This is a genomic window from Providencia sp. PROV130, assembly GCF_028482225.1.
In the GTDB taxonomy this organism is placed as follows: Bacteria; Pseudomonadota; Gammaproteobacteria; order Enterobacterales; family Enterobacteriaceae; genus Providencia; species Providencia rettgeri.
The window spans coordinates 57,672-111,201 of record NZ_JAMPQC010000028.1 but is presented as its reverse complement, the minus strand read 5'-3'; the positions used below and the strand labels follow the sequence as shown (position 1 = coordinate 111,201).

The following is a 53,530-nucleotide window of genomic DNA, read 5'->3' as shown; positions in this document are numbered from 1 at the left end:
AGAGAGACTCGCTAAGATAGAAGCAGAGCGATTAGCGCAAGAAGAAGCTAAACGTGCAGCAGAGGAAGTGGAAAGGACAGAGCAGGAAGCTGTGGAACGTAAACAGTATGGCCTTGATGATAATAGCGTATTGCTGTAATTAGGTGCAAAAAAGCCGCATTATTGCGGCTTCACTTACTATACGCATTCAGTAGTTCTTGAATACTAACATCAAGAATGTTAGCTATCGCGAATAAGTCATCGATGTATATTGATAACTCACCACTTTCATATTGTATATATTTTTTTTCAGAGGCTGTTAAGCCTTTTGCTATTTCTTTGGTTGAAATATTTTTAGCTAACCGCTTATTTTTTATAAGGCTGCCGATTGCTTTATTTCCCATATCCCTCTCAATCAGTCCAGTTGCAAAGTAAGTTAGTTAGGGTGAGAGGGTATTTTACAAAAAATAATACAGGCTTCAAACGAAACAAGGCTAAGCAAGTATTTTATAAACAGAGCAACAATAAAAACTAATGCGCCAGCTCGAGTAGTTGGCGCATCTAGAACACTTATCAAAATATTCTACTTCGGCTTCTTGGGTTTCAGGAAGCCAATCACCATCGATAAATATCTCTTCTAGTGTTTCTTCAATATATGTTTTCTTCTCATTCTTCCCAAGACCGTCAATAGACACGTTACTTGAGTGATGCAGTTTATATCGATATTTAGATCGGGGTATTAGAGTAAGAAGAAGCTAAACGTGAAGCAGAGGAAGAAGAGAAGGGAGAGCAGTAGGATAATAAATCCTAACGAAAGGAAGGGTAAAAGCCGGTATAACTATGTCGGACTTTTACCCGACTTTTACCCGACTTTTACCCGCCCCAAACTCACCGCACAAAAAAACCAACCTTAAGTGGTTGGTTTCTCTATATAAAGTTGGTCGGCATGATAGGATTTGAACCTACGACCCCCGACACCCCATGACGGTGCGCTACCAAGCTGCGCTACATGCCGAACTTTGATTAATACTACTCAATTTGCTTTTAAAAGCAATAGACTGACGACACGACTGGTTGATATTTAAGCACTAATTTTCATTAAAACGTTTTAGCTCAGTAAAGATCTTCAACAACTCAGCTAAATCAGGCTTTTCATTTCGTTCTATAGCACCTTGTTTATCATAGATATTAAACTGACCATTTTGATCCATGTAGAGAGTGGCATTATCAGTGGTAATAACAACATCGTCGTTATCACCGGTGATCACCCATGGGTAAGTACGCTTAACACTAAATAAATCTTCACCTTGGCTGTAATCATCGGGTGGATTACTGACATGTAATAAACGCTGCATCAATGTTGTCATGACATCTTGATGGCTTGTTAGCTTATCTATTTGCTGCGCTGGTGTGTTTGGCCAATAAATGAATAGTGGCACTTGCATATTATTACGATTGAAGTGTTTGCCATCTAACCACTCGTTTTCTGCTTTTCCTTGGTTATTGTAATTTGCGGTTACAATAACAATGGTGTTTTGCAAGCGATTATCACGCTGTAATACAGCCATTACGCGATTGATTTGTTCATTGGTTTTCGCACTTCCAGGCGTTCCTTTAATATTGAGGAAAGAGAACCAAGGCGAGCCATTTTTAAGGTTATCTAGCCAATTATTCCATTGTGTGACCGTTAAATTATCGTTATCTGCTGTTTTGGCAGGTAATGAGTAATCCGCTAAAATAGCTTGCCTAAATAATGGAGAATTAAAGCCATCTGTTGAGAACAAACCAAACTGATACCCTTGATGTTGTAAGGCTTCGATTAGCGCTGATGGATGGCGACCATTGAGAATATTATCGAAATAAGTTGATGAAATACCATAGAATAAGCCAAATAGCGCGGTATCATTACGTAGGCCAGCAGTGTAGTGATTCGTAAACTGTGTACTGATTTCTTTAAATTCGTTTAACGCACCCATAGAATCTTGTTGAGATTTATCTCCAAGATCATCAATGACCAACAATAATAAGTTGTAATCGGCGCCTTGGTCATAATAACTTAAAGGTTTCAATGGGTAGTTTAATTTAAGTGCTGTCGGGCTACCTTGCTGGAATACACGGTTTTGATGTTCGGTTAAGTCTAACAGACCATACCTATCAAGGAGCTTCCGGGCTGTCATGGGTTGTGACAATGGATAATTGTAGCGTTGCATGGTGATAGGGCGATAAAAATTAGCATCGGCCCATGCATACATCAGGTGTGACATAATAAAGGTCACAATAAAAATACCCGCAAGCGGTTTTCCAAATGTCTGGCGGTTTAAACTACGTAGCTTTTGCCAACTCCAAGTCGCAAATAACATTTCAACAAGAAAGATAATCGGAATGCTGATAAACATCAGTTGCCATTCACGAGCCATCTCGCCCTTAGTTGGGTTGATGACCAAGTCCCAAACTTGCGGTGTTAAATGCAAACCAAATTGGCTAAAAACACGGATATCAAAAATTAATAGCGTTGTACCAGCCGTTGCGAGGGCAACACAAAGTACCCTTAGAAGCCGCTGAGACATAACAATAAAGGTCAGTGGAAAAACAATTAGTAAGTAAGTCGCAAAGACCACAAAACTAAAGTGACCAATCCAACTGACGAAAGCATAAATTCGGCCAGTTAGGGTATCTGGCCAATCAAAAATAAACAGATAGCTACTACTTAACACGAGGCTAAGCAGTATATTGAATAGTGCAAACCAGTGCCCCCAACCAATCATGTTAGAGACTTTGTCACGGTAGCGCAGGTGGGTGACCATACTGTTTATTTCATTAATCAATTAGTGTGATTGATCTTCTTTAACAGAAGAAAGTAATGCATTTGCGAATGATTCTGCAATCATTTTACGTTGCGCAGGCGCAACCGACGTATTCAGCAGATTCGTTACCATATTACCTAACACCATGAGGGAAAGGTCAACAGGGGTGTGGTTTTTTTCTAACACGCTCACGAGGTCAGAAAGTAAACCTTCAACTTTTTCATCACTATAGCGAGATGATTGTGGCATAAATTGAGACATCCTAAATTAATGAAAGCTACATATCATAGCGTATCACAGCTGGTTTTTCTTCTTTCTTCGCAACAAATTTTTGTTTAAGTGATAATAATGCTAATTCAGATTCGTAAAGTGCGTATTAGTTCAGCGTAATTAGGCTGAAAATAGAACAAATGATGGTTTCTGTTGCAGAGGAATAATATCAATGTTTGAATACGCGCAACATTATTTTCGCTATAACGAAGGAGCCAACAATGAGTCTGGAAATTAACCAGATAGCTTTACACCAGTTAATTAAAAGAGATGAGCAAACGCTAGAGGTGATGTTGCGGGATTCTTTATTGACAGCAGATGGTGTCGTACAAGACATGATGGCCGAATTACATCGCGTCTATAGTGCAAAAAGTAAAGCTTTTGGTGAATTTAACGAAGAAAGTGAACTTGCTGACGCGTTAAAGTTATTGCGTAAAGGCGAGGAGGAGTTTTTAGGGTTCAGCCGTGCGATGACCGTTCGCTTGAAAGATGAATTAGCCAAATATCCTTTTGCTGAAGGGGGCGTGGTTCTTTTTTGTCAATACCGTTACCTCGCGGTCGAATATTTATTAATTGCGGTGCTCAATAGTTGTGACAGCATGTTTGTCACGGAATCATTGGATTTAGGCACCACACATTATTTAGACATCCCTCATGCAGATATTGTTGCTCGTATTGATTTAACCGAATGGGAGACCAATCCGGAATCAAAACGCTATTTAACTTTCTTAAAAGGCAGAGTAGGCCGAAAAGTGTCTGATTTCTTTATGGACTTTTTGGCTGCATCAGAGGGATTAAACGCAAAAGTTCAGAATAAAGGCTTGGTACAGGCACTCGACGATTTTTGTGATAATGCACAAATGGACAAAAATACGCGTCAAGCTTATCGCCAGCAAGTGCATAGTTATTGTACAGAACAATTACAATCTGGAGAGGAAATTGAGCTACAGGCGCTGGCAAAAGAGTTGCCAATGGTTGAAGAACAAAGCTTTGACGATTTCGCTCGCCAAAATGATTATCAACTTGAAGAAAGTTTCCCAGCCGATAGAGGAACGTTGAAGCAATTAACGAAGTTCTCTGGAAGTGGCGGAGGGATCACGATTAGCTTTGATGCGATGCTTATGGGAGAGCGTATCTTTTGGGACCCTGTAACTGATACGTTGACCATTCGCGGTACACCACCTAATTTGCGTGACCAATTACAACGCCGGGGTGCTAAATAGGCCGTGATGTTGAATAGATAGAAATAAATAACGCCGCAATTGCGGCGTTATTTACTCGGCGTCCCGAAAATTCTAAAGCTCGGCTGTGGGCTTTAATTAAGCGCGCAGGAAGTCAATGTGCGTCACTTTTGGCTTAAATGGGTGACGTTGAACAGCCTGAACTTTTACTTTTGTTTCTTTACCATCGATAACCAGGTTCAGAACTTCGTAAAATTCTGCTTTGCTTTCTTGGTTGATGATTTCATCGTGGTTAAGAGTTACAGAGATAGCTTCTTGGTTGCCACCGTAAACGATAGCTGGAAGCTGGTTATCTCTGCGCAGGCGGCGGCTCGCACCCTTACCCTGCTCTTTACGTTCAATTGCATTGATAGTTAACATTACTATTTCTCTATAAAAAGAAAATATAAATTCCTGCTACAGGCGACCCAGCAGCAGGTTCGAGATTTGGCCAATGGATACTTCATTCAGTGAATAAGATATCGGAAGGCGGGCGGCATTTTAACGAAAAATCCGTCATCCGGCAATCATTATGATCGTTTTCACTTTATGATAGGGAATCTGCAACGCGAAAACGCCCTTGATAATCGAAGATTTTCTCTCTAATTTCCCAAAAACGCTCTTTTTTGCGTGCAACTATAAATTGGGGATAACGTAATAATGATTGCTGCAATAATATATCATTTGCATTATTCCATTTAAATGGAACACCAGGAGCACGCTGATGCTCTCGTAAAAAACGATATTCGAATACGCGTTTTTGTGCGGGCGTTGCTAGGCGAAAACGTTCTGCAACGCGAGTTCCGTCTTCATCAAAATAATTTATTTTAATCCATTCACCTTTGGTATCACTCCCAGTAATGAATTGCATGCCACCGCAACGAATGATTAATGCATCTTTAAGTTTTAATGCGGCTTTTAGCATATCGTCAGGGTCAGTAAGCACCTCTAGGCATTTTTGGCAGCGACGAGCAGCAATATCATTTTCTGCACCACAATGTGGACATTGCTTGAAGCGAAAACGAAATTCACATTGTTTTTTCTGCTTATTTTCATCTTCTTCCCAGCCTTGGCAGCGCCGGCCGTAATGTTCAATAATTTGCCCATCAGAGGTACATTTGCCCCAAAAAATATTCGCAAATTGGCACAATGGACAGAAAACTTGCACGGGAACACTGGTTGAATTGGGTCTACTAGAACCCACTTCAGGCCGAAACAAATCGTGTGGGTTTCCTGCATAATCTAAGATTAAGCAGCGGGTTTTTCCTTCAGAGAGGCGTAATCCTCTGCCAACAATTTGTTGGTATAAGCTCACTGACTCTGTTGGTCGTAAAATTGCAATCACATCAACATGAGGTGCATCAAACCCAGTTGTTAATACTGAAACGTTAACTAGATAATGTAATTCTTTGTTTTTAAATTGTTTAATTATTGCTTGCCTATCAGCAGCAGGGGTTTCAGCTGTCACTAATGCCGCACTGTTTTGGGGTAAATAGCCCAAAATTTCTTTTGCATGCTCGACCGTTGCCGCAAAAATCATACAGCCTTGTAATGGTGCTGCATATTCAATAACTTGCTCAATAATTTTAGGGGTAATGCGTTGTTGCTTTTTTAATGACAAATTAAGTTCTTGTTCATTAAAAATACCTGATGATGTCAGTGAAACTTGGCTAAAATCATATTGAAGGACAGGCATGTCTAAGCGTTCAGGTGGTACTAAGAATTTATTTTTAATCATATAGTGTAGAGGTAGTTCATAAATACACTCATGGAAAAAACAGTTTTCATCGCCACGTACCATACCATGGTAATGGTATTGGTAAATCCAACCACTGTTGAGACGGTAGGGCGTGGCGGTTAACCCTAAAATACGTAATGAAGGGTTATTGGCCTGTAAAGCTTGGATGATTTGTTGATATTGGCTTTTATCATTTAGGCTTATGCGATGGCACTCATCAATAATTACTAGCGAAAAATGTGCGTCAAACGCCTTAAGATTACGAGCAACAGATTGCACACTGCCGAAAACGATTTTGCTTTGAGATTCTTTGCGATTTAGGCCTGCGGCAAATATATCGGCTTGTAGGCCATATGCGAGGTACTTAGCATGATTCTGCTCAACTAATTCTTTTACATGCGCTAATACCAGAACTCGCCCACGAGCAAGCCGTGCCAATTCAGCGATCACTAAGCTTTTTCCTGCGCCAGTTGGTAGGACAATTACGGCAGGGTGAGTCTGCTTACGGAAATAATCGACCGTCGCATCGACAGCTTCTTGTTGGTATGGGCGTAAAACAAAAGGCATATTATTCAGCATTATGTAATTAAATCAGGTGAATGACGTTAAATTTAATTTAAAACGATGACTCTGTCTAAAGATGTGAGTTGTTTCGGTGAAACTATCACTTCACAGGGGTTATTGTTATAATGAATTATGTGATAGCAATCACAACAACCTTTCACTCTATATTCTGACAGCTGAGCGTTATTGTACGCTTCACTGGCATTCCATCAAGTTAAGAGAATCTATGCGACTGGATAAATTTTTGTCCCAGCAATTAGGGATAAGCCGAAGTTTGGTAGCGCGAGAACTGCGCGCAGGGCTTGTAACGGTTGATGAGGAAATCGTTAAATCAGGGGCTTTTCAAGTTACGATTGACCATGAAGTCGCTTATGATGGCAATGTCCTCGTGCAAGTTACTGGGCCACGTTATTTTATGTTACATAAACCACAAGGTTATATTTGCTCAACAGATGACCCAACACATCCAACAATTCTTTTTTTTATTGATGAGCCTCTTGCACAAAAACTGCATTCAGCAGGGCGTTTAGATATCGATACAACCGGCCTTGTATTATTGACGGACGATGGTCAATGGTCTCATCGCATTACTTCACCCAAGCATCATTGTGAAAAAACGTACCGAGTTCAATTGAGTGATGATATTGCTCAAGATGTTGCTGAGCAGTTTGCTCAGGGCGTTATGCTCAATGGGGAAAAACATCCAACTAAACCAGCGAAACTGGAAATTATTAGCCCTAGAGATGTCAGGCTGACGATTAGCGAAGGGCGTTATCATCAAGTAAAACGTATGTTTGCAGCGGTAGGAAACCACGTTTGTGGGTTACACCGTGAACGTGTTGGGGAAATTTGGCTCGATGATGCTCTTGAGCCAGGAGAATACCGCCCACTGACGGAAGAAGAGATCAACAGCATTAATGTACCACGTAAAAAAACAGCAGGAGTTTAAAGAGTGCAACAGCAGCGTTCATCCTATTTGGGGCTGATATTAATTCTAGGTTTATTATCGATGCTAATGCCATTGGCTATCGACATGTACCTACCAAGCTTTCCGACGATGATGCATTATTTTAATGTAGATGAAGGGCGCATTCAAATGACGCTCAATAGCTACATTTTTGGTTTTGCTATAGGACAATTATTTTATGGCCCGATGGCAGATAGCATTGGGCGTAAACCTGTTATTTTGGGTGGGGTCGTCGTTTTTGCCATCGCTTCAGCGGCTTGTGCCATCACTGAATCGATTGATTCATTGATTTGGTTACGTTTTTTACATGGTTTTGCCGCCGCAGCTGCAAGTGTTGTGATTAACGCACTTATGCGAGATATGTTTACTCGTGATGAATTCTCAAGAAGTATGTCTTTTGTTGTATTAGTGATGACGGTGGCACCGTTATTAGCCCCTATTTTAGGGGGAGAGCTAATGCGTTGGTTTTCATGGCATGCCATTTTCTGGAGTATCGCCATTGCAGCGGTTGTTGCCGTTATTTTAGTGAGCTGTTTTGTGCGGGAAACATTGCCCGTTGCTAAAAGGCAAAAGTTTCATATTGGTACAACATTAAGGCAATTTGCGACTTTATTTAGAGCAAAACAGGTTCTGTTCTACATTTTAGCGAGTTCATTCTCTTTTGCAGGGATGTTTTCGTTCTTAAATGCAGGCGCTTTTGTCTATATCGATTTAAACGGGGTGTCTCCACAGAATTTTGGCTACTATTTTGGTATCAACATTATCTTCCTGTTTATTATGACAACAATAAATAGCCGCTATGTAAGGCATTTTGGCGCAGAAAAAATGCTTTATTTTGGCATCATTATCCAATTTGTAATGGGCGTGTGGTTGCTTGTTACAACGGCATTTACATTAGATTTTTGGACATTGGTTATCGGTGTTGCAATCTATGTTAGTGGCATCGCGATGATTACTTCTAATGCAATGGCAGTCATCTTGGATAATTATCCACATATTGCAGGAACCGTCTCTTCATTGGCAGGAACAATAAGGTTTTCAATTGGCGCACTCGTTGGGACTTTATTATCACTCATACCCGCTCAGAGCGCATGGCCAATGGTCGGTTCTATGGTTGCTTGTGTAGCATTATCAATGTTATTTGTTTTATTAGCGAAAAAAGCAAAGTAAGCCATATGTTTTCATGTTTCATGGATGAAACTGAGAACACACAATTCTCCTTTCTTTAAATAGAATTTTTTCTAGTTACTTCTCCATATCATTCATTTTATCTATTAGAGATAAAGGTATATTGCTCGATAAAAACGAGTAGTAATTCAGGGGTATTAAAATTTTTAATGAAAAATGATCTAAATCAATTATCATTCGAGCTAAATTTGTTAAATTTATGTTTTATGAATTAATGCTTATTGCAACATTATTCATTAATAAAAATTTGGTTTAACTTCAAAAATAAACTATTTTTTACTATTTTCATTTCATAAATGTAAAAAAAAGTTAAGTATTTTTGGCTAAATGTTGATCTTAAAGATCAAAATTAGTTTAATTTTTAATATATTTGCTATTAAAATGATTGTGCAATGATTTGTGTCACAAAAATTTAACGACATTTTGTTTTTTTAATGTTATATTTAAAGTTCGATATTTAACATTAATGTTACTTTTTGGATAACTAAAAGTTCGGTTTGAACGATGAATGATTAGCTTAAGCCCGTGTTAGGTTGAGTAAGAATGCAAGTATTAATACTTGGCAAAACACTAAAATGTTTCAATAGGATATCTTTGTGGAAAAATTAGGTCTTTCGGTGGTGCACAGGCTACCGCAAAGCTACCGCTGGTTATCAGGCAAAATAGGTACGGATGTTGAAGTCGTGCCTATGAATGATGCCGATAGCGATAAGCTTGTGGGGCTGAAGCTACTTAGCCATGACTGTGCGACAGATTGTATTGCAATGCAGCAATTGTCCGAATCATTGTCAGACATGCAGATCGCTAACGCAATCTTAGAGTGGCAAAAAGAAATTTGCCTATTCATTCATGCTAATGATGAGTTAGCTGCTATGTGTCGTTTAAAAGCCTCTGGCGTCGCGATTGCAGAACTGTCTTCTGGTTTTTATAGTGCTTAGTTTTGAGTATATTTGCTTAGCTACATTGGCTTGATGATTCATTATTATTTTAGTTGCAAGTTTAGTTACAGGTTTAGTTCAGCTATGTATTTATAACTTGTTTTTGGATGAGCGTTATCGTGAGGTGGGTTTGGTATTTAAGCTATTTTTATCAAAAAGAATCAAATAGCTATACTAAATTTAGTTAATAAAAATTCCCAATAAAAAAGCTTCCATTGTATGGAAGCTTTTTTATTGGGAGGGGATATAGAATGTTAAAAAAACTTATGAGCCATTAATAATACGTCTACCGGCATAATATCTTTTGCTCCAGTACGAGTTAGTCATTTCAGAAACGATAACACCACTACTGGTTGATGCATGAACAAATTTTTGGTCGCCAATATAGATACCAACATGCTTCATAGTTCGGCCAGTTTTAAATAAAACAATATCACCGACTTTTAGGTTATTACGTTTTACGCTTTTGCCTGAGGATTCTTGTTCAGAAGTGGTGCGGGGGAGTTCAACACCAAATTGTTCAAAGAATGTGCGTTGTACGAAGCTTGAACAATCAACACCTTTCTTTGTTGTACCGCCAAGACGATAAGCCACGCCTTTCCAGCTTGCGTATTGATCCATTATTTTAGATTTAGTATCAACACTTTGTACTAATTCTTCGAATTCATCTTGAGATGCCATCGTCAAGGAGTCGCCAGCAGAACCATTTAGCATACGTGCATCTGATTTGGCAGTATATTGCGTATTTTTAGCTGACTTTGGGTTGGTACATGCTGTGAGCGTTACGGCGATTGCAATTGCCGGAACAATGCGCCAAGCATAGCGCTTAAGTTTTTCAGAAGTTAGCATTCTTATATATATCCCTTACCATTTTTCTAGTACTTTATTGTGTAAAAAGACACAAAAAACTAAACTTATCCCTGTGAAAAACGCATTATAGATGCCAAAACTGTGTTTTTCGCAGAAAGTGTTTATCGCAGCACGACTAAAGTTCGAATGTGCTAGTCATATTTAATGACTTATTGAGTATAGGATATATATCAATATTTACTAAATTTACTAAAACATTCTTTACATTTTTTAGTTAGAAGATTTGGTATCGCAATAGTCCCAAATCAAACCTTTAAGAGCATACATAAACAAAAGCAAAATGGCGAGTTAATAGAGGTGAAATTTACAAAACATTAGATAAAAGTGCCTATTTGCCATTGGTTTATGTGATAGTTGCCTAATATGAAGGATATTTACTTATAACACAGGTAATTACAGTCAATGAAATATGATCTAAGTCACATTTTATTGGTTATTATTTCAGTGTAATCACATAAATATGTGCTTTTTAAGTTTGAAATGTAAAGAAGTTTAAATTTATATTTAATGACGGTTTATTTGTGAGCAAAACGAATAGTTTAATAGACTTTAAAAAAGATGAGTAGAGTAAAAAACACACAGAGAATAATGAAGAAAGTCAATTCACTGTATGTTTATCAGGGTATTTTGTTGTTCGGGTTTTCTACATGAAATAGATACTGGCGAGTGTGTGGTAATTTATGTTGATCACCAAACGGTAATAATGCAAATGAACCACGAGTGTAAGTGCTATATCTTGATATTGTAGTCACGATAAAGCCGTTGCTCGAAATCGCTAAACCGGCGATTGAGGGTGGCACGAGCGATTCTAGCTGAAAAATAATCCATGGGAATGAAATTAGATGACCCAAGGTTATCAATAATCAGAAATTGGCCGTGAGGTTTATAACCTAATTGGTAAACAATGTTGTAAGTCTTAAGTGCCATCGTGGAGATAGCCTCTTTATAAATATTCTTTTTAAATTGCTCATAGGCAATTTTCATGTTTTTTTTATGTTTTAAAAAAAATTGTTTGTTTTTTAGGTAATAATCTAAAGTATGTGAAACATTTCCAGTTTTATCTTTAATTAACTGGAACACATATCCTAATCCGCGATCAGTTTGCTGGAAACCATAGTAATGAGATATGGTTTTTGTGGTGAAATTTTTTTTGTATAAGCGCTTGTAATAACGAACCTCCCTTAATGTTTCTTTATCATCTCTTCCACTTAAATGAACTTTTACACATAGGTCATCATATTCAGGGTGCTGATAACAAGCACGCTGTCGGCCTGATGCGATCAAATTGGTAGAAGGTAATGAGATTTTTTTATTTAAATTCTTATGCATGATGATTAACACTATCTTTAACGATTTTAAAGTTTTTGATGTATAGGTGAGCTTTAAGTAGCATTGCGACGATTTTCATAAATTATAGGGCTAATGCTAATAGATATTATTTATAAAGTGTTGCATTTTGTGTGGTTAATTAAGTGTGATGTAAGTCCTTTATTTTGTTTTGATAAAAAATTAAATAAAAAATAAAAAACTACGACCATAAATGAAATTATTAATATCCCTTTGGAATTAGTATGTCGTTCTCAGGCAATTCAGCCAAATTAAATACTTTAACTGTAAATAAATTACAGAAAGTGACGATAACATAATTTTAAAAGGGGATTTCATTATGAATAGCTCAGTAAAAAAAATGGTAATGGCTTTTCTGGTAGTAACATCATTAAGCACAAGTTTTTCAATCGTTGCGTCAGAAAATAGTGAGACGAAACGCAGTAGTACAGGCGTTATCCGATTTACAGGTGCCATCGTTGCATCACCTTGTGTTGTCGAAGCGAATGCTAATAAAGTTGAAACTAAATGCTGGAATGATAATGGTAAATTAGAAACGGCATCTGCAGATATTCGTAAATTAAAAAATAAAGAAATGTTGCTTCCGAATCAAAAAGGTACTCAACAATTTAATTGGATTAATAAAGATAAAACCTTAGGTATTTATACAATAAAATACGATTAATCTTGAGTTGAATAAGAATTGAATGTAGCAAACTAATATGGGAAGGGTATGCAATGTTTAATTTCAATGACATATGCCTATGAAGTTATTGTTCATAGGCATATAAGAAATTGTTTCTATCAAATTAAAAACAAAAATTAGTCACAACGGCCCATATAACGACGCTCAGCGATATGAATACGAATTTTCTCTCCGCTGGTTAAATATTCAGGGACTTGGACTGTTAGCCCTGTAGCCATAGTTGCGGGTTTAGTCCGTGCGCTAGCTGATGCCCCTTTAATTGCAGGTGTTGTTTCAACAATCACCATATCAACCGTTTGTGGTAGCTCTAATGCAAGAACTTGCCCATCCATTGTTAATACTTGCATTCCTGGTAACCCTTCTTCAGGGATAAAAAGTAATTCTTCTTCAATATCTGCTTTTTTGAAAAGATAGGGTGTGTAATCTTCATTGTCCATGAAAACGTACTCATCACCATCAATATAAGAAAAACTCACTCCGCGACGTGTTAGCGAAATGGTTTCTAAAATATCATCGCCTTTGAAACGCTCTTCAACTTTCTGGCCAGTTTTGATATCAGTAAAGCGCATTTTATATAGCGTACTCGCACCACGAGCACTAGGTGCTTGAATATCAATGTCTTTTACAAGTAATAGTTTGCCATTGTAGTTAATTGCTAAACCACGTTTAATTTCGTTGGCCTTGGCCATAAATAACCTTCTTTGGGGTTGTCAAAAAGAGTGCGACAAAATTACTCGCAGATAAGGAATTAGGCAAGATGCTGAAGTCAATTTTCAGTGAAAAATTTTTAGATAAATATCAGTGTGAATATAACTCGTAGGCTATATTCACACTCGAATGGTTAATAGATAGGAAGTAAACCAGATAGTGATAATAAATGAGCAACCGCATTAATTAACCCAAAGAGGATCACGAAGCCAATGATAAAGGTCCCTCCTGGTGCTTTATAACTGTTGTTAGGGTAGCGTTTACGACTTGCTTTCGCCATCAGGGCAGGGACAATAACAGCCCAAATAGTCGCTGCTAACCCTGCAAAACCAATCGCATAAATAAACCCATTAGGAAAAATTAAAGCGAGTATTGTTGGTGGTAAAAAGGTGACTAATATGGATTTAAGGCGGCCAAATTTGTTATCTTCAAATTTGAAAAAATCAGCGATAAAATCAAATAGCCCTAAAGACACACCTAAGAAAGAACTCGCTAAAGCCATATAGGAGAACAGGTTTAAAAACTGAGAAATAAAACTGCTTTGAGTAGAAATATTCATTTGGGTCAGTAATGCATCAATATTATTGCCATTTTCTCTGATCTCAATAAATGACGTTCTTGGAATATTTCCTTGAATCGCATACTGCCACAAAATATAGATAACCACGGTAATGGTTGCGCCATAGACGAGGCTCTTAACAACACTGCGGCTATCTTTATTATAATATTTTACTAATCCCGGCACATTACCGTGATAACCAAATGAAGTTAATAAATAAGGTAATGCGGCTAAGGCATATGGAAGATATTGGCTTTCACCTTGCTCAGTTTGGTTAAATAAGATAGCTGGAGATGCAGTTGAAACCATTCCACCGATTGACATAATAAAGGTGATTACCATTCCACCAATTAAAATAGTGCTTAACCTATCGACAGCACGCGTAGAAAGCCACACAAAAAAAGCCACTATGAAGGCAAAAATAAAGCCAGCACCTGCTTGAGGTATCTGTATTTTTTCTGACAAATTCGCTGCGATGATAGAGCTACCTGCAGAAATATAGGCATAAGTTAGTATGTAAAGCACAAAGGTGACGGATAAACTATTAATTGAATTCCATGTCGAACCCAATAAATCTTTAACCATCGTATGGAAACTGGCGCCTGCTGGGTAATTCATATTGGCTTCTAAAATCATTAACCCAGAAAGTAACATGCAAATAAAGGTATAAATCAACAGTATGACGGAGCCTGTGAACCATACGCCAGAAGTCACCATAGGAATAGAAAACATACCAGCACCCACTGCGGTACCGGCAATGATCATAGCACCCCCTAATATAGAAGGATTTTTTTGTTGTGTTGTTCCATCAATAGCCATGGTGGCTCCTAAATATATTGTTTCACTGTACTAGCTAAATGATACGGCAAGCATGAAGTATTGTAAATATAGTAAATAGAATAAAACAGGGAAAAATGAGTAATTAGAAAGGGATGGATAATAAACGTACAACGCGAGAATGTTTGTACGCTTACGATTAATTAGGCGTTTTGGCGATAGAAACGTTGTGTTAGCCAGAGGTCAACCGCGTTGCGACTAGCCTCAAAATGCGGTTCTGGGAGTTTGTCTGGTGAAACCCACATTAAGCTTTCACATTTATCTGGTTCCATAATTTGAGGCTCAACATCACCGTCATATTCAACATGCATGCAAACAGAAACGGTGTGTTTACCTTCTTGTTGGTGAGTTTGTAAATTATTACTGATGCCAAAAACAGTGGGGGCTTGGATATCAATACCTATCTCTTCTTTTATTTCGCGAATTGCACAGGTTTCAAAAGATTCACCGGGGTCGACATGTCCGCCGAAAATGGACCAATAGGGCGCATGTTTACTACTGCGTTTACCTATCAAAATTTGCCCATACTTGTTAGTGATTAGCACACCGACACCAACGACGACGTAAGCAGGCTCAGACATATATTCTCCTTATTATTTTATTTTTCAGCGCGCTGATCCTGACATAATCTTGTAGAAAAACAAGCAGGAAAAAGTACAAATATCACTGAAAACAATATGCTTTAATGTTATAACTATACTTAAATTTAAAGACACGATAATCATGATAAGGGAGATTAGTGGTTATGACTCGCCGGGTTGCTACAATTACATTAAATCCTGCTTACGACCTTGTGGGCTTATGCTCTACAATCGAAGTTGGTGAAGTCAATTTAGTCAAAACCGCTAGCCTCAATGCGGGTGGTAAAGGGGTCAATGTCGCAAAAGTACTCCGTGACTTAGGTATTGATATCACTGTTAGTGGTTTTATGGGAAAGGATAACCAAGAAGAATTCCAACATTTTTTCAGTGAAAATGGCATGGCTAACCGCTTCAGTATGGTGCCAGGACGAACACGAATTAACGTAAAACTTACTGAAAACAATGGGGAATCGACGGATTTCAACTTTTCAGGTTTTGAGATCAGCAAAGAAGATTGGAACCGTTTCTCGACTGAATCACTCAATTGGCTAGGCCATTTCGATATGGTTGTGGTCAGCGGAAGTTTGCCAAGTGGTATTGATCCAGAAGAATTTACTCGTTGGATGACTCGCCTTCGTCAATTATGCCCATGTATTATTTTTGATAGCAGCCGAGAAGCCTTAAAGGCAGGTTTAAAAGCCTCACCATGGCTAGTAAAACCTAATCGTCATGAGCTAGAAAGTTGGGTTGGTCGAAAACTGCCAGACTTACAAGATGTTGTAGCTGCTGCCCATGAATTAAGAGATAAAGGCATTTCCCATGTTGTTATATCGTTAGGGGAAGAAGGGGCGCTGTGGGTTAATGCGTCAGGTTCTTGGCTAGCTAAACCACCACATTGTGAAGTGATAAGCACGGTTGGAGCTGGTGACTCGATGGTTGCAGGGCTAGCTTATGGGTTACTCAATGGTGAGTCTAGTGAGCATACCTTACGTATGGCGACCGCAATTTCTGCACTCTCAGTTTCCCAGCCAGATGTTGGCTTAAAAAATAGAAATAAATTAGCGGATATGATGGCAAAAATTGAAATGAAATCGTTATAGTTCATTCAGTTCAAATAAAACCCTCACATGATAAATGCGGGGGTTTTATTATTAGAAAATAGTCTAAATCGCTAATTATTTTGCTGTGCTTTTAACCACGCAATTTCTTGTGGCCAAATATCAGGGTTTACGGTTTCTAAAATCAAAGGGATACCATCGAAGCGGCTATCTTGCATAATGTAAGTAAATGGTACAAAACCAATATTCCCTTCACCTAAACTATGGTGGCGGTCGACACGGCTGGCAAATTCACTTTTCGCATCATTAAGGTGCATTCCTTTTAGAAATTCAAACCCGACAATCTCTGCAAATTGGCCAAATGTTTTGTCACAATCTTCGGCAGTGCGTAGGTCATAACCTGCGGCAAAAGCATGACAAGTATCGATACACACACCTACACGGTTTTTATCTTTCACCCCATCAATAATTTTTGCGAGATGTGTAAAGTCAAAACCTAAGTTAGTACCTTGCCCAGCCGTATTTTCAATGACAGCAGTCACCCCCTCGGTTTCAGCAAGCGCGATATTAATAGATTCAGCAATCCGCGCTAAACAGTCGTCAATTTCAATTTTGTTTAAATGACTGCCCGGGTGGAAGTTAAGTAAATCAATACCTAATTGTTCACAGCGTTGCATTTCATCGATAAAAGCGACCCGAGATTTTTCTAGAGCTTCAAATTCAGGATGACCTAAATTGATCAAATAGCTGTCATGGGGCAGGATCTGGTGCTTACCGTATCCATATTTTTTGCAGTTATCTTTAAATTTTTTAATCACTTCTTCGCTCAGTGGTGCAGCTTTCCACTGGCGCTGATTTTTTGTGAACAATGCAAAAGCGGTTGCGTTGATTTCATGTGCGCGAATAACGGCTTGGTCAACGCCACCAGAGGCGCTGACATGTGCTCCAATATATTTCATTTTTGACTCCTTTTTATTGGAGTATGCCATTAATAAGCGAATAAATGAAATCAACAAAAAAGCCACCGGTTAAGGTGGCTAAAAACGAGGAGAATGTAGATTAAAAAATGTTTTGAATCAGTAAGTTAATTAAGAGTCCGCCAACTATCAACCAAACAAACAGTATCAACGCCATTAGTAATGGTTTAATCCCCGCTTGGCGAATAGCGCTAACATGGGTAGTCAACCCTAAAGCAACCATTGCCATAGCAAGTAAAATGGTATCCAAAGCAATAACTTGCTGTACTAATGCCTGAGGCAGTAAATTGAGTGAGTTAAAACCTGCGACCACAATAAAAAATACAGCAAACCAAGGAATAGTAATTTTACTTTTTTGGGTCTTTGTTGTTTGGTTAGCGGCCGTTTTACGGCTTAAAAACGCAGATAAAATAATTAAAAATGGCGCAAGCATCATGACACGGATCATTTTGGCAATGACAGAGGCATTTTCTGCGTCTGTACCAATCGTATGGCCTGCTGCAACAACCTGCGCAACTTCATGTACCGTTGAACCAATGTAAATCCCAAAGGTTTCTTCTGTTGCTGGAAACCAACCAAAGTGCGCGTTTAATTGGTAAATCCAAGGGTAAACAAAAATACAAATCGTACCAAAAATAACAACGGTTGAAACGGCAACAGCGACTTTACTCGCAGAAGCTTTAACGACAGGCTCAGTTGCCATGACCGCGGCTGCACCACAGATACTACTACCTGCGCCAATTAATAATGTTGTTTCTTCATCAAGACCGAACACTTTTTTACCTAGCCAATACGCTAATAAAAATGTCGATGTTAATGTTAAAGCATCAATAATTACACCAGTAGCGCCTACGTCAGTGATTTGTTGGAAAGTAAGGCGAAAGCCATACAAGATAATTCCAGCGCGTAAGAAATAGTGTTTGGCAAATTTAATGCCAGCATCACAAGATTGACTGGCTACGGGGTAAAAAGTATTCCCGACAATAATTCCTAGCAATATTGCGAGGGTTAATGCACCTAAACCGATATCCATAAACCAGGGTTGGTCACCGAGGTAAATTGCAATAGCAGTTAGAATACCCGCTAAAATAATACCTGGTATGAGTTTAAATATAGGGTTTAGGCTATTCTGCTCAAGGGTGTTGGTGTCACTTTTATTCATGATAATACTCTTTATTACCGCTTATAAGATTTAGTAATAAGGATATAACAAAAGCAATAATAATTTAAATTGATTATCTTTATATAATCTACCACCAAAATAGATTATAAGTTTCTTCTGGAATATTGCGAATAAATCGTTAATATTAACATTATTATTACAAATACTAAAAATCACGTTGGGGCTTACCTTTATGCGAATCACACTTAGGCAACTTGAGGTTTTTACGGAAGTATTAAAAAGTGGCTCCACGACGCAGGCATCTCAGTCATTAGCGCTTTCACAATCGGCTGTCAGCGCATCGCTAACGGATTTAGAAGGTCAATTAGGTGTTCAATTATTTGACCGTGTGGGTAAACGACTTGTTACGAATGAGCACGGAAGGCTGCTATATCCCAAAGCTTTAGCTTTATTGGAGCAAGGATTAGAAGTCGAGCAACTATTTAAAAAAGAGATGGGCGCCGTACGTCTTGCAGCAAGTACAACGATTGGTAATTATATTTTACCAGAAGTCTTAGCGGGTTACCGTCATGACCACCCGGATATTCCTTTAGAGCTTTTTATCAGTAACACAGAAGAAATTATTAAAGCAGTCATGGAGTTTAGAGCTGATGTTGGGTTAATCGAAGGCGTTTGTCATAGCCCTGAATTAATTTCTAAAGCATGGTTAAAAGATGAACTCGTTATTTTTGTTTCACCCCAAAATCCATTGGCGAATAAAAAAGTTTCTTTAAAAGATTTACGTGATGCACCTTGGATTTTGCGTGAAAGAGGTTCAGGTACGCGGGATGTACTCGACCAATTATTATTTGCACATCTTCCTGGCTTTCATATTTTAATGGAGCTAGGAAATTCAGAAGCGATCAAACATGCAGTTCGTTATGGAATAGGCATAAGTTGTTTATCTCGTCGAGTGATCGAAGAACAATTAGAAAATGGCTCTCTAGTTGAACTAAAAATAGATGAACTTCATTTAGAAAGAACGCTATATTTGATTTATCACCGCCAAAAGCATCTTTCGAATGCGATTACTAACCTACTGTCATATTGTAACTAAAAACTCTCATTATCTTTTCGCCCGTCGCGTTGTTGGCTGCATTCGATTACACAAGTCACATATTAATCATTTGATGCCTCGCGACGGACTAAGTCTTCAGAGGGATAAATACGCCAAGTTTTCCTTAGATGTTAAAGAAACAATATTCAACTTTTGGCAATAACGCATTTTACTTATAATTTTGTGTGAATTATGAAGGTATCTTATAACAGTGAAGAGTTGCTTAGTTCTCACAGTCTATTTTGCTAGAATCCCTGCGATATTAGCTGAATAATAAAATGCAGGGAACAAATGTCAGAACAACATACCAATACTATCTCGCAGGGCGGCCCACAAAGACTACGCCGTGAGTTAAAGGCACGCCATCTTGCGATGATTGCTATCGGTGGGTCCATCGGTACAGGTTTATTTGTTGCCTCTGGGGCAACGGTTGCACAAGCAGGCCCCGGTGGAGCACTCCTTTCTTATGCTATCATTGGTTTAATGGTCTATTTTTTGATGACCAGTTTAGGTGAGTTAGCCGCTTATATGCCTGTTTCAGGCTCATTTGCAACCTATGGTGCAAAATATGTCGATGAAGGCTTTGGCTTTGCACTTGGGTGGAACTATTGGTACAACTGGGCTGTGACTATTGCTGTTGACTTAGTTGCCGCTCAATTAGTGATGACTTACTGGTTCCCAGATACCCCCGGTTGGATTTGGAGCGCCATTTTCCTTGCCATTATTTTCTTACTGAATTTCATCTCGGTTAAAGGGTTTGGTGAGGCTGAATACTGGTTCTCATTAATAAAAGTCACCACGGTCGTCATTTTTATTGTTGTCGGCGTATTAATGATTTTTGGCATCATGAGCGGTGCGGAAAATGCCGGGTGGCATAATTGGGAAATTGGTGATGCGCCTTTTGCTGGTGGTTTTTCAGCCATGATTGGTGTGGCAATGATAGTTGGGTTCTCATTCCAAGGAACTGAATTAATCGGTATTGCTGCGGGTGAATCGAAAGACCCCGCTAAAAATATTCCAAAAGCCGTGCGCAAAGTATTTTGGCGTATCTTGTTATTCTATATCTTTGCAATCTTAATTATTAGTTTGATCATTCCTTACACTGATCCAAACTTACTGCGTAATGATGTCAAAGATATTAGTGTAAGCCCATTCACTTTAGTATTTGAAAATGCAGGCTTATTATCTGCGGCAGCAGTAATGAATGCGGTTATTTTAACAGCGGTATTATCGGCAGGTAACTCCGGTATGTACGCATCAACGCGTATGTTGTATACCTTAGCCCGAGAAGGTAAGGCTCCACGTATTTTCGCCCGTTTATCTAAAGGTGGCGTACCTCGTTATGCATTGTTAGCAACGACGGTTGTTGCAGGGTTATGTTTCCTAAGTTCCATGTTTGGCAACCAAACGGTGTACTTGTGGTTGTTAAATACATCGGGGATGACAGGGTTTATTGCTTGGTTAGGTATTGCCATTAGCCATTATCGTTTCCGTAGGGGCTATATTGCACAAGGGAGAGATCTTAATGACTTACCTTATCGTTCAGGCTTTTTCCCAATCGGTCCTATTTTTGCCTTTATTTTGTGCTTAACAATCACGTTAGGCCAAAACTACCAAGCTTTTTTAGAAGATAAAATTGATTGGGTAGGGGTTACCGCAACTTATATTGGAATTCCGTTATTTTTAGCAATTTGGTTTGGTTATAAGATAGCGAAGAAAACGACGTTTATCCGTTATAAAGACATGAGCTTTCCAAGTTACCGCGAAAATTTAGATAAATAGTTTTTTTAAATATCTATCATCAATAACAGCACTCTTAATAGGGTGCTGTTTTTTTATATATAGCGCAATAAACCTGCATTTTGGCGGTAAAATAGGCTGAATGTTTAGGTTTACGATGATGGTCACAGAATTCTATTGATGAAAGCCATGATTAAACTAATAATCGTATTGATAAGTATTCTTATTTGCTTTATTGTTACCGCATAAAAAAAAGTAAGTCAATGAGGTTAAGAGTGGAGCTTAATACTATGTCGTCGGTAGCCAAGAAGTCTGTAGCTAGGTCGGTAGTAAAAGGAATAAGTTTAGCGTTATTAGCAAGTGCCAGTATGAGCGCTTGGGCTGTAACAGTGACTGATATTGCAGGTCGTACCGTTGAGGTTCCTGATAATGTTAATCGCATTTTATTAGGCGAAGGGCGCCTATTTAGTGCAATAGTTCTGCTAGAAGGTGATAAACCCATTGAGCGAATTGTAGGTTGGCAAGGTGACCTTCGAAAACTAGACCCGCAAACCTATGCTGTTTATAAAGCGAAATTTCCTGAAATTGATAACATTCCATTAATTGGTAATACCAGTGCAGATAGCGTCAGTTCAGAAAAAGTATTAACTCTAAATCCAGATATTGCGATTTTTGGTTTGTCAGGCCATGGGCCGGGTAAAAATAGTGAATTAGTTAGCCAGCTCGAAAAAGCTGGTGTACCTGTCGTATTTGTGGATTTCCGTGATAAACCACTGGAAAACACTTTACCAAGCATGCGTTTACTTGGTAAAGCATTGAACCGCGAACAGGCGGCAAATAAATATGTCGATTTTTATGAAAGAAACCAAAAATTAGTCACTGATATTACTTCGAAAATACCAGAAGATAAAAAACCAAGTGTTTTTATTGAATTACGCGCTGGTGCTTTTGAAGATTGCTGTGGTACCGCTGGCGATGGAAATATGGGGAATTTTATTGATTTAGCTGGTGGTAAAAATATTGCTAAAGGTGTTTTGCCGGGCGCGCTTGGTACGATGAACTTAGAGAAAATTATTGCAGCAGACCCAAATATTTACATTGCATCTGGTGCAAAAGCACCGGGTAGTAAAGATGCCGGCGTTCAATTAGGCGCACAAAGCACATTAACAGATGCACAAAAAAGCCTGAAAAAAATTACTGAACGTAAAGGGATTAGCTCGTTATCAGCCGTAAAAGATAAGCAAGATTATGCTATCTGGCACAATTACTATAACTCTCCATACAATGTGATTGCGACGCAAGTTTTCGCCAAATGGTTCTACCCAGAACAATTTGCCGATCTAGAACCGCAAAAAACACTAGAAGAATTGCATCGAGAGTTTCTCGCCATCGAACCAACCGGTGTATATTGGGTCAGCGACGAAAAGTAATGAAAACGGGTAAGAGTTGATGAGTATTACGAGCGAGCCAATGATTACGGCTGAAAAAGCGGCTATTCAGGCTGACGATAATGTAAAACAGCATTATCAAACTATGTTACGCCGTCGATTGACATGGATAGTTGTTATCATCGCGGCAATTTTATTATCACTGGTTATAGATTTTACCTTGGGGCCTTCAGGGTTATCTCTTGAGCGCTTATGGCAAACGTTGATGACCCCAGAGTCGGTTGATGCAGGAACGCGTGTCATTGTCTGGGACATTCGCTTGCCTTACGCATTGATGGCCGTGGTGATTGGCATGTCATTAGGGCTTGCGGGTGCTGAGATGCAGACAATCCTCAATAACCCGTTAGCGAGCCCATTTACATTAGGGGTATCTAATGCAGCAGCATTCGGTGCCGCATTAGCGATTGTTTCTGGTATTGCAATTCCAGGCGTGCCTGACCAATGGGTGATATCAGCCAATGCCTTTATTTTTGCCCTGTTAGCCGCACTGATGTTAGATGCAGTAACTCGTTGGACACGCGTAGCAACTTCAGGTGTCGTACTGTTTGGTATTGCGCTTGTGTTCACCTTTAATGCATTGGTTTCCATGATGCAATTCATCGCAACAGAAGATACCTTGCAGGGTTTAGTCTTTTGGACAATGGGCAGTTTATCAAAAGCGACTTGGGTGAAACTTGGTGTGATGGCATTAGTTTTTGCACTTATTTTCCCAATTGCCATGATGAGTTCATGGAAGCTAACGGCTTTAAGGTTGGGTGAGGATAGGGCGATCAGTTTCGGTATTGATGTACGTCGTTTAAGGTTAACAACGTTATTACGCATCAGTATTTTATCGGCGCTAGCAGTGGCATTTGTCGGTCCTATTGCCTTTATTGGTTTAGTTGCGCCACATATTGCAAGGTTGATTTTTGGTGAAGATCACCGTTTTTATCTGCCTGCAAGTGCATTAATTGGGGCGTTAATTTTATCCATGGCCTCAATAGCGTCGAAGAATATTATTCCGGGTGTGATTATCCCTGTTGGGATCGTGACCTCGTTGGTTGGTGTACCGTTCTTCCTAAGTATTATTTTGCGTCATAGAGGGAACGTATCATGAGTGGCCTGATTATTAACCAATTTAATGCAGGTTACCCTAAACGTCCCGTAATTGAGAACCTATCGACGGATATCTTGCCTCGCGGCAAGATCACGGTATTGCTTGGGCCAAATGGTAGTGGCAAATCCACATTGTTGCGTTCGTTGGCAGGATTAAACAAGGCAACAGGGCAGCTGTTACTGGATGGTCAGGATTTAACCCAACAGAGTTTTGCCCAGCGAGCACAAAATGTGGTGTATTTACCGCAAACATTACCTGCTGGTGTGCACCTGTATGTTTTAGAATCAGTGATTGTTGCTCAACGTGCTTCAGGCGGTTTGAGCAATGAGAATAGTAAAGACGAAGTAATGGGATTATTACGTCAATTGGGTATTGAACATTTGGCGTTAAGTTATTTAGACCAACTTTCAGGTGGTCAAAAACAATTAGTGGGTTTGGCACAATCTTTAATTCGTCAACCCAACTTATTGTTATTAGATGAACCGTTAAGTGCGCTGGATTTAAATTACCAATATCATGTGATGGATTTAGTTGCGAAAGAGACGAAACGTCGAAATATAATAACGGTTGTGGTGGTTCATGATATTAATATTGCGCTCAAACATGCGGAGCATGTATTAATGTTGAAGCAAGGCAATTTAATTGCTCAAGGCGAACCCGCTGAGGTTATTACCCCCGAAAGCCTTGCTGAGGTTTATGGTGTGCGCGGTCGTATCGAACGTTGTTCGCAAGGTGTGCCACAAGTCCTAATAGATGGGCTGGTTGATAAATTAGCAAGTTAATATAGTAATAGAATAGTGTGCTTGCAGCACTTGGCAAGCACATTAAATAAAATATAGAGGGCGCAATATTAAAAAATCAAATCTTAATTAATAGTAATTACCCACAGGAAATTTAATTGAATTATATAATGGTTTTTACCATGAATTTCCTATGGGTATTTAAATACCCCAATAATAAAAAATATTTTTTGATTCAATGAAATCAATGTGAGCAAATCAATTCATATATAAAACAAAATATCTCTTGGAGAGTTGGGAATGGTTGTTTTTAATAAAAGAAAAGTGGCAATTAGCATTATTGCGGCTATTGCTGCGGCGCCTGCATTTGCTGATGATAGTAATGATAAAATCTATGTAACAACAGCATCAGGCTACCAACAGAAAATTGAAGATGCACCTGCGTCTATTTCTGTTGTGACGCGCGAACAACTCGAAACTAAAGCTTACCGTGATGTGACTGATGCATTAAAAGATGTACCGGGTGTTTTAGTGACCGGTGGCGGCAGTAGCTCAGACATCAGCATCCGTGGTATGGATGCTAAATACACCATGATTTTAATCGATGGTAAACGTGTTGACACACGTACAACTCGCCCAAATAGTGATGGCTCTGGTATTGAACAAGGTTGGTTACCACCATTACCAGCTATTGAACGTATTGAAGTGGTACGTGGCCCAATGTCATCGCTGTACGGTTCAGATGCGATGGGAGGGGTAATTAATATTATCACTCGTCGCGTACAACAAGAGTGGACGACCAGTATACGTGCAGACACTACACTCACTGAACGTAAAAATTCAGGGAATACAGGGCAAGGCAGCTTTTACACCTCAGGCCCATTAATTGATGGGTTATTAGGTGTAAAACTGCAAGGCCAATATTCACATCGTGGTGAAGATAAAATCATTAATGGTTTTAACCGCCAAATCATGGCGAGTGGTGGAGCAACGGTATCGTTGACCCCAGATGACAAAAATACCTTCGATGCAGAATTTAAACGTGATAACCAACACCGTGATGACCGTGAGGGTTATACCAGCAAAAGAGGCGACGGTAGCGGTTTTAGCAAATATGAGTTGACTCATATGGCATTAACCCATACGGGTATCTATGATATTGCATCAACAGATACCTATGTTCAATACGATGAGACAAAAAACCCAGGTCGTAAAATGACGGCAGAAGACCTTGTTTTCCGTAATCAAAGTGTCTTTTTACTGGGGGATCATAGTTTAAGTATTGGTGGTCAATATCGTAAAGAGAAATTGAAAGACGAAGGTAATAAATTTAAACAGTATAATCAGCTTGAACGATATAGCTGGGCGTTATTCGCAGAAGATGAATGGTTAATGACCAATGACTTTGCGGTAACGGGTGGTATTCGTATGGATAAAGACGAAAACTACGGTTCACACTGGACTCCACGTTTGTATGGTGTATGGCATGCTGATGAACAATGGACAATTAAAGGTGGGGTAACTACAGGTTACAAAGCACCAAGCTTGCGTGAATCGTCTGCAAACTGGGGACAAGCAACAGGTGGTAATGCAGGTAATGCCGTTATTTATGGTAATCCTGACTTAAAACCAGAGAAAAGTGTGACCGAAGAAATTGGTGTTATCTGGAACAATCAAGATAATATTACTGCGGGGATAACTATCTATAACACTGACTTTAAAGATAAAATTACTGAAGTTAGGCGTTGTGAAGAAAATAGTAGCACAGTAAGAGCATGTACAGTAGCTCAAGATGGTGAAGGTGACAAACCTAACCAACCGTATCGTTTCATTAGCGATAAAGCGAACGTTGATAAAGCAAGAATGCGCGGTGTTGAACTAACTTTCAACTGGCGTATTGTGGATGACTTAAGTTTTGCAGCTAACTACACCTATACTGATACTGAACAAAAAAGTGGTGTAAATAAAGGTAAGCCATTAAATAAGCAGCCTAAACATATGGCTAACTCCACACTGACATGGCAAACAACTGAAGATTTAGAAACATGGACGCGTATGAATTTCCGTGGAAAAACCTCTGAATACCAAGGTCGTGGACAAAAAATGTCAAGTGGTACAGCATCTTATGCTTTGTTTGATTTAGGTGCAAGTTATCAGCTTAACAAGAATGCGAACATTGTTGGTGGCGTATATAACGTCTTAGATCGCCGAATCGATAATGCGACTTATGGTGCTGAATTAGAAGGCCGTCGCTACAATATCGGTATCAACTACAACTTCTAATCGAAAAAATAATTTCGATTAATCCAAACCCTTTGGCTTCCACCAAAGGGTTTTTTGTTGATTAAAACCTGATAAAAATCATAAGAAAAAGAAGTTATAAGCAGATATGGCAAAAAGTCAGAAATAATCAAAATTTCTCATGGAAAATAGGGTGATTTGTTAACAATTTAACTTGCTATTTCGAGTTATGGCGTGCAAAATGCGCGAACTAAAAAATAACTGATGCTTAATCAAATGAAGCATCGGTTTTTTTGTTTTTAGGAACGTTCATTCTAGCGGGGCCGGACATAGAGCCGGAGAGATAATTTTAATATTTACGTGTAGCAAACATTTTTCGCTACCGATTTGAGGAATGCTTTTATGGCTTACTTTTTCGCATTCGCAGCAGGGCCAGGCGCTGGCGGCTGCCGTATCGATGACTATGGGGCTCTCGGTGGCTTCGCTCACACGCCTTTCTCCCTCTCTTCGTTTTTCTCTGCCTATAGGCAGATGCAAAGTCTTCCCAGTAACTGTCGATTAAGCCGAAGTAGTATGCAATCGAAAGTTATGGGAGGGCTTAGACGTGCAAAATAATACTCCAATTCCATTAGACATCGGTCACAATCAAACGGGTGCGAATAACCGCGTACAACTTGCAAAAACCTTAACATTGGTGCAAGTAGTGATGATCGGTATTGCGTATATCCAGCCAATGACGATATTTGATACCTTCGGAATGGTGTCAGATAAAACCGGTGGACATGTTCCAACTTCATACATTATTGCACTTGCTGCGATACTGTTTACTGCTCTGAGCTACGGTAAATTGGTGAAACGTTTCCCATCAGCCGGTTCAGCGTACACTTACGCCCAAAAATCAATGAGCCCTCATATTGGCTTCTTGGTGGGTTGGACATCCTTGCTGTCCTATATTTTTATGCCAATGATCAACATCTTATTGGCTAAAATTTATTTACAAGATATTTTCCCTAATGTTGAACCAGCGATTTTTGTTGTGGGTCTAGTCATATTGATGACGGCAGCAAACTTACGCGGTATCAACGTGATAGCGAACTTAAGTACTGTGATTGCGATTATCCAAGTTGGTGTCATGGCGGTCTTTACGGGCTTAGTCATTCACGGTGTTTCGAATGGTGAAGGTTCAGGTGAGATTTGGACATTTAACCCATTTGCTAATGAAAAAACCGAAGTGATCCCGCTGATAGCTGGGGCAACAATTCTTTGTTTCTCATTCTTAGGTTTCGACGGATTAAGCTCATTGTCAGAAGAAACGCCAAATGCGGGTAAAGTCATCCCGCGGGCTATTTTCTTAACTGCGTTAATTGGTGGTGTTATCTTTATTACCGTTTCTTTCTTCTTACAGCAATACTTCCCTGATGTATCACGCTTTAAGAATATTAACGAGACACAGCCAGATATTATGCGTTTTGTTGCTGGAGCATTCTTCCAGTCAATCATTCTGGTGTTCTCATGTGTTACGGTATTAGCGTCAGGTATGGCGGCTCATGCGGGTAGTGCGCGCTTAATGTATGTCATGGGGCGTGATGGGGTATTCCCAGAAAAAGTATTTGGTTATGTTAGCCCAACGTGGCGCACTCCTGCATATAACGTATTAATGGTTGGTTTCTTAGCACTAGGCGCTATCTGGTTTGAAATGGATTTTGCAACCGCGTTAATTAACTTTGGGGCTCTAATCGCGTTTACCTTCGTGAATATCTCGGTTATCAGCCAATTCTTTATTCGTGAACGCCGTATGACTGGGGCTAAAAATATCATTAACTATTTGATTTTACCTGTCATCGGGACATTAACAGTCTGTGTGTTATGGCTAAATATTGAAGAAGATTCAATGGTATATGGTTTAGTCTGGACTGCGGTTGGTTTAGTGTATATGGCTGTTTTAACGCGTATGTTTAAGCGGCCTATGCCGCAAATGAGTGACGTGTAGCTATATTCTTCATATTTCGTGCTGTAGCTGCGTTGCGTTCTCAAAACGACATGGGTCACATACTTATGTATGCTCCCCATGATCGTTTTGCTCGGCGCCTTGCTACAACGCGAACTATTTTGAATATATCTAAAATCTCGTTTTTAAATATACCTAAAATTTCGCTTTTAAATAGATAGGCCGTACTTCATATTTCACGCGGTAGCGGTGTTATATTCACAAAGCTACAAGGGTCACATACTTATGTATGCTCTCCATGATCGTTTTGCTCGGCGCCTTGCTACAAAGCGAACTATTTTGAATATAGCCAAATTAGAATTGATAAAATAGCGCCCTTGAGGCGTTATTTTTTTACCCGTTAAGAATTATTTAAGATAAAGCGTGTAGCCTATTAACATCATAATATTATGTGATATTGTTGTTACAATACATAATGCATAACTATGATAATTACGAATTCGATTAAGAAGGCACACAAATGAATGATGCAAAGAAACCTGAGAATCAACGGTTATTACTGACGCTTAGGAATATTGTTGGCAAAAAAAATATTTTAACAGAGCCGCATAAAACAGAACGTTATCGCAAAGGCTTTCGCTCTGGTATGGGGGATGCAATCGCGGTTGTATTTCCAACAACATTGCTCGAACAATGGTATGTTTTCAAAGCGTGTGTTGAAGCGGACAAAATTGTCCTAATGCAAGCGGCGAATACCGGGTTAACCGAAGGGTCAACACCGAGCGGTTATGACTATGACCGCGATATTGTCATCATTAGTACGTTGAAATTAAACCAAATTCAAGTTTTACCGGAATTTAACCAAGTGGTTGCGATGCCAGGAAGCACTTTGTACGATCTGGAAAAAATCTTAAAACCATTAGGGCGCGAACCGCACTCTTTGATTGGGTCTTCGTGTATTGGTGCCTCTGTCGTTGGGGGGATTTGTAACAGTTCTGGAGGGTCGCTAGTACGCCGAGGTCCTGCTTATACTGAGCTGGCTCTCTACGGCCGGGTCAGTGATGATGGCAAAGTAGAACTGGTAAATCATCTTGGTATCGATTTAGGGAGCACCCCAGAAGAGATTCTGACAAACCTACAAAATCGCGGTTACAGCAGCGAAGACGTGCAAGTTAGCGATAAATTAGCGTCTGATCACGAATATGCAGAACGCGTTCGTGATGTCGATGCAGATACGCCATCACGCTTTAACGCAGATGAACGCCGTCTATTTGAAGCATCAGGATGCGCAGGAAAATTAGCCGTATTTGCTGTTCGTTTAGATACCTTCCCAGCAGATAAAAAAACACAGGTATTTTATATCGGTTCTAATAATCCAGATGTTTTGGAAGATATACGTCGTTATATTTTGAGTGAATTTAAAAACCTGCCAGTAGCGGGTGAATATATGCACCGTGGTTGCTTCGATATTGCAGAAGTTTATGGCAAAGATACCTTTTTAATGATTGATAAATTCGGCACTGACAAAATGCCAATGTTTTTCACCATTAAAGGGCGAATTGATGCAGTATTAAATAAAGTCCCATTCCTGCCATCAAATCTGATTGACCGCACTATGCAGGTTCTCAGTAAATTATGGCCATCTCATTTACCACCTCGTATGAAAGAGTTCCGTGATCGTTACGAACACCATTTAATGTTGAAAATGGCTGGAGATGGCATTGATGAAGCTAAAGTTTGGCTAAAATCTTATTTTTCAAGCGCAGATGGCGGCTATTTTGAATGTACCCCCGAGGAGGGAGCAAAAGCGTTTTTACATCGTTTTGCAGCTGCGGGTTCTGCGGTTCGTTATCATGCTGTTCACAACAAAGATGTGGAAGATGTTTTACCTCTTGATATCGCATTACGCCGTAATGATAGAAATTGGTTTGAAACGTTACCACCAGAAATTGAGAAGTTATTGGTGCATAAATTATACTGTGGCCACTTTATGTGCCATGTTATGCATCAGGATTATGTATTGAAAAAAGGCGTAGACCCGAAAGAGCTAAAAGAAAAAATGTTAGCTTTGTTAGATGAGCGAGGCGCTCAATATCCTGCAGAGCATAACGTAGGGCATTTGTATAAAGCTCCTGAACAATTGAAATCATTCTACAAGCAATCTGACCCAACAAACACAATGAACCCTGGTTTAGGTAAAACAACTAAACGCAAAAATTGGGAAGGGGATTGTGGTTGCGGTCATTCTCATGACCATTAAGGCCCATGTCATATAAATGAAAAAAGGCAGGTATTGGTAAACATTTCAATATCTGCCTTTTTTATTGCTAAATTAACTGGCGAGATCTCTCGCATAATTAATCAATGCTTTTAATTGCTGACAACGCTTTTCATCATGTTGATGCTCTGCAAGTAATAGTTGTATTTGTTGCATGTATTCTGTTAAACGCTCTTCATTAAAGTAGTCTCTACGGTGCTGTAACCAGCGCTGCTGCTCATCATAAGATAAGGTTGCAGGGTAATTACGTGCTTTGTAGCGAAAGAAAAGTTCTTTCATGCGCTTATCTTCAAAACTTAATTCCAATGCAGGTAAGTTCTGTGGGGAAGTTTCACGAATAATATCCATAGTTGAGCGGTCAGAAGGACTGAAAAAACCATTATAAATTTGTGTATCGACATCGTCTGACTCGGCAAATATTTGAGGCTCGCTAAATAACTCAATTAATTTATTACGAATTTCAGGGTGCTTGCGTAAGGTTTCCAGATTACGCATACATAAGTCACGGTCAACACCTGTTCGCTGTGCATCTTCTGGCCGCAGTGTTTTTTCTGGCGCTAAAATAGGGCATTTATTAATATGAACTAATTTTACAGGAACGGGAGAAGCACCCGACAATTCAGCTTTAGGTGTATATAATCGAGTACGTAATTGTTGAACGTCTAACTCAATTAATGGTGAGATATCGGCAGATAAATCGCACATAATGACGGCATTTTTGTTATCAGGATGCCAAGCAAGCGGAGCGACTAAACTGACATAAGAACGCAATGCGCCAAACATACCAGACACATGAACTAATGGTGTTATTTCTACAATATCAATGAGTTGGCTTATTTTGTTTTTGTTTCTTAGTTGATAAAAGTAATCGAACATTCGCGGTTGAGCGGCTTTCAATAGTTTTGCCATATTAATAGTGGCTAAAACGTCAGACATTGCATCGTGCGCATTTTCATGAGCAACCCCATTTGCTTTGGTCAAATGCTCTAAACGCATACTCGGTAAGCCATCTTCATTTTCTGGCCATTGAATACCTTCAGGGCGAAGCGCAAAACAGGCACGCAAAGTGTCGAGTAAATCCCAACGCGAATTTCCTTGTTGCCAACTATAAGCATATGGGTCGTAAAAATTTCGGTAAAAAATATTACGCGTAACTTCATCATCGAAACGAATATTGTTGTAGCCCATAATACAGGTATTAGGGACACTAAAAGCCGCATGAATTCGTTTAGCAAACTCGGCTTCGTTAATGCCTTGAGATAATGCGACTTGCGGAGTGATCCCAGTGATCATCACGGCTTCAGGTTGCGGTAAATAGTCATCAGCCGGAGCACAATAAAAAACTTCGGGTTCTTCAATGATATTAAAATCAAGGTCAGTGCGAACTCCTGCAAATTGTGCAGGCCTATCGAGAGCAGGGCGCTTACCAAAGGTTTCATAGTCATGAATAAAAAAGGTCGGTTGTTTTTTATTATCTTGCAACGTTTTCACCATTTTGATGGTTATATAGTAGATTGATAGTGGTTAATTTATTGCTATTCACTATACCTTGTTGATTAATGATACCTTATCTACCGTAAAAGCTAAACCAAGGCTACCTGATATTGAGCGGGTAAGATTGATAGCCGCATAACTTGGGTGATTTGATGAAATATTTTACCCAGCAGATATTCGTCATTAATTCGTGAGGGTATATCGTGATTGATATCACACATATCAATTGTTAACGTTAACATTAGTGATTAACATCACAAATAACAGGCTATTTTGTGGTTTGAAATTAATGTTAACCTTAACATTTCATCAGGATAATTTTTGATAGGTGATGAAATATGAATCGTGGCTCAAGAAAGTATTATGCCTCTTTGAGTGCATTATTGTTTTTTTTCTTTTTCACGTGGTCATCAACGTTTTCTGTCGTCGCAATCTGGCTGCGTAAATATGTTGGCTTGGATGGTGCGGATACAGGATTTATTTTCTCTTGTATTTCGATTGTGGCACTTTGCGCACAGCCACTCTATGGGTTTATGCAAGATAAATTAGGATTACGAAAAAATTTACTGTTATTTATTGCAATACTACTGATTTCATCTGGCCCCTTTTTTATGGTTTTCGGTACGCTGCTAAGATGGAATGTATTTTTAGGCAGTGTAATTGGTGGTTTGTTTATTGGCATGACTTTTCATGCGGGTATTGGTGTACTTGAATCTTATACAGAGCGAGTCAGCCGATTACGTAATTTTGAATATGGAAAAGCGAGGATGTGGGGCTCATTGGGGTGGGCGAGCGCAACGTTTTTTGCTGGGCGTAATATTAACCTGAACCCTGATTACAATTTTATCATGGCAACCGTTTCAGGCTTATTATTTTTAGTTATTTTATTGAATTTAAAAACGGCAAACGCAGATGCGTATAATAGCCTTGAACATGGTAAACCTTCAGCCATCACGGTGAAAGATGCTTTGCAATTGTTTGTACAACCCCATTTTTGGGCTTTGATATTGTTTGTATTAGGAACCTGTATATACAGTGTGTATGACCAGCAATTTATGGTGTATTTTGCCCATCAGTTTCAAAGTGAGCAATTAGGTAATGAGATGTACGGTTATCTAAATTCATTGCAGGTTTTCTTGGAGGCAGGAGGCATGTTTTTAGCGCCATTTATTGTCAACCGAATTGGCGCTAAAAATGGGTTGTTGTTTGCGAGTTCTGTCATGGCACTACGCATTATTGGTTCAGGGTTAGTTGATGGCGCGATTATGATATCGATAATGAAATTACTGCATGCCGTTGAGCTCCCGATTCTGTTAGTCGCGATTTTTAAATATAACAGTCTTCATTTCGATAAACGTTTGTCATCGACACTTTATTTGGTTGGCTTTAGTTGCATGAGCTCTGTCGTTGCAAGTATTTTATCGCCATTAGCGGGTTGGGGGTATGATAAAATTGGTTTTGCTGATACCTATCTGGTCATGGGGATATTTGTTATTATTACGACGATATTATCTGCATTTTGTCTCAGAGGTGATGGGGCAGGCAATCAAGAAATCAGAGAAAAAGATCAAACAAATAAATGTAATGAAGATCACTCCGAAAATTTGGTCGTTAAAGTATAAAGTGAAATCAATTTTCAGCGGAATAATTTGATAAATATGCGAAACGGGCTTGTAACTCAATAGGATTAGATTGTATTGTGTTAATAGATAATGCGTTTTGAATATTGACTAGAGGGTTTTAAACATGGACAACGCTAACAAGCCGTCTTTCCAAAATGTTCTGGAATTTGTGCGTATGTTTCGTCGCAAAAATAAAATTCGTCGTGAAATCACCGACAATGAGAAAAAAATTCGTGATAACCAGAAGCGTGTTTTGCTGCTGGATAACTTGAGTGAATATATAAAACCAGGTATGTCGATTGAAGATATTCAGGCAATTATTGCGAATATGCGTAGTGATTATGATGATCGTGTTGATGATTATATTATCAAGAACGCTGAACTCTCCAAAGAACGTCGTGAAATATCGAAAAAGCTCAAAGAGATGGGTGAATTACCGCGTATTGATGTGAAATAATTACCGTGTAAAGCCGAGGTCATCTCGGCTTTACTGTTTTTGGCTTGAGTCGATAGATAACATTGACCACGCGTAGTTATTATAAATTTAACCTATTAACTTGTTTGATTAATGCGGTTGCTAACCTTTCCATTTCATTTTCTGCAATAAATCCCATCGTCACTGCTGCTGCGACAAGCTGGCCTTCGCCATTAAATACAGGACAAGCAATAGATTGCGCTCCGGGAATTCCTTCAGTTGGTTGGTAACGGATGGCATAGCCTTGTTGGATAACTTTATTAATTTCGTCCTGCGAATAGGAATTCGAACCAAATTGGTTATCAAATGCAGAATAAATCAGCCCAGCTGCACTTTTTACGACAGGCAATGGCGTGTTAGGTAAAAAGTCAATTTCAATATTTTTGAAGCTACGATTATATTTCACTAAAGACAGTGCCTTTCCTAGACGCGTGGCTATGCCTGTTGAGACGTTCTGTTCATCGCGAAATTGAATCAAACTATTGTTAATGGTTTCGATGTAAGAGTCTTCAGGTTTAACAAAATTAGCTAAGAAGGTTAAATTGCGGCCTAAACCATAACGGCTAGTTTGAGAATCTTGGTATAGCATTTGTGTACGGCACAGTGAAACCAGATATTTATGTAGACGGCTTTTTGATATCTCACAACCTTTTGAAATATCCGCTGCGCGAGCAATGCCCCCATTTTGAGCAATATAATTTAAAATGCTTACGGCTATATCAACAGAATTAACACCTTGCAGAGTAGACATACATAAACCTCAGTTTAACAAGTCCTGAAATTTTACCATGAGTTGCCTTGCGCTGCTAACGAACCAATAATGCGGAAGAATAATCCGAAAGCGGTAGCACCTTATTACCTATAAATAGATAGAATTATTGATGCTACTCAAGTTCATCTTTAGTGAATGGCGTATATATATAGTGTACTTATAAAGGCAATGTCGAGGTTTACTATAATGAAAACGATAAATTCACTACGTTTGAAACGCCGAACTCTACTCAAAGGGCTTGGCGTTGTAGGGTTGGCGAGTATCGCCCCCTGTTCTTATGCACAAGGAAACAGCAATCAACCTTTACCGAAGGTGCGACTCAAACTGTCGGACTACAAAACATTTCGGTCAACTTGTGCAATGGAGTGTTTGCATTGCAACCTAACCGCATATACCTACCAAGGTAAGCTGATGAAAATTCAGGCGACGGAAGGGTTTAATGTCAAATGTTGCTTGCGAGGTATGAGCCGAACTAAATGGGTCTATCATGATCAACGCATCAAAACACCGTTACTACGAGTAGGCGAAAAAGGTAAAGCTGAATTCAAACCGATAAGTTGGGATGAGGCGCTGGATCTTATTGAAAAAAATATTAGAGAGACCATTGATAAATATGGTAATGAAGGGTTGTTTATTTCCACTCATGCCGGAAATATGGACTCGATTAAAAATGATATGGGGAAGGCTTTCTTTGATTATTTAGGCGGGTCAACGAAACAAGCGGGTTCACTTTGTTGCTCTGCTGTAACAGCTGCGATGATCCCGATGCTCGGGCTGAGGTATGCAGATACCCGCGATACGATAGCGGATAGCCGTTATATCCTGTGTTGGGGCAATAACCCAGCTGTTACGATGCAAGCCTATTTTAAAAATTATAACCAAGCGAGAAAAAATGGCGCTCGATTAGTGGTTATCGACCCGCGCTTTAGTGAAACTGCGGCAAAAGCAGACGAATGGATACCGATTATTCCAGGGACAGATACCGCGCTTGCTTTAGGTATGATTAAAATCATTATTGAAGAAAACCGGATAGATGAAAATTTCTTGAGGGCTCATACTGGCGCGGTTTATTTGGTTGATGCGGACCAAAAACAAGTTAGGCAGAACAAAGATGATAAGGACAGCTATTTAGTTTTCGACACATTAAGCAAACAGTTAGTTCGCCATGATTCACCGGGCATTAAACCGGCACTTTTCCAACATGAACTTCCTGAAGATTTGAGTTATACCACTGTTTTTGAACAAATTTATCAACAAGCAAAAGGTTGGGATATTGCCCGAGTCAGTGAAGAAACGGATATTCCAGTGGAAACTATTGTACGTCTTGCTCGGGATTACTCCTCAATAACACCGTCAATGATTGTGCAAAATATGTCAGGAGCACAACGAACCGAACATGGTGCTTATGTTGCAGGAAGCCAGTTCTATCTCGCCTTATTGACTGGAAATATAGGTAAACGAGGGGCGGGTGTTTGTGATGCTGGTGGAGCTCGGCAAATGGCTAACTTTAGCCCAATAGTGCCACCAGCACCGAATGTGAAAAATATTCCCCCCATTCCTGTTGCGAAAGTTGGCGATTTTATCGTCAATGAAAAGCCACATCCGATTAATTTTTGGTGGATTATGACGATGGGGGTTATGACCCAGTTGCCGAATACCAACAAGGTTCGCGAAGCACTAAAAAAAGTTCCATTTGTTGTGGTTGCCGATAATCTCATGAGCTCAACAGCCTTATATGCTGATTTAGTTTTACCAGTGACCACTATTTTTGAAGATACCAGTTTGATGGCGGGGGTACGTAGCCAATATGTTCAGTTAATGGAACAAGCCGTTGAACCCGTTGGTGAAGCAAAACCCGACTATTGGATTTTCGCTCGATTAGCAGAACGTTTCGGCTTTGGCGACGTATTTAATAAGCCAATAGAGCACTATATTGATGCCTGTTTAGTCGGCTCTGGTATTACTCGCCAAATGTTAGAAAAAGGCCCCGTGCGCCCGGTAGAAGGGGATTGGATACCATTCAAAGACGGTATTTTTAGAACATCAACCAAAAAAGCGCACTTGTTTGTTGAAGATTGGCAAAAGAAAAATTTTTCACCTGTCGTCGCTTACTACCAAGTGACTGAGTCGGTTAAAGGTTCACCTGAATTAGCCAAAAAGTATCCTTTGATGGCGGTTCAGCGCAAGTTAGCGCGTAGTGTGCATTCAAGTCATGGAATGAATGAATGGATCCTTGAAGTACAACGAAACCAGCCGAATGTCTTGATTCACCCAGAAGACGCCAAATCTAGAGGTATTAAGAATGGGGAATGGGCAATCACCTTTAATGACCGAGGAGAACACCGAGCCATTGCTGTCGTGACAACGCATATTAAGAAAGGCGTGATTTCACTGGATAACGGTTGGTGGGAACAGCAGGGGGGAAGCAGCAGTCATGTCACGAATGACCAAGTTGAACATTTGGGAACGGGGCACTGCTGTAATAGTACGTTAGTTGATGTAAGAAGGGAGGCTTAATCATGGTCAAGCAATATGGTTTTTTAATAAATACAAAAGATTGCTATGGTTGCCGCACTTGTTCAATGGCTTGTAAATCTGAGAATGTGACTCCGCCGGGCGTCTTGTGGCGTCGAGTTCGCGAATTCAATGATGACTCACCGAATACTCAAGCATTTATTACGATGTCTTGTAACCATTGTGATGACCCACAATGTTTAAAAGTTTGCCCAGCGGATACCTATACCAAACGCGCTGATGGCATTGTGGTACAAGACCATGAGAAATGTATTGGTTGCCAAATGTGTATTATGGCTTGCCCATACCATGCGCCCGTATTTGACCCCGCGGAAGGGAAAACCAGTAAATGTAATATGTGTGCGGAACGCTTAGACGAAGGCCTACTGCCAAGGTGTGTGGAATCCTGCCCAACAGGTGCTATTGAATTCGGCGATATCACAGAATTACGTAAAAAGCACACCACAAATTGGCGTGTTTTAGAGCAAAGTTACAATATGCCTGACCACACTATTAGTAATCCTAATATTGTAATTATCGGAATGGAGGACTAATCATGGATATTAAACATATGGAGCTCCCTCTGGTATTTTTTACAGTGATGAGCCAATGGGGGATTGGTGCGGTTCTCGCATTAACCATTTACCAAATGAAAGCCAGTCAGGGCTCCTTATTATCAGGCTCTGTATTACGTCGCACAGTGCTATTGATATGGCTGATTGAAGTTATTGGTTCATCGATGTCAATGGGGCATTTAGGTGTGCCTCTCGAAGCATACCGTTCCGTTCTGGGGCTAAGTCATTCATGGCTAAGTCGCGAGGCAGTGACATTTGTATTATTAAATGGTGTTATCACTTTGTGGGCTCTATCTTGCTGGTTGCAACCCACAGTAAACACGCGCAATACGATATTAGGCTGGATCAGTGGGATTGGTGGATTAGCCGCTATACTAGTCACGGCACAAGTCTATTATCAAATGGTTGCTCATCCATTATGGCATACACCGGCAACCCAAATCGCGTTTATAGGCAGTGCAATTGTACTTGGTTTTAGTCTAGTAGCCTTATTTGTTATTGGGCAAGGCAAGTCATTACCCTCGACCATTAAAGTTGGCGTGTTGATAGGCGTTGCATTGGTATTAATTGCACAGATTATTCGCTTACAATTACCTGCAAGCCAAGGTGGGAGCTACTTGCTGTGGTGGCAAGTAGTGATGAGTATGATATTGCCTTGCATTATGGTGATGAAAGCATACAAGGAGCGACCATCCGCAGTTTTACTTGTATTGATAATGATGGCGATATTTAGCGGAGAGTTAGCTGGCAGAGCCTTGTTTTATGGTTCGGTGATGACCCAAGCTCCTTGGTTCTAAAAATCCTCGTCATATTTCGGCCTGTCGCGTTGTTGGCATCGCACGCTCACCCTAGTCACATACTCGTGTATGCTCCTAGGGTCTTGTTTAGCTTGCCGCCTAGCCACAGGCCAAACTATTTATAGGATTGTATCCTCGTCATATTTCGGCCTGTCGCGTTGTTGGTGTCGCACGCTCACCCTAGTCACATACGGGTGTATGCTCCTAGGGATTCGTTTAGCTTGCCGCCTAGCGACAGGGCGAACTATTTAGCGGATTAATACCATTGTATTTTATTAAGGGCTATAAGCAGTGTTGACGTCGCATACTCGTCCTAGTCGCATACTCGTGTATGCTCCTAGGGTCTTGTTTAGCTTGCCGCCTAGCGACAGAGCGAACTATTTAGCGGATTATGTAGGTTTTGCCGATCTTAGAATTCGGCCTGTAGTATTGTGCGCAGATTCTAATTATATGTTTGGCGTTGGTACGTTTAGCTAATGCGCATATTTAAAAGCACCATTCATCAGTATGATAATAGGATCAGAACGCTTATAGCTGTTGATTAGGGGAACAAGGCGCTGAAAGTGTTCGCTCGCACAGTGGATATCTAACGCTTCTTGATTCGGCCATTCTTCGATGAAGATAAAATGGCCGGGGTCTTTTTGGTCAACATAGAGGTCATAACTGATACACAATGGCTCTTGTTTCGTTGCTGCAACTAATTCGCGGTATAGTGGCATAACAATCTCAATCGCCTCAGTTTTAATAAAATCTTCTGCAATCACTTTCAACATAAGGTCATCCTTTTCAGTTAGTACGTAATAATTATACATTAACATAATGTAATTATTATGTAGTGATTAATCAGTGATTTTAAGATGTTAGGACACAACAATAACTGTAGTTAATATGAGTTCTCATTCTCATATGGGGTTTGCTATTATACTCCATAGGAGAATAAGGAAATAGTTAATGAATAAAAAATATTATATTCAAAACATGTGTTGGGGTTGGTTTATGGGAACCTTGTTTTTATATTCTTATTTGGGTAGCGAACTTAAATATAAGTCACTGATTTTATTTATTAGTGTTATTGGTATTATCATTTACCCATTTGCGAAATGGGCAGTTGAAAGCTTCTTTCTAATGTTTACTACTAGAGAATTTTGGAATAGGGGCTTATTTATGGACACAGCAGGTAAGGCTGGAGGATTAGCCGTATATGGTGGTGTGGTGTTTTTATTATCTATTCCAATTACGTTGATTTTTATTATAACTGTATTGATAAGAAGATTGTCAGCGAAGTAAATAGCTTCTATGTTATAATTAAATACCAATCAAATTATTTGCTTCCTCTACTAAACTATCATTAATTAATGCTCCTATCCCTGCAATAATTAAGCCATAGCCTAGCACACCAATAGGCCCGCCAAGCAATGTACTAAAAGTGAATCCAGCAAGAGCTGTAGCTGCCATACCTGCTGCTATTGTTTCAGTTTTAACAAAAAAAGGTCTCCAATTATTAGTGTCTATCGCTTTTATTAATTCATTAGACCAATCAATAAAGTCAATTGCTTGGCTTGTGTATAACATGCCCTTGCTAAATTTTTTGAAATTTTTTGCAATATCATCAGCTTTAATTGATTCTAATGCTGCTGTAATGGCTTTACGATCTTTAGCATCGATTTTTCTACTAATATTATTGTTATATTTATTATAAGCTTTTAATGCATCCTCAACATTACGGATCTTTTTTCCTTTGGCTTGCTCTGCCATAGTTTTAGCCAATTTCTCTGCTTTTTCACCGTAGGAGTTAAAAACTTCTTTATAAAAATCAGCTGTAAATTTAACTGAGCTCTTAATCTCTTCCGCTTCTTTTTTGTTTATTTCATTTAAATCATACTCTATTTTTGGCTTCATCATTCTATATAATCCACCAAAAGAGCGCCAATAAATGGTATACATTAACTCAAGCTTTCCACTTTGATAGGCACTTAACATCTTTTTATAAGAAGATGTTTTTTCATAACGACAGTTACTAAGCCCACAAACCCCGCATATTCCTTTTGCCATCGCATTCAGAATATGGTCTGGTAAAATTCTGTCAGGGGTTACGTGAGGAGTCGGGAGTAGTAATACACCATCGCTTGTATATGCATGGCCATTTTTCCAACGGTCTATTTGCGTATAATCATAATCCATAGAATATCCTCTGTTAGCGTGTTTGCTGCATTGAGCGTACATATTTCGTACAGATGCACAATGCGCCAATTTATGGCGCATTGTCAAAGGTTTCTAGAGAATAAATATTGTTAGTATTTAATAAATTACAACAAGTAAAGTCACTATCAAATAATATCAAGCTATATAAAAAAAGCCTTGATAGTTTCCTATCAAGGCTTTCGTGTTTTACAGCGATTGAGTCTTAGTTATCTGTCGGTTTTGCCATTGCAGAGGTTGCTACATTGGAAGCAACATGGCCACCTGCGCCACCTTTACCTTCAAAGGTTGAGGCTTCGCGCTGATATTCTTTTATCTCAAATGGCGCAGCAGCAACGTCTGGCGCTGGTGCTTTAGTCATTGGAGAAAAAGCGTGACGTTTATGTAAGCTTACCGCTGGGCTGATTGTTACCATGGCTGGCTCAACCGTAGTAACAGGTTCGATAATCTCTTCGACACTGGTCACTTCGACTGGTGCTGCAACAGCAGTTTCAGTACGTTGAGCTTCTTCAACTGCGTCATCCACAGTAACCGGAGCCGTTTGTTCGTCCACGATAGTCACGGTTTCAACCACGTCGATTTGAGTCACTTCAACCGGTGTTGCCACTTGAGGTTCGATAACCTCAGCAACGATTTCAACAGCGTCTTGTGCCACTTCTACTGCTTCAGCTTCAGGCGCAATGTCTGTATTCTCTGCGGTAATTGTTGTTGACTCAACAGGGTGTTCGACAGTTGGTGCTTCGTTAACTAATGAAGTTTCTTCAGTACTAATTGTTTCTACAGCAACATCCTGTACCTTGTGTTTAACCACTTCGGCCACAACTGGTGCCACTAAAACATCGCTTTGTGACGCGGTAACATTGGTGGTTTCTGTTACAGACGTTTCATTAACACTTTGTTGCTCAAGCATTTCTTCATTAGTGATAATTGCCATGCTCTCTTGTTGAGGTTGGACAATTGGATAATGAATAAACACTTTGCCCGACGCTAGCTCAGGTGATGCAACAGCAGCAATTAATGGCATTGGTGATTTATTTAAATGACGCTCATCACGATAACGACGACGACGTTGGCCACTAACACGTAAATGACGTGGTGAACGACGTGAACGGCGCGGAATAATGGTGTCTTGTTTCTCTTCACCATCAGAGGAGGTCATTGATTCTTGCAATTCTTCAACTTGCACATCACCTTCAACTTGCTTCACAGGTAAGATTGGCGCAGGAAGTGCGGCAACAGGCGTTGTGATTGTTTCAGATGCGGCTTCAACCGGTGCAATAACTTGCTCGTTATCAGTAACACGGATTTTTTGTGTCAACTGACGGCGCTGACGGCGTGGTGCAACAGGACGTTGTTCTTCTTCCTTTTCCACCTCATTTTCAACGTTAGTTTGTTGAGCATCTTGTTGCGTTTTAGCCACTTGCTGTTGACGTTTTTCGTCTTGGCGACGACGGCGCTCAGCACGTTGTTCACGACGTTGCTGCTGATTGTCACTATTGTTATTCTCAGCGGCTTGCTCATTTTGTTGGCTCGCATTTTTATTATTGCGGCCTTTATTGCGATTATTCGTTTCATCCGTTGATGCATTGCGGTTATTGCGAGTATCACGGTTATCACGAGTTTCGCGATTGTCACGGTTGTCATTGTCATCGCGGTCACGGCGGTTATTATTGCGGCGATTGTTGCGACGGTCATTATTACGGCGACGATCGTTATTATTGCGATTTTTCGGCGCTGGTTGTTCAACCACTTTTTCTTCTTCACCAAATAGGTTCTTGAAGAAAGCAGCAATTTTGCTGAATAAACCTGGTTTTTCAGGTTCTGCTGATGCAGGTTTTACTGGCGCTTTAGTGACTGTCTCTTTAGGTTTAACCGCAGGCATATCAACAGGCTCTTGCAGTGCAAAAGCAGAAATTGCAGGTTGCTCAGGTGTTTTACGTTCAGATGTCGTTTCATCAATCTGATTTAACGTCTCTGTTTCGTGATATTGCGCTAAGTTATAGCTTAACGTATTGACTTCTTCACCTTTACGAATGCGGATCACATGGAAGTGAGGCGTTTGCATTTGGTCATTAGGAACAACAACAACACGGACATGGTTTTGACGTTGTTCGATATCACTGACCGCTTTGCGTTTTTCGTTCAGCAGGTAAGAGGCGATTTGTACGGGGACAATGGCATGCACTTCATGAGTATTTTCTTTCAGTGCTTCTTCTTCAATAAGACGAAGAACAGACAGAGAAAGTGATTCGTTGTCACGAATAGTTCCCGTTCCTGTACAGCGAGGGCACACATGGTGGCTTGACTCACCTAAAGAAGGGCTCAAACGTTGACGTGACATCTCCAATAACCCAAAGCGCGAGATGCGTGCAATTTGAATGCGTGCGCGGTCTTGACGTACTGCTTCACGTAGGCGGTTTTCAACTTCACGTTGGTGCCTAACGGGTGTCATGTCGATAAAATCGATAACAATCAAACCACCCAAGTCGCGTAGACGTAATTGACGTGCAATTTCATCAGCCGCTTCTAAGTTAGTATTGAATGCAGTTTCTTCGATATCGCCACCACGTGTTGAACGTGAAGAGTTGATATCGATAGCGGTCAATGCTTCAGTGGTATCAATAACTAATGCACCGCCTGATGGCAAGCGAACTTCACGTTGGAACGCAGATTCGATTTGTGATTCAATTTGGTAGTGGCTAAACAGAGGAACATCACCACTGTAGTGTTTGATTTTGCTTGCAAAATCACCACGGCCGATAGCTTCGATATGGTTGCGTGCCATTTCGACAACTTTTGGGTTGTCTATCAGAATTTCGCCGATATCTGGGCGCAGATAATCGCGGAATGCGCGGACAATAACGTTACTTTCTTGGTGAATCAAGAAAGGTGCAGGGCGATTTTCAGCGGCTTTTTGGATAGCTTCCCAGTGACGTAAACGGTAGAGTAAATCTTGTTGCAGCGATTCTGCAGATTTACCCACACCTGCGGTACGAACGATTAAGCCCATGCCGTCAGGAATTTGTAAAGAAGACAGAGCTTCTTTTAGTTCAGTTCGATCTTCCCCTTCGATGCGACGTGAAATACCCCCCGCACGTGGGTTATTTGGCATTAAAACGAGGTAACTTCCAGCCAAGCTAATGAAGGTAGTTAGTGCCGCACCTTTATTGCCACGCTCTTCTTTATCCACTTGAACGATAACTTCTTGGCCTTCTTTTAACACATCTTTGATGTTAGGACGACCTTGAGAGTGATAGTTGCTTGGGAAGTATTCACGAGCGATTTCTTTGATAGGAAGGAAACCGTGTCTTTCAGCGCCGTAGTCTACAAAAGCGGCTTCAAGACTAGGTTCGATACGAGTGATTTTACCTTTGTAGATATTGGCCTTTTTTTGCTCATGACCGGGACTTTCAATATCCAAATCATAGAGACGTTGCCCGTCAACAAGGGCAACACGCAACTCTTCCTGTTGAGTTGCGTTTATTAGCATTCTTTTCATGTTATTACTTACTCATTATTTTCTTTTAAATAAAGAGCAGCGAAAGAAAGAGCTACTGTAAACCGATGGCCTCGTGATTTTTACAAAACCGTCTGCCTCGCGGCAGTCGTTCGTATAGAGACGCGCAGTATTCGGTGAACCTGATTTTTAGATTAAAAATTCAGCGTTCTTAATCAGGATGCCGTAAGTTATTAAAGAAAACGGAAGTTCCTAACCCAATAAGCCAAAATTCGTTGCTCGCTAATTTATTTGATGTTGCTAAATGTCTTACGCCATTGCTGCATTGTTACGCCATCAAATAAGAAATCCTATAAAACGTTAACTTTCGTTTTTTAAACATCTCAGCAACTTCATATTATTCCATTGCCATAGCCATTATAGCAAGTCGATACGGAAGTTATATGGAAATTTTATTTAGAAATAGGATAAATCATGCAGAAAATAACCAAATTAAAAAAAAACATAAAAAATTTTGTGGAGTCGGTATGATAGGGAAAGCAAATAAGCGCATATTTTAATCAATTAGAGTTAACGCATTCTCGAATGAATACACAAAATCAAGTTCAATTTATTGACATCAGCGATGACGAAGCTGGGCAACGTATCGATAACTTTTTGCTCACTAAACTTAAAGGTGTGCCGAAAAGTATGATTTATCGCATTATCCGCAAAGGGGAAGTGCGTGTTAACAAGGGGCGGATAAAGCCTGAATATAAATTGGTCGAAGGGGACCAAGTACGCGTTCCTCCCGTTAGGGTTGCTGAGCGTGAAACCGCACCGGTTTCGGCCAAACTGGATAAAGTCGCTGCATTAGCGAATTGCATTTTATTTGAAGATGACGTTCTCTTAGTGCTGAATAAACCATCGGGTACTGCTGTTCATGGTGGAAGTGGTTTAAGTTTTGGTGTTATCGAAGGTTTAAGAGCCTTACGACCAGAAGCGCGTTTCCTTGAATTGGTTCATCGTCTTGACAGAGACACATCAGGTATTTTATTGGTGGCGAAAAAACGCTCAGCACTTCGAGCGTTACATGAACAATTGCGTTTGAAACAAATGCAAAAGGATTATTTAGCACTCGTAAGAGGCAACTGGCAGTCGCACATGAAAGTTGTTCAAGCCCCTTTACTTAAAAACATTCTACAAAGTGGCGAGCGAGTCGTTAAAGTGAGCAGTGAAGGAAAACCGTCAGAGACGCGTTTTAAAGTGGAAGAACGGTTTGATAATGCAACCTTGGTAAAAGCGAGCCCTGTCACGGGGCGGACACATCAAATACGTGTTCATACACTTTATGCAGGGCATCCTATTGCATTTGATGACAGGTACGGTGACAAGCAATTTGATAGCCAACTGGCAGGGACAGGTTTAAACCGCTTATTTTTGCATGCGAGTGCATTGAAATTTACGCACCCTAAAACGGGTGAAGAGATGCGTTTGCAAGCTCCATTAGATAACCAATTAAATCACTGCCTAAAAATATTACGTAGTCGTAAAGCAGAAAAGTAAGCCATTTGATTAACTGGCAGGTTTTCCCTGCCAGTATGAAGGATTAATTATCAAATAATGGGCTAACTTGATGTGGACGTAACATCTCGAGTAATAAAATAAGTGGAAGCCCAACTAACGTATTGGGGTCACGCCCTTCTAATCGCTCAAATAAACTAATTCCTAGTCCTTCTGATTTAAAGCTCCCAGCGCATTGATAAGGTTCATCTTTCAATAGGTAATTCGTTATTTCCGCATCAGATAGTAGTCTGAAATGCACATGAAATAATTCACATTGCACATCAAATTTACCCGTTTCGGTATCCAGCAAGCACAATCCAGTATAAAAAGTAACCTTATTGCCTGACGCAGATTTTAATTGTTGAAAAGCATTATCAAAATTATGCGGTTTTCCGACAATCTTATTGTTGATAACACAAACTTGGTCAGAACCGATGACCAGATGTTGCTGGTATTGAGCGGCGAGTGCTTGTGCTTTCGCATGAGATAAACGCATGACTAAAGCTTGGGCAGATTCATTCAATACAGGCGACTCATCAATATTTGGGGCAGCAGCTAAAAAAGGTAAGCCTAATTTTTTTAGTAGGGCATGTCGGTACTCAGAAGTTGACGCCAAAATAATCGATTTCATGATTTTTCTCGAAACTCGTAGCCAAAAGGGTTAACTCATTTTAAACTATAAAACGCAAAACCTGCGATTTTTTGGTGAAAAGGCGAGTTTACCCCGCCTTTTTCTTTGACTATAGCTCATTACAAAGTTAATATGCGCGCCTTATGCAAAAGGTAAAATTACCCCTGACTATCGATGCGCAGCGTGCAGCTCAGAAAAACCTCGACTATGTCGGGAGTTATACACCTGAGCAAGTTGCACGTCTTGCAGAATCAGTAGTCAGTGTAGACAGTGATGTAGAAACCGAATTATCATTTAATATTGATAAACAACGTCTTACGGTTATCGAAGGGAAATCCGATGTGGATCTTACCCTCCAATGCCAACGTTGCGGAAAAAATTTCAAGCATCATGCCTACGTATCGTATTGTTTTAGTCCTGTCGTCAATGACGAAAAGGCCGAAGCATTACCGGAGCTCTACGAACCGATTCAAATTGATGAATTTGGTGAAATAGATTTGCTGGGAATGATAGAAGATGAAATAATTCTATCCTTACCAGTGGTTCCGGTTCATGATTCTGAACACTGTGAAGTGTCCGTAGCGGACATGGTGTTTGGTGAACTGCCTCCCGAGGCAGAAAAACCAAACCCATTTGCCGTATTAGCCAGTTTAAAGAAAAGTACTTAAGGAGTAAGGTCAATGGCCGTACAACAGAATAAACCAACTCGTTCAAAACGCGGTATGCGTCGTTCACATGATGCACTGACTGCTACCCTAGTTTCTGTAGATAAAACTTCCGGTGAAACTCACCTGCGTCACCATGTGACAGCAGATGGTTACTACCGTGGCCGTAAGGTTATCAACAAGTAATTTGTTGTTACCTTGGCTAATCTAACCATTGCGTTAGATGCTATGGGCGGGGATGTTGGTCCCCGCGTCACGGTGCCTGCTGCATTGCAGGCACTGGCATCTAATCCAGCACTCAAATTACTGCTTGTCGGTCAACCCGAAGCCATTCAACCTTTGCTTGCACATCAAAGTGCTGAGCAAATTTCGCGTGTCGAAATTATTCCTGCGGACGGCGTTATCGCAAACGATGCAAAACCATCAAATGCGATAAGACAAAGCAAAGGAACCTCGATGCGAGTGGCCTTAGAGTTAGTGAAGACAGGGCAGGCACAAGCGTGCGTGAGTGCAGGGAATACGGGTGCGCTGATGGGACTAGCAAAATTAATGCTAAAATCTATAGAGGGGATTGAGCGCCCAGCGCTAATGACCATCTTACCTAATCAGCAAAAAAGCCAAACAGTTGTGCTAGATTTAGGCGCTAATGTTAACTGTAGTAGTGATATGCTAGTCCAATTTGCAGTAATGGGTTCCGTGATGGCCGAAGAAGTGGTTAACATTTCTAAACCGAGAGTCGCGTTACTGAATATTGGCGAAGAAGAGAGTAAAGGTCTGGATAATATCCGCGAAGCCGCCTCAGTATTAAAAGAAACGTCATCAATTAATTACATTGGTTATGTAGAAGGTAACGAATTACTGACAGGTAAAACCGATGTGTTAGTGTGTGACGGCTTCGCAGGTAATGTCTCATTGAAGACGATGGAAGGCGTAATACGCGTCATCCTTTCATTGATAAAATCGACCGGTGATCAACATAAAAAAAGCAGTTGGTTTATGCAACTGGCGAAAAAATGGTTAAAAAAACGTTTAATGAAACGTTTTGGGGACATGAACCCCGACCAGTATAACGGTGCGACTCTGTTAGGATTAAAAGGTATTGTCATCAAGAGTCATGGTGCAGCGAATGAAGGCGCTTTCAAAGCGGCTATTGACCGCGCAGTACAAGCTGTTGAAAAACAAGTCCCAGAAAGAATAACAGCGCGACTAAATATTGTTTTACCCAGGAGTGATCAATAACCTATGGCTATGTACAGTAAAATCTTAGGAACAGGCAGCTACTTACCAGCACAAGTACGTACCAATGCTGATCTGGAAAAAATGGTTGATACTTCTGATGAGTGGATTGTGACACGCACTGGTATACATGAAAGAAGAATTGCTAACGAAGATGAAAGTGTCTCAGTGATGGGTTTTCATGCTGCCAAAAATGCGTTAGACATGGCGCAAGTCGATGCAACTGACATTGGTTTGATTATCGTTGCAACCACATCAGCAACTCACGCTTTTCCTAGCGCGGCTTGCCAAATTCAACAGATGCTTGGTATTCAAGATTGCGCGGCATTTGATGTCGCAGCCGCATGTGCAGGTTTTACCTATGCGATTAGTATTGCTGATCAATTCGTCAAAACGGGTATGACCAAAAAAGCATTAATTATTGGTGCTGATGCTTTGTCTAAAACATTAGACCCAGCAGACCGTGGCACGATTATTTTATTTGGTGATGCAGCAGGGGCTGTTGTTATCGGCGAATCTGAAGAGCCGGGTATTATTTCGACGCATTTACATGCTGATGGCCGTTATGGGGATTTACTCACATTACCTAATCGTAGCCGTTGTTCTGAAGACCCTGCATATTTAACGATGACAGGTAACGAAGTATTTAAAGTTGCAGTGCGCGAATTAGCACATATTGTTGATGAGACACTGGCACAAAGCGGTATTGCCAAAGAAGAACTTGATTGGTTGGTTCCACATCAGGCAAATTTAAGAATTATCTCTGCGACGGCGAAAAAATTAGATATGACAATGGATAAAGTCGTTGTCACATTAGACCGTCACGGTAATACTTCAGCAGCATCAGTTCCTACAGCGTTGGATGAAGCGGTGCGCGATGGTCGTATTCAGCGTGGTCAACTTGTGCTGTTAGAAGCCTTCGGTGGCGGTTTCACTTGGGGCTCTGCATTGGTTCGTTTTTAATTAACTGAGAAAATAGACATGACACAATTTGCTATGGTATTTCCCGGACAGGGTTCTCAGTCTTTAGGGATGTTAGCGGCATTAGCTGAAGAAAATCAGCTGGTTGAGCAAACATTCGCTGAAGCATCGGAAGCATTGGGTTACGATCTCTGGGCGTTAGTACAAAATGGGCCAGAAGAAGAATTAAACAAAACATGGCAAACGCAGCCTGCTTTATTGGCAGCTTCTGTGGCTATTTTCCGTGTTTGGAAAGACCAAAATGGCGCGATGCCGACAATTATGGCAGGTCACAGCCTTGGTGAATATTCTGCTTTAGTCTGTGCGGGTGTTATCGATTTTAAACAAGCGATTAAACTGGTTGAATTGCGTGGAAAACTCATGCAAGAAGCTGTTCCTGAAGGCACTGGTGCGATGTATGCCATTATTGGTTTAGATAACGAATCAATTGAAAAAGCCTGCCAAGAAGCTTCTCAAGGCCAAGTTGTTTCACCCGTTAATTTTAACTCACCGGGTCAAGTTGTGATTGCGGGTGAAAAAGCAGCAGTCGAACGTGCGGGTATCGCATGTAAAGAAGCGGGTGCTAAACGCGCGTTGCCATTATCCGTTAGCGTCCCGTCTCATTGTGCATTAATGAAGCCTGCTGCTGATAAATTAGCCGAAGCGTTAGAAAAAATTGATTTTTGTGAGCCAGGCTATCCAGTTATTAACAATGTTGATGTTAAAATTGAGAAGTCGGCACAAAATATTCGTGATGCTTTAGTCCGTCAACTGTATAATCCAGTACGCTGGACGGAAACAGTAGAATTAATGGCAGATCAAGGTGTTGAACATCTTATTGAAGTAGGTCCAGGAAAAGTATTGACTGGTCTTACCAAGCGAATTGTCTCTAATTTAACTGCCGTCGCAGTCAATGATCCTGTATCATTAAGCACTGCTTTAGAAAATAGCTGAGGACGACATGAGCTTTGAAGGAAAAATTGCACTGGTAACAGGCGCGAGCCGTGGGATTGGTAAAGCTATTGCTTTAACATTAATCGCTCGTGGTGCTACCGTTATCGGAACAGCAACTAGCGAAAAAGGCGCAGAAGCCATTACCGCTTATCTCGATGGTAAAGGTAAAGGTTTAGCGTTAAACGTGACTGATGCAGCATCAATCGAAGAAACTTTGACCAAGATTCGCGAAGAATTTGGTGAAATTGATATTTTGATTAATAATGCAGGTATCACTCGTGATAACCTATTGATGCGTATGAAAGAAGATGAATGGCAAGATATTATTGACACCAATCTTTCATCCGTTTACCGTTTGTCTAAATCCGTTTTGCGTGCCATGATGAAAAAACGTTGTGGACGTATTATTTCAATTGCATCCGTTGTTGGTGTGATGGGAAATGCGGGGCAAACTAACTATGCAGCAGCGAAAGCAGGGTTAATTGGTTTTAGTAAATCATTGGCTCGTGAAGTCGCTTCTCGTGGTATCACTGTCAACGTCGTTGCACCTGGTTTTATCGAAACTGATATGACTAAAGCATTGACAGATGAACAGCGTGCAGGCATTTTATCTCAGGTTCCTGCGGATAGACTGGGTGATGCACAAGAAATTGCCAGTGCTGTAGCGTTTTTAGCTTCTGATGAAGCTGCTTACATCACAGGTGAAACATTGCATGTCAATGGTGGCATGTACATGATCTAAAGAAATGATGGAACTATTTGCATTTTTAATGTTATCCAACGCTAAATAATGCAAAATAGTAGTTCCAACAGCCGGGATTGGGTTGTATCTTTTCCTGTATTTCATAAACTACGAAAACCATCGCGAAAGCGAGTTTTGATAGGAATTTTAATAGTATGAGCACTATCGAAGAACGCGTTAAGAAAATCATCGTTGAACAACTGGGTGTTAAAGAGGAAGAAGTTGTAAATACAGCTTCATTTGTTGATGACTTGGGCGCTGATTCTCTTGACACAGTTGAGCTGGTTATGGCTCTGGAAGAAGAGTTCGATTGCGAAATCCCTGACGAAGAAGCTGAAAAGATCACAACAGTACAGGCTGCGATTGACTACGTCGAGAACGCATCTAAATAATCGTACGAAAACTTATCTAGGCGATCACTCGATCGCCTATGTTTCTTTTGTAACTTTTCCCTCCTTGGAGGAAATACGTGTCTAAGCGTCGTGTAGTCGTAACCGGACTAGGCATGTTATCTCCTGTCGGCAACACAGTTGAGTCATCATGGAAAGCTGTTTGTGACGGACAGAGTGGTATCAGCCTAATCGATCATTTTGATACTACTAACCACGCAACTAAATTTGCTGGCTTAGTAAAAGATTTCAATTACGAAGAATTTGGCATCTCCCGTAAAGATGCTAAGAAAATGGACCCATTTATCCAATATGGTATCGCCGCTGGCTTTCAAGCCTTTAAAGATGCTGGATTGGAAGTAACAGAAGCCAATGCTACTCGAATTGGTGCAGCGATTGGTTCTGGTATTGGTGGGTTAGGCTTAATTCAGGACAACTGTGAGTCATTACTGCACGGTGGACCTCGCAAGGTAAGCCCATTCTTCGTACCATCGACCATCATTAATATGGTGGCTGGTCATTTAAGCATTATGTACGGTTTTCGTGGCCCAAGTATTTCAATTGCAACAGCCTGTACATCAGGTGTGCATAATATTGGCCATGCAGCACGTATGATTGCTTACGGTGACGCCGATGTAATGGTTGCAGGCGGTGCTGAAAAAGCGACTACACCACTCGGTGTGGCCGGTTTTGGTGCAGCGCGTGCATTATCGACTCGCAACGATGACCCGCAAGCGGCAAGTCGCCCATGGGATAAAGACCGTGATGGTTTTGTTCTGGGAGATGGCGCAGGTATTATTATTCTTGAAGAATATGAACATGCGAAAGCGCGCGGTGCAAAAATTTATGCTGAAATTGCAGGGTTTGGGATGAGCAGTGATGCTTATCATATGACATCACCACCTGAAAATGGTGCGGGTGCTGCACTTGCGATGGAAAATGCACTGAAAGATGCAGGCATTAAAGCCAGTGACGTGGGGTATATCAATGCTCACGGTACTTCAACTCCTGCCGGTGATTTGGCAGAAGCACAAGCGGTTGTTAATGTATTTGGTGAAGGCACAGATGTATTAGTCAGCTCAACCAAATCAATGACAGGCCACTTACTTGGTGCTGCGGGTGCTATTGAGTCAATTTTTACCATTTTGTCATTGTGCGATCAGATTGTTCCGCCAACCATTAATCTGGATAACCCAGATGAAGCGTGCAAACTGGACTTTGTCCCAGGTGAAGCACGTAAAGTTGAGAATATGGAATTCGCTCTGTGTAACTCATTTGGTTTCGGTGGCACCAACGGTTCATTAATTTTCCGTCGTTATCGCGGCGAATAATTAATCTATTACCGTTATTAATTAGCCCTAGTCACGTAATGTGGCTGGGGCTTTATTTTGTCCAGTTCTTTGCACAGTTCTTCGCTTTAGTTTATGATAATCCCACTTGATTAATGTCTGATTTATCAGCTTTTATTATAAGTATTATCAATGTCATATTGGGTTAATGGGC

General features: G+C 40.2%; 49 protein-coding genes and 1 tRNA gene (1 of these 50 running past the window's edge). 31 read left to right on the top strand and 19 right to left on the bottom strand.

What is annotated here, in order from left to right:
* Positions 1-170 precede the first annotated feature (170 nt).
* The 4 genes from PSF28_RS18850 to PSF28_RS18835 form a co-directional block, all read right to left on the bottom strand.
* The gene (locus PSF28_RS18850; protein ID WP_094961282.1) at positions 171-383 is read right to left on the bottom strand and encodes a helix-turn-helix domain-containing protein; all 213 of its coding nucleotides are present in this window, start codon (positions 381-383) and stop codon (positions 171-173) included.
* Between the two features lie 534 nt (positions 384-917).
* Positions 918-994: transfer RNA gene (locus PSF28_RS18845), tRNA-Pro, on the bottom strand.
* A gap of 73 nt (positions 995-1,067) precedes the next feature.
* On the bottom strand, positions 1,068-2,783 hold the full coding sequence (gene yejM / locus PSF28_RS18840; RefSeq protein WP_210840134.1) for an LPS biosynthesis-modulating metalloenzyme YejM: 1,716 nt from the start codon (positions 2,781-2,783) through the stop codon (positions 1,068-1,070).
* A 21-nt stretch (positions 2,784-2,804) separates the two neighbouring features.
* A complete protein-coding gene (locus PSF28_RS18835) occupies positions 2,805-3,032 on the bottom strand; it encodes a YejL family protein (RefSeq protein ID WP_004911940.1) in 228 nt (75 codons plus the stop codon).
* Between the two features lie 242 nt (positions 3,033-3,274).
* Between PSF28_RS18835 and yejK the strand changes: the two genes are divergently transcribed.
* Positions 3,275-4,276 (top strand): nucleoid-associated protein YejK, encoded by a 1,002-nt coding sequence (yejK, locus tag PSF28_RS18830; RefSeq protein ID WP_004911936.1) that lies wholly within the window; start codon positions 3,275-3,277, stop codon positions 4,274-4,276.
* 96 nt (positions 4,277-4,372) lie between these two features.
* Here yejK and rplY read toward each other — a convergent pair whose 3' ends face one another.
* Entirely contained in the window at positions 4,373-4,654 is a 282-nt protein-coding gene (rplY, locus tag PSF28_RS18825) for a 50S ribosomal protein L25 (protein ID WP_004260060.1), read from the bottom strand.
* Positions 4,655-4,820: 166 nt separating this feature from the next.
* The gene (locus PSF28_RS18820) at positions 4,821-6,578 is read right to left on the bottom strand and encodes a DEAD/DEAH box helicase (protein ID WP_272685476.1); all 1,758 of its coding nucleotides are present in this window, start codon (positions 6,576-6,578) and stop codon (positions 4,821-4,823) included.
* 223 nt (positions 6,579-6,801) lie between these two features.
* Between PSF28_RS18820 and rsuA the strand changes: the two genes are divergently transcribed.
* The 3 genes from rsuA to PSF28_RS18805 all read left to right on the top strand — a co-directional run bounded on the left by rsuA (position 6,802) and on the right by PSF28_RS18805 (position 9,668).
* Positions 6,802-7,524, top strand: coding sequence for a 16S rRNA pseudouridine(516) synthase RsuA (gene rsuA, locus PSF28_RS18815; protein ID WP_210840136.1), 723 nt, complete (start codon positions 6,802-6,804; stop codon positions 7,522-7,524).
* 3 nt (positions 7,525-7,527) lie between these two features.
* Entirely contained in the window at positions 7,528-8,712 is a 1,185-nt protein-coding gene (locus PSF28_RS18810; protein ID WP_210840137.1) for a Bcr/CflA family multidrug efflux MFS transporter, read from the top strand.
* A 614-nt stretch (positions 8,713-9,326) separates the two neighbouring features.
* Positions 9,327-9,668, top strand: a complete 342-nt coding sequence (locus PSF28_RS18805) for a hypothetical protein (RefSeq protein WP_004260080.1) — start codon at positions 9,327-9,329, stop codon at positions 9,666-9,668.
* 264 nt (positions 9,669-9,932) lie between these two features.
* Here the strand turns inward: PSF28_RS18805 and mepS are convergent, their stop codons facing one another.
* Together mepS and PSF28_RS18795 are read right to left on the bottom strand one after the other, a co-directional pair.
* Positions 9,933-10,517: a bifunctional murein DD-endopeptidase/murein LD-carboxypeptidase gene (gene mepS, locus PSF28_RS18800; protein ID WP_210840432.1), complete on the bottom strand. Its 585-nt coding sequence runs from the start codon at positions 10,515-10,517 to the stop codon at positions 9,933-9,935.
* A 750-nt stretch (positions 10,518-11,267) separates the two neighbouring features.
* A complete protein-coding gene (locus tag PSF28_RS18795) occupies positions 11,268-11,879 on the bottom strand; it encodes a YrbL family protein (RefSeq protein ID WP_272685475.1) in 612 nt (203 codons plus the stop codon).
* Positions 11,880-12,204: 325 nt separating this feature from the next.
* Between PSF28_RS18795 and PSF28_RS18790 the strand changes: the two genes are divergently transcribed.
* Entirely contained in the window at positions 12,205-12,549 is a 345-nt protein-coding gene (locus PSF28_RS18790) for a hypothetical protein (protein WP_272664668.1), read from the top strand.
* Between the two features lie 137 nt (positions 12,550-12,686).
* Here PSF28_RS18790 and yeiP read toward each other — a convergent pair whose 3' ends face one another.
* From yeiP to PSF28_RS18775, 3 genes are all read right to left on the bottom strand, one after another.
* Positions 12,687-13,259 carry an elongation factor P-like protein YeiP gene (yeiP, locus tag PSF28_RS18785; protein ID WP_210836285.1) on the bottom strand — a complete coding sequence of 191 codons (573 nt, stop codon included), beginning with the start codon at positions 13,257-13,259 and terminating at the stop codon, positions 12,687-12,689.
* Positions 13,260-13,411: 152 nt separating this feature from the next.
* Positions 13,412-14,656, bottom strand: a complete 1,245-nt coding sequence (gene mtr / locus PSF28_RS18780) for a tryptophan permease (RefSeq protein WP_004911904.1) — start codon at positions 14,654-14,656, stop codon at positions 13,412-13,414.
* A gap of 161 nt (positions 14,657-14,817) precedes the next feature.
* Complete coding sequence (locus PSF28_RS18775; RefSeq protein ID WP_004911901.1) at positions 14,818-15,255, bottom strand: nucleotide triphosphate diphosphatase NUDT15; 438 nt, start codon at positions 15,253-15,255, stop codon at positions 14,818-14,820.
* Positions 15,256-15,419: 164 nt separating this feature from the next.
* Between PSF28_RS18775 and fruK the strand changes: the two genes are divergently transcribed.
* On the top strand, positions 15,420-16,355 hold the full coding sequence (gene fruK, locus PSF28_RS18770) for a 1-phosphofructokinase (RefSeq protein ID WP_210836283.1): 936 nt from the start codon (positions 15,420-15,422) through the stop codon (positions 16,353-16,355).
* A gap of 71 nt (positions 16,356-16,426) precedes the next feature.
* On the opposite strand, the gene nfo is transcribed toward fruK, so the two are convergent.
* Positions 16,427-17,272 carry a deoxyribonuclease IV gene (gene nfo, locus PSF28_RS18765; RefSeq protein WP_196719444.1) on the bottom strand — a complete coding sequence of 282 codons (846 nt, stop codon included), beginning with the start codon at positions 17,270-17,272 and terminating at the stop codon, positions 16,427-16,429.
* 100 nt (positions 17,273-17,372) lie between these two features.
* The gene (locus PSF28_RS18760; protein WP_109911584.1) at positions 17,373-18,452 is read right to left on the bottom strand and encodes a YeiH family protein; all 1,080 of its coding nucleotides are present in this window, start codon (positions 18,450-18,452) and stop codon (positions 17,373-17,375) included.
* Between the two features lie 193 nt (positions 18,453-18,645).
* Here PSF28_RS18760 and yieE point away from each other — a divergent pair, with 193 nt between their 5' ends.
* The 9 genes from yieE (at position 18,646) to dld (ending at position 30,982) form a co-directional block, all read left to right on the top strand.
* Complete coding sequence (gene yieE / locus PSF28_RS18755; protein ID WP_210836281.1) at positions 18,646-19,509, top strand: DNA-binding transcriptional regulator YeiE; 864 nt, start codon at positions 18,646-18,648, stop codon at positions 19,507-19,509.
* Between the two features lie 291 nt (positions 19,510-19,800).
* A complete protein-coding gene (locus PSF28_RS18750; RefSeq protein ID WP_004911886.1) occupies positions 19,801-21,291 on the top strand; it encodes an amino acid permease in 1,491 nt (496 codons plus the stop codon).
* Between the two features lie 221 nt (positions 21,292-21,512).
* A complete protein-coding gene (locus tag PSF28_RS18745; RefSeq protein WP_419181981.1) occupies positions 21,513-22,679 on the top strand; it encodes an ABC transporter substrate-binding protein in 1,167 nt (388 codons plus the stop codon).
* Positions 22,680-22,698: 19 nt separating this feature from the next.
* Positions 22,699-23,793, top strand: coding sequence for a FecCD family ABC transporter permease (locus PSF28_RS18740; RefSeq protein ID WP_004911884.1), 1,095 nt, complete (start codon positions 22,699-22,701; stop codon positions 23,791-23,793).
* Positions 23,787-24,575, top strand: coding sequence for an ABC transporter ATP-binding protein (locus PSF28_RS18735; protein WP_094960415.1), 789 nt, complete (start codon positions 23,787-23,789; stop codon positions 24,573-24,575). Before PSF28_RS18740 ends, PSF28_RS18735 begins: the two co-directional genes overlap by 7 nt.
* Before the next feature lie 258 nt (positions 24,576-24,833).
* On the top strand, positions 24,834-26,816 hold the full coding sequence (locus PSF28_RS18730; RefSeq protein ID WP_210836273.1) for a ligand-gated channel protein: 1,983 nt from the start codon (positions 24,834-24,836) through the stop codon (positions 26,814-26,816).
* Between the two features lie 360 nt (positions 26,817-27,176).
* A complete protein-coding gene (locus tag PSF28_RS18725) occupies positions 27,177-27,389 on the top strand; it encodes a hypothetical protein (protein WP_004253162.1) in 213 nt (70 codons plus the stop codon).
* Positions 27,379-28,764 carry an APC family permease gene (locus PSF28_RS18720; protein WP_210836272.1) on the top strand — a complete coding sequence of 462 codons (1,386 nt, stop codon included), beginning with the start codon at positions 27,379-27,381 and terminating at the stop codon, positions 28,762-28,764. The genes PSF28_RS18725 and PSF28_RS18720 overlap by 11 nt, the downstream gene beginning before the upstream one ends.
* Before the next feature lie 478 nt (positions 28,765-29,242).
* Complete coding sequence (dld, locus tag PSF28_RS18715; protein WP_210836270.1) at positions 29,243-30,982, top strand: D-lactate dehydrogenase; 1,740 nt, start codon at positions 29,243-29,245, stop codon at positions 30,980-30,982.
* Between the two features lie 72 nt (positions 30,983-31,054).
* Here the strand turns inward: dld and sbcB are convergent, their stop codons facing one another.
* Positions 31,055-32,482 (bottom strand): exodeoxyribonuclease I, encoded by a 1,428-nt coding sequence (gene sbcB, locus PSF28_RS18710; RefSeq protein WP_272685473.1) that lies wholly within the window; start codon positions 32,480-32,482, stop codon positions 31,055-31,057.
* Between the two features lie 350 nt (positions 32,483-32,832).
* On the opposite strand from sbcB, the gene PSF28_RS18705 reads away from it, so the two are divergent.
* Together PSF28_RS18705 and tmaR are read left to right on the top strand one after the other, a co-directional pair.
* A complete protein-coding gene (locus PSF28_RS18705; protein WP_210836266.1) occupies positions 32,833-34,116 on the top strand; it encodes an MFS transporter in 1,284 nt (427 codons plus the stop codon).
* Positions 34,117-34,240: 124 nt separating this feature from the next.
* Positions 34,241-34,573: a PTS system regulator TmaR gene (tmaR, locus tag PSF28_RS18700; protein WP_004253179.1), complete on the top strand. Its 333-nt coding sequence runs from the start codon at positions 34,241-34,243 to the stop codon at positions 34,571-34,573.
* A gap of 79 nt (positions 34,574-34,652) precedes the next feature.
* On the opposite strand, the gene PSF28_RS18695 is transcribed toward tmaR, so the two are convergent.
* Positions 34,653-35,342 carry a helix-turn-helix domain-containing protein gene (locus PSF28_RS18695; RefSeq protein WP_272520197.1) on the bottom strand — a complete coding sequence of 230 codons (690 nt, stop codon included), beginning with the start codon at positions 35,340-35,342 and terminating at the stop codon, positions 34,653-34,655.
* 207 nt (positions 35,343-35,549) lie between these two features.
* On the opposite strand from PSF28_RS18695, the gene PSF28_RS18690 reads away from it, so the two are divergent.
* The 3 genes from PSF28_RS18690 to PSF28_RS18680 are packed head-to-tail and all read left to right on the top strand — an operon-like array spanning position 35,550 to position 39,249.
* Positions 35,550-37,880: a molybdopterin-containing oxidoreductase family protein gene (locus tag PSF28_RS18690; RefSeq protein WP_272685472.1), complete on the top strand. Its 2,331-nt coding sequence runs from the start codon at positions 35,550-35,552 to the stop codon at positions 37,878-37,880.
* A gap of 2 nt (positions 37,881-37,882) precedes the next feature.
* Positions 37,883-38,431 (top strand): 4Fe-4S dicluster domain-containing protein, encoded by a 549-nt coding sequence (locus tag PSF28_RS18685; RefSeq protein ID WP_272685471.1) that lies wholly within the window; start codon positions 37,883-37,885, stop codon positions 38,429-38,431.
* 2 nt (positions 38,432-38,433) lie between these two features.
* A complete protein-coding gene (locus PSF28_RS18680; protein ID WP_272685470.1) occupies positions 38,434-39,249 on the top strand; it encodes a dimethyl sulfoxide reductase anchor subunit family protein in 816 nt (271 codons plus the stop codon).
* A gap of 473 nt (positions 39,250-39,722) precedes the next feature.
* On the opposite strand, the gene PSF28_RS18675 is transcribed toward PSF28_RS18680, so the two are convergent.
* Positions 39,723-40,022, bottom strand: a complete 300-nt coding sequence (locus PSF28_RS18675) for a putative quinol monooxygenase (protein WP_272685469.1) — start codon at positions 40,020-40,022, stop codon at positions 39,723-39,725.
* A gap of 178 nt (positions 40,023-40,200) precedes the next feature.
* On the opposite strand from PSF28_RS18675, the gene PSF28_RS18670 reads away from it, so the two are divergent.
* Positions 40,201-40,536 (top strand): colicin E1 family microcin immunity protein, encoded by a 336-nt coding sequence (locus PSF28_RS18670; protein WP_272685468.1) that lies wholly within the window; start codon positions 40,201-40,203, stop codon positions 40,534-40,536.
* Between the two features lie 18 nt (positions 40,537-40,554).
* Here PSF28_RS18670 and PSF28_RS18665 read toward each other — a convergent pair whose 3' ends face one another.
* Complete coding sequence (locus PSF28_RS18665; protein WP_272685467.1) at positions 40,555-41,430, bottom strand: colicin-like pore-forming protein; 876 nt, start codon at positions 41,428-41,430, stop codon at positions 40,555-40,557.
* 223 nt (positions 41,431-41,653) lie between these two features.
* Positions 41,654-44,947, bottom strand: a complete 3,294-nt coding sequence (rne, locus tag PSF28_RS18660; RefSeq protein ID WP_272685466.1) for a ribonuclease E — start codon at positions 44,945-44,947, stop codon at positions 41,654-41,656.
* A 543-nt stretch (positions 44,948-45,490) separates the two neighbouring features.
* On the opposite strand from rne, the gene rluC reads away from it, so the two are divergent.
* On the top strand, positions 45,491-46,450 hold the full coding sequence (rluC, locus tag PSF28_RS18655; protein ID WP_210836238.1) for a 23S rRNA pseudouridine(955/2504/2580) synthase RluC: 960 nt from the start codon (positions 45,491-45,493) through the stop codon (positions 46,448-46,450).
* Between the two features lie 43 nt (positions 46,451-46,493).
* On the opposite strand, the gene PSF28_RS18650 is transcribed toward rluC, so the two are convergent.
* Positions 46,494-47,081 (bottom strand): Maf family protein, encoded by a 588-nt coding sequence (locus PSF28_RS18650; RefSeq protein ID WP_210836236.1) that lies wholly within the window; start codon positions 47,079-47,081, stop codon positions 46,494-46,496.
* Between the two features lie 143 nt (positions 47,082-47,224).
* Here PSF28_RS18650 and yceD point away from each other — a divergent pair, with 143 nt between their 5' ends.
* From yceD to pabC, 9 genes are all read left to right on the top strand, one after another.
* The gene (gene yceD, locus PSF28_RS18645; protein ID WP_210836234.1) at positions 47,225-47,749 is read left to right on the top strand and encodes a 23S rRNA accumulation protein YceD; all 525 of its coding nucleotides are present in this window, start codon (positions 47,225-47,227) and stop codon (positions 47,747-47,749) included.
* 12 nt (positions 47,750-47,761) lie between these two features.
* Positions 47,762-47,932 (top strand): 50S ribosomal protein L32, encoded by a 171-nt coding sequence (rpmF, locus tag PSF28_RS18640; protein ID WP_004253223.1) that lies wholly within the window; start codon positions 47,762-47,764, stop codon positions 47,930-47,932.
* A gap of 12 nt (positions 47,933-47,944) precedes the next feature.
* A complete protein-coding gene (gene plsX, locus PSF28_RS18635) occupies positions 47,945-48,985 on the top strand; it encodes a phosphate acyltransferase PlsX (RefSeq protein ID WP_210836231.1) in 1,041 nt (346 codons plus the stop codon).
* Between the two features lie 9 nt (positions 48,986-48,994).
* Positions 48,995-49,945 (top strand): beta-ketoacyl-ACP synthase III, encoded by a 951-nt coding sequence (locus PSF28_RS18630; protein ID WP_210836289.1) that lies wholly within the window; start codon positions 48,995-48,997, stop codon positions 49,943-49,945.
* An 18-nt stretch (positions 49,946-49,963) separates the two neighbouring features.
* Positions 49,964-50,896 carry an ACP S-malonyltransferase gene (gene fabD / locus PSF28_RS18625; protein ID WP_210836229.1) on the top strand — a complete coding sequence of 311 codons (933 nt, stop codon included), beginning with the start codon at positions 49,964-49,966 and terminating at the stop codon, positions 50,894-50,896.
* Positions 50,897-50,903: 7 nt separating this feature from the next.
* Entirely contained in the window at positions 50,904-51,638 is a 735-nt protein-coding gene (fabG, locus tag PSF28_RS18620; protein WP_004253233.1) for a 3-oxoacyl-ACP reductase FabG, read from the top strand.
* Between the two features lie 155 nt (positions 51,639-51,793).
* Positions 51,794-52,030, top strand: coding sequence for an acyl carrier protein (gene acpP, locus PSF28_RS18615; protein WP_004253236.1), 237 nt, complete (start codon positions 51,794-51,796; stop codon positions 52,028-52,030).
* A gap of 77 nt (positions 52,031-52,107) precedes the next feature.
* Complete coding sequence (gene fabF / locus PSF28_RS18610) at positions 52,108-53,358, top strand: beta-ketoacyl-ACP synthase II (RefSeq protein WP_210836226.1); 1,251 nt, start codon at positions 52,108-52,110, stop codon at positions 53,356-53,358.
* 150 nt (positions 53,359-53,508) lie between these two features.
* Positions 53,509-53,530, top strand: partial view of an aminodeoxychorismate lyase gene (gene pabC, locus PSF28_RS18605; RefSeq protein WP_210836225.1) — the 5' end (the start) only. 809 nt of this gene lie beyond the right edge of the window; only the first 22 of its 831 coding nucleotides appear in the window; it begins with the start codon at positions 53,509-53,511; its stop codon lies beyond the right edge, outside the window.

Coding starts and splice junctions, on each gene's coding strand:
- yieE (WP_210836281.1), top strand. CDS start 18,646: ATGCGAATCACACTTAGGCAACTTGAGGTTTTTACGGAAGTATTAAAA.
- nfo (WP_196719444.1), bottom strand. CDS start 17,272: ATGAAATATATTGGAGCACATGTCAGCGCCTCTGGTGGCGTTGACCAA.
- fabD (WP_210836229.1), top strand. CDS start 49,964: ATGACACAATTTGCTATGGTATTTCCCGGACAGGGTTCTCAGTCTTTA.
- PSF28_RS18775 (WP_004911901.1), bottom strand. CDS start 15,255: ATGTCTGAGCCTGCTTACGTCGTCGTTGGTGTCGGTGTGCTAATCACT.
- PSF28_RS18675 (WP_272685469.1), bottom strand. CDS start 40,022: ATGTTGAAAGTGATTGCAGAAGATTTTATTAAAACTGAGGCGATTGAG.
- PSF28_RS18695 (WP_272520197.1), bottom strand. CDS start 35,342: ATGTCTACTCTGCAAGGTGTTAATTCTGTTGATATAGCCGTAAGCATT.
- rne (WP_272685466.1), bottom strand. CDS start 44,947: ATGAAAAGAATGCTAATAAACGCAACTCAACAGGAAGAGTTGCGTGTT.
- PSF28_RS18680 (WP_272685470.1), top strand. CDS start 38,434: ATGGATATTAAACATATGGAGCTCCCTCTGGTATTTTTTACAGTGATG.
- yejK (WP_004911936.1), top strand. CDS start 3,275: ATGAGTCTGGAAATTAACCAGATAGCTTTACACCAGTTAATTAAAAGA.
- tmaR (WP_004253179.1), top strand. CDS start 34,241: ATGGACAACGCTAACAAGCCGTCTTTCCAAAATGTTCTGGAATTTGTG.
- PSF28_RS18750 (WP_004911886.1), top strand. CDS start 19,801: ATGTCAGAACAACATACCAATACTATCTCGCAGGGCGGCCCACAAAGA.
- rplY (WP_004260060.1), bottom strand. CDS start 4,654: ATGTTAACTATCAATGCAATTGAACGTAAAGAGCAGGGTAAGGGTGCG.
- acpP (WP_004253236.1), top strand. CDS start 51,794: ATGAGCACTATCGAAGAACGCGTTAAGAAAATCATCGTTGAACAACTG.
- PSF28_RS18685 (WP_272685471.1), top strand. CDS start 37,883: ATGGTCAAGCAATATGGTTTTTTAATAAATACAAAAGATTGCTATGGT.
- PSF28_RS18790 (WP_272664668.1), top strand. CDS start 12,205: ATGAATAGCTCAGTAAAAAAAATGGTAATGGCTTTTCTGGTAGTAACA.
- PSF28_RS18670 (WP_272685468.1), top strand. CDS start 40,201: ATGAATAAAAAATATTATATTCAAAACATGTGTTGGGGTTGGTTTATG.
- yceD (WP_210836234.1), top strand. CDS start 47,225: ATGCAAAAGGTAAAATTACCCCTGACTATCGATGCGCAGCGTGCAGCT.
- PSF28_RS18835 (WP_004911940.1), bottom strand. CDS start 3,032: ATGCCACAATCATCTCGCTATAGTGATGAAAAAGTTGAAGGTTTACTT.
- PSF28_RS18740 (WP_004911884.1), top strand. CDS start 22,699: ATGAGTATTACGAGCGAGCCAATGATTACGGCTGAAAAAGCGGCTATT.
- dld (WP_210836270.1), top strand. CDS start 29,243: ATGAATGATGCAAAGAAACCTGAGAATCAACGGTTATTACTGACGCTT.
- rsuA (WP_210840136.1), top strand. CDS start 6,802: ATGCGACTGGATAAATTTTTGTCCCAGCAATTAGGGATAAGCCGAAGT.
- mepS (WP_210840432.1), bottom strand. CDS start 10,517: ATGCTAACTTCTGAAAAACTTAAGCGCTATGCTTGGCGCATTGTTCCG.
- PSF28_RS18820 (WP_272685476.1), bottom strand. CDS start 6,578: ATGCCTTTTGTTTTACGCCCATACCAACAAGAAGCTGTCGATGCGACG.
- PSF28_RS18760 (WP_109911584.1), bottom strand. CDS start 18,452: ATGAATAAAAGTGACACCAACACCCTTGAGCAGAATAGCCTAAACCCT.
- PSF28_RS18665 (WP_272685467.1), bottom strand. CDS start 41,430: ATGGATTATGATTATACGCAAATAGACCGTTGGAAAAATGGCCATGCA.
- PSF28_RS18745 (WP_419181981.1), top strand. CDS start 21,513: ATGAGGTTAAGAGTGGAGCTTAATACTATGTCGTCGGTAGCCAAGAAG.
- yeiP (WP_210836285.1), bottom strand. CDS start 13,259: ATGGCCAAGGCCAACGAAATTAAACGTGGTTTAGCAATTAACTACAAT.
- PSF28_RS18630 (WP_210836289.1), top strand. CDS start 48,995: ATGTACAGTAAAATCTTAGGAACAGGCAGCTACTTACCAGCACAAGTA.
- PSF28_RS18730 (WP_210836273.1), top strand. CDS start 24,834: ATGGTTGTTTTTAATAAAAGAAAAGTGGCAATTAGCATTATTGCGGCT.
- PSF28_RS18725 (WP_004253162.1), top strand. CDS start 27,177: ATGGCTTACTTTTTCGCATTCGCAGCAGGGCCAGGCGCTGGCGGCTGC.
- PSF28_RS18705 (WP_210836266.1), top strand. CDS start 32,833: ATGAATCGTGGCTCAAGAAAGTATTATGCCTCTTTGAGTGCATTATTG.
- PSF28_RS18650 (WP_210836236.1), bottom strand. CDS start 47,081: ATGAAATCGATTATTTTGGCGTCAACTTCTGAGTACCGACATGCCCTA.
- yejM (WP_210840134.1), bottom strand. CDS start 2,783: ATGGTCACCCACCTGCGCTACCGTGACAAAGTCTCTAACATGATTGGT.
- fabG (WP_004253233.1), top strand. CDS start 50,904: ATGAGCTTTGAAGGAAAAATTGCACTGGTAACAGGCGCGAGCCGTGGG.
- fruK (WP_210836283.1), top strand. CDS start 15,420: ATGACTCGCCGGGTTGCTACAATTACATTAAATCCTGCTTACGACCTT.
- PSF28_RS18690 (WP_272685472.1), top strand. CDS start 35,550: ATGAAAACGATAAATTCACTACGTTTGAAACGCCGAACTCTACTCAAA.
- rluC (WP_210836238.1), top strand. CDS start 45,491: ATGAATACACAAAATCAAGTTCAATTTATTGACATCAGCGATGACGAA.
- mtr (WP_004911904.1), bottom strand. CDS start 14,656: ATGGCTATTGATGGAACAACACAACAAAAAAATCCTTCTATATTAGGG.
- PSF28_RS18850 (WP_094961282.1), bottom strand. CDS start 383: ATGGGAAATAAAGCAATCGGCAGCCTTATAAAAAATAAGCGGTTAGCT.
- rpmF (WP_004253223.1), top strand. CDS start 47,762: ATGGCCGTACAACAGAATAAACCAACTCGTTCAAAACGCGGTATGCGT.